Genomic DNA, 52,604 nt, shown 5'->3' with positions numbered 1-52,604 from the left:
CGCGATCTCGAGGGCGCGCTTGCGCCCGTAGGGCATCTCGACCGCCGGCGTGTTGGCGAACTCGCTCAAGCCGACGTCGTTCAGCAGTTCATGGGCGCGGTTGTTGAAGTGGTCGAGCACGCTCTTGGAGCGCCAGAAATCGAACGAGCTTCCATGCTGGCGCTGTAACGCAACACGAACGTTCTCCAGCGCCGTCAGGTGCGGAAACACCGCCGAGATCTGGAACGAGCGCACCAGGCCAAGACGGGCCACATCGGCCGGCGCCATCGCCGTGATGTCGTGTCCCTTGTACAGGATCTGGCCTGCCGAAGGCCTCAAGAACTTGGTCAACAGGTTGAAGCATGTCGTCTTGCCGGCACCGTTAGGCCCGATCAGCGCATGAATGCTGCCGCGCCGCACCTTGAGGGTGACATCGCGAACGGCGAAGAAACCCGCGAATTCCTTGGTCAATCCGTGGGTTTCGAGAATGAACTCATCAGCCAAACGAATTCCCCCGTCAGCCGTCTGCGCGAAGTCGCTCGCGCGCGGCCATTTTTTCCCTTTTCGGGCGGGCTCTGCCGGACGTCCTGGAAATCGTCCCGAGCCCACCGCCTCCGGGTCGGAATATGCCGTCAACGCGATGGATTAGGCAAGGCGGAAAGCTGCCGAAGGTAAAGCACGCGCGGCGGTTCCAGATGCGCCATAAGTCGAATGTCGCCGCCTGCCAGGCTCGGCCGGCTCATGTTTGCGCTCCGCCGCGACCTTCGCGCCGGCAAGCCATCGTTAACGGTGTTTCGCGGCAATTTAGCTTTTTCACAAAATATTTCCGCCGAGAGCGCATCGTCACGCAATTTAGATCGCCAGGAATGCCGCCCCTTGGAATTTAATAGCGCCCAACCGTCGATCGTCAAATCGATCAAGCAGCGCGACCTGCTCAATACTTGGCTGCGACTATACGCCCGCGACCAATCGATCCCGCGGATATCGGAGTACCAGCCGGCGCGGATCGAAGATGAACTGCCGGACCTGGTATTCTACAACGTCGATGCCCATGCGCAGCCGCCACGCCTGACGATCGACAGCGACGGCACGCGGATGTCGCGCGCCTATGGGCATACCGGCAAGGGCCGCTATCTTGACGAGTATCTTGGCGCGAGGCTCGCTCCGATCGTCATGCCGGTCTACTATGAATGCATCGCACGCCGCCTTCCCGCCTACACCATCGCCAATATCGACGACGTCTACGGACGAATCGTCGCTTACGAGCGGCTGTTATTGCCGTTCTCGGACGGCGGCAGCGTTACCCACATCATCGCTTCGCTGAAGACCATCAGTGAGGATGGCGGCTTCGAGATCAAGAACCTGATACGTGGAAACGACAAGCTGCCGGCGCCGAAGCTGCGCACCATCATCGACCGCGATCTCTTCCACCGCGCGCCCGGCCGCATTCCCTCTGGCGACGTCCTGGAATTCGGTTAGGCCTTACGCCCGCGCGATTTGGATGGCACTTCCTTGCCGTAGACGTCCGGCTTGAAGCCGACCAGCAATTTGCCGCCGAGATCGAGCACCGGGCGCTTGATCATCGAGGGCTGCGCCAACATCAGCGCCAGCGCCTTGCGCTCGTTCAGGCCTTCCTTGTCGCTGTCGGGCAGCTTCTTGAATGTCGTGCCCGCGCGGTTGAGCAGCGTTTCCCAGCCGAGTTCGTCGGACCATTGCTTGAGCTTGTCCTTGGCGACCCCGGCAAGCTTGTAGTCGTGAAAGTCGTAAGTTACGCCGTGATCGTCGAGCCAGGCGCGGGCCTTCTTCATGGTGTCGCAGTTCTTGATGCCGTAGATGGTGATGGGCATTTTCGATGCATTCCGGAAATGACGTTATTGGTCCTGCAAGGCCGTCTTTTATACAAAGCGGAACGGCGAATCTATCATAGACTGGCCCATCGTTCGCGAAGTCAGGACCAGCGATGGAATTCACCCTGTTGTTTCTGGCCACAGCCATCGTGATGGTGATCGCCTGGCGCGGTCAACGTCCGCTGGCGCTCGGGCTGTTTGGGGCCGTCCTGATCGCGTGCGTCGCGACCTGCCTGCACCACGCGACCGATACGCTGAAACTGTCGTTCTGAGATACGCATGACCCAGGCGCGCGCCATTACGCTGAATGCACTCAGCCTGTATGCGGTGGCGCTGGTGCTGGCGGCAGCCTATGCGGCACAATTCATCCTTCATGAACTGCCCTGCCCGCTCTGTCTCCTGCAGCGCATCCTGTTCGCGGCGCTGGCCGTTGGGCCGATCCTCAATATCCGCTTCGGGCCGCGCCCAAGTCACTATGCGATGTCGCTGCTGGCGGCGGTTGCAGGCGCTGTCGCATCGACCCGGCAGGTGTTATTGCACATCCTGCCCGGCGACGCCGGTTATGGTTCGGCCCTGCTCGGTTACCATTATTATACCTGGGCTTTGATCGGCTTCACTGCCGCGATCATTTTAATTGCTGCCGTGATGCTGTTCGACCGCCAGTTCGCGGATGACGGCGCCGTACTGCCGGCCACCGGCGGCATTTTTGCGCAAATCGCCGTGTGGCTTGTGATCACGCTGACGGCCGCGAACGTGGTGACGACGCTGCTGGAGTGCGGCTTCGGCGCCTGCGCCGACAATCCTCTTGTTTACGAACTGCTCGAGCGCGGCACTTAGTTTTTTGCATGATCTCTTCGGAAAACCGGTTTCCACTTTTCCGGATCATGCATTAAGGCCGCTTCGGAATATCGAGCCCGCGCTGCACCGCCGGCCGGGCCAGCCCGCGCTCCAGCCATGCCGGCACCTGCTTCAGCGTATCGAACGCAACGAGATCGCGCGCACCGTAGAAGCCGATCAGGTTGCGCACCCAACCGAGCATGGAAATGTCAGCGATGGTGTATTCATCGCCCATTATCCATTGCCGTCCGGCAAGCCGCGTCTCGACCACATCGAGCAGGCGTTTCGATTCGGCCACATAGCGCTCGAGCGGCCGCTTGTCGGCGAACTCCTTGCCGGCGAATTTGTGGAAAAAGCCGACCTGGCCGAACATCGGTCCGATCCCGCCCATCTGAAAGTGCAGCCACTGGATGGTCTGGTATCGCCGCGCCGGATCGGCAGGCAGAAGCTTGCCGGTCTTGTCCGCAAGATATTGCAGGATCGCCCCTGACTCGAATAGCGGCAGCGGCTCTCCGCCTGGCCCGTCCGGATCGAGGATGGCTGGAATTTTGCCGTTCGGATTCAGCGACAGGAATTCCGGCGTCTTCTGGTCGTCCTTGCTGAAGTCGACCAGATGTACCTCGTAGGGCAATCTGATCTCTTCGAGCATGATCGAGACCTTTACGCCGTTCGGCGTCGGCAGCGAATAGAGCTGAAGGCGGTCGGGGTGTTTGGCGGGCCAGCGTTTGGTGATCGGGAAGACGGAGAGATCGGGCATCGAAACTCGTTTTGCATGGTTATTGTTGCGCGGCTAATGTACGGCCGATGCCGCATATAACAAGGTCCGCGCCGTTCATGACCGATCAACCGTCTCCGGCGAAGCTCGGCCTTACCGATGAGGAGCTTGCGACTCACCCGACCATGTTCGCGGCCGATGCGCTCAAGGATCAGGTCGTCATCGTTTCCGGCGGCGCCGGCGGCATCGGGCGGGCGATCGCCTGGCTGTTCGCGCGGCTGGGAGCGCATGTCGCCGTGGTCGGGCGCGACGGAGGCAAGCTCGATGCGCTTGTGGCCCAATTGGCGGGCCGCGATCTCAAGGCCTCCGCGCATATTGCCGACATCAGGGAGCCCGATGCGGTCAACGCCCTGTTCGATACGATCTGGGCTGCACACGGCAGCGTCGACAGCCTCATCAACAGCGCCGGCGGACAGTTTCCGCAAGCTGCAATCGATTTTTCCGTGAAGGGCTGGAACGCCGTCATCAACACCAACCTGAACGGCACCTGGTACATGATGCAGGCGGCCGCGCAGCGCTGGCGCGACCACAAGCATCCCGGCAGCATCGTCAACATCGTGGTTGTCACGACACACGGCCTCTATGGCATCGCCCACACCATTGCCGCGCGCAGCGGTGTGATCGGGCTCTCGCGCGCCGTCGCGGTCGAATGGGCGCCCTTGAACATCCGGGTCAACTGCATAGCGCCCGGCGCGATCGAAACCGAAGGCTGGAACGTTTATTCGCCTGAGGCGCGTGCGGCCTACCCGCGCTCGAACCCGATGATGCGCGTCGGCTCGCCCTGGGACGTCGCGGAAGCCAGCGTTTTCCTTGCCGGACCGTCCGCGAAATTCGTGACCGGCGAAACGCTGACGGTCGATGGCGGCGGCCAGCTCTGGGGCGAGACCTGGACCACGGGCAAGCCGGCGTATTTCGGCGGCGACGACAAGTGACGCGCTGAAATTGCCCATGACACGCCTGCCCACGACGCGCTATCGCCTCGCCATCTTCGATTTCGACGGCACACTGGCCGATTCGCTTCCCTGGTTTCGCTCGTCCTTTGATGACATGGTCGCGCGGTTCAATCTTACGCCCGTCCCCGCTGAGGAAATGGAGGGGCTACGCGGCCTGACCGCCCGCGAGATCATGGCGCGGCTCAACGTATCCACGTGGCAACTGCCGGCCATCGTCAGCGACATGCGAAAGCGCAAGCTCGCCGCCGCGAGCGAAATATCGCTGTTCCCTGGCATTCCGGCCATGCTGACCGAATTGCAACGCTTAGGGATCAGGACCGCCATCGTCAGTTCCGACGGCGAAGCATCCGTCCGCCAGGTGCTCGGGCCCACCACCGCCCTGATCACCCGCTTCGACTGCGGCGCCGCGGTGTTCGGCAAGCACTGGAAATTTCGACGGGTCGCACGAAAGCTTGGCGCGAAGCCTTCAGAGACGATCTGCATTGGCGACGAGATCCGCGATATCGAAGCCGCGAAAGCCGCCGAAATGGATTCGGGCGCCGTGACCTGGGGCTATGCCCTTCCCACAGCATTGCAGGCGGCGGGGCCAACCTATCTGTTCAACTCTATCAACGAGATGACTGAGCGGCTCGCGGTACCAAAATAGTGTCGCCGATCACTTCCGATCTTCTCGTGCCAATTTCCGGTCATGCCCGCAAAGGCCAACGTGCAAGATAATCGTGGCCCTTCATGCTGTGGATGAGCACGAACTCCGTCACTGCCCAGAAAATCGGCTGAATCGGATGCTCATCGACACTGCGCGCGTCGTACAAGAGCGTGATGTGCGGCGTAAAATTCGTGCTCGCCGCCCGCCTCAACCCTCTTCGCGTCAGTGCAGCGCCGAGCATCTGCCGAAATGCTTCCAGCCGGCGCAACCCATTCTCTCCGATCAGGACAAGCGGCCGACTGCCCGGCCTCCCCCTAAAGCTCACGGTGCGATCGAACGAAACCTCGAACGGCTCGGCTCGCAATTCCGTGGCAGCCTCGCACGCGGAGCAAAGCTGCCGATCCGGCAAACCGTTGAGAGAAAACAATGAAATGTGCAGACGCTCTGGCGCGATGAGTTTGCCATCGAATTTGTGAGCGCGTTTGAGCACGCTGGCCAGCCGGTGAATTCGTTCCGCTGTAGCCGCGTCGGGAATTGTCGCGAGGAATAATCGGGCACGACTTGAGCTTGCAAACTTGTCCATGATAGACTAGAACAAATCATGAACTTAAGGTCGTCGCAAGGCTAGAATGCAACTGCCGTTTTCGTAGATTGCTTCAGCCTCACAACACACACCCATAGTGCGCCGACGACACCAACCGGACGTACTTGTCGTGCACCGATCCCTGCCGCACCGCAGCGACAGAAGCCGGCGCGCGCCAGTCGGCCATGCGGCGGGCGATCTCTTCCGGTGGCACTTCAAGATTTACGGAGCGGGCGCCGGGATCGATGACAATGGTGTCGCCGTCGCGCACCGCAGCGATCGGGCCGCCGCGTGCGGCTTCGGGCGAGACGTGGCCGATCAAGATGCCGTGCGAGACGCCGGAAAAACGGCCGTCGGTGATCAGCGCGACGTCTTCGCCAAGACCCCGCCCCTGCAACTGGATCGTCAGCATCACCATTTCGGGCATGCCGGGACCGCCGACCGGGCCGACGTTGCGCACCACGATGACGTTGCCCGGCACGATCTCGTCGGCGCGGATCGCGGCCATCGTATCGGCTTCGGACTCGAACACGCGCGCGGTGCCACGAAACTGGCCCTTCGCAAGGGTCTTGCCCGACAGCTTGATCAGGCAGCTTTCCGGCGCCAGATTGCCTTTGAGCACGCTGATATGATTGTTTGCCGGCGCGATTGGTTTCGACACCGGGAAAACGATCTCCTGCGGCGGCATCTGCTCCAGCGTCGGAACATCGGAGAGATTTTCCGCCAGCGTCTTGCCGGTTACCGTCATGGCGTCACCATGCAAAAGACCTGCGCGCAGCAATTCCTTCATCACAACCGGCACGCCGCCGATCGCATGCAGGCTGCCCATCGCGAACGGGCCATGCGGCTGCAGGTTGGTCAGCAGCGGGACACGCTCGCCGACCTGTTGGATACGTTCGATCGTGATCGGCACCTGCGCCTCGCGTGCGACCGCGAGCAAATGCAGATACATGTTGGTCGAACCGCCCATGGCGTAAACGGTCGCGATCGCATTCTCGAACGCGCGCTCGGTCATGATGTCGCGCGGCCGGATGCCGGCTTGCATCAGCCGGTACAAGGCATCGACCGAGGCTCGCGCCTGCGCGCGCACGTCGGCATGGATGTCGCTGCCGGCATTATAGTCGGCGGGATGCGAAGCGCCGCGTGGCAGCATCATGCCGATTGATTCCGCAATCGTGCTCATGGTGTTGGCTGTGAACATCGCGCCACAGGTGCCGCTGCCCGGCATCACGTTGCGCTCGACTTCCAGCAACTCCTCACCGGAGATGCGGCCGGATTCATTGGCGGCGCGGGCTTCGGCGTAATCCATGACTGTCAGATTGTTATCCTTGTCGGCCCATACCCCGAACGAAACGCGGCCCGGCGTGCTGGTGCCGGGATAGAGCACGAGCCCGAAGGCGTTGGTGCGCGCCAGCGGCATCAGCGCGGCGGCGCCGGTCTTGTCGCAGCCGGATATTACGATCATGGCATCGCCATGATGGGCGTAGTGGCCGATCTCAAAGCAGTCGGCGACAACATCGCGGGATACGAGACTATAGCCCGCTGTCGGCGTTCCCTGCGTCAGGGCATCCGACACCGCCGGTGCACCGACGATCAGGCCCTGCCCGCCACGTTCGGCCAGGATTTCCACCAGGAGATCGGTGATGGCGCGTACGCGATTGTTGCAGCGATGGGCGTTGGTATAGGCGCTCGCGATCGTCACCACCGCACTTGTCTTCGCCGCGCGGTCCGGCTCGAAGCCGGCAGCACGCAACTCGACGCGAGCGTTCTTCCAATAGCTGCTGCTGTCCTCGACCATAGTTCGGTCATTTCCCTCTTGCGTGCTGATCGAATGCGCTGAGCACGGCGAGCGTCATGGCCGTAATGCCGGTCTGCAGCGTCGGCTTCGGCACCGGCGCGAATTGCGGCGAATGATTGCCCGCCAAGGGCGTTCCGCTCTTGTTGGCCGCCACCCACTTCTCCGCATCGTAGACGCCGATATTGAACATCATCGACGGCACGCCGGCTCCGGCGAATTCGGAGAAATCCTCGCTCGTCGTATTCGCCGGTGTCAGCCTCAGCTTCTCGCCAAACGCAGCCTTCAGCGTCTTCTCGGCGGTCGCGACCACAGCCGGATCGTTGATGACGGCCTTGGTGCCCTCTTCGAGCCTGATGTCCGGCGCGGGTGCATCCGACATCGCGGCCACCGCCTTCGCCGTCCGTTCGATCCCCGCCAGCATTTTGGCGCGCACCTCCGGCTTGAAGCTGCGGATCGTACCCAGCACCGACGCATCGTCGGGAATGATATTGCCGACGGTGCCGGAATGGACCGCACCGATACTCACGATGCCGAATTCGGTCGGGTCCTTTTCGCGGCTGATCACGGTTTGCACGTCAACGATAAAGCGCGCCGCCATCATGACGGGATCGATCGTCCGCTGCGGCATCGCGCCGTGACCGCCGCGGCCGCGGAATTTGATGTAGAGGCCGTCGACATGGGATGAGCCGACGCCGACGCGATAGCTGATATTGCCGTAGGGGATGCCGCCGGCATGCAGGGCAAAGGCGAAATCGGGCTTCTTGAATCGCGTGAACAGGCCGTCGGCCAGCATGGCCCTGGCGCCCTGCACGATTTCTTCGGCCGGTTGCGCTATGAACATTAGCGTGCCGCGCCACTGGTCCTTCAGGCCGATGAGCGTCTTTGCCGTCCCGACCCAGTTCGCCATATGGATGTCGTGGCCGCAGCTATGGGCCACGAACGTCTCCCGGCCGTTCCAGACGGTCTTGGCGCGGCTGGCATAATCGAGGCCGGTCTTCTCCTCCATCGGCAACGCGTCGAGCTCGGTGCGCACCATGATGGTGGGCCCCTCGCCGTTCTTGTAGATGGCGACCAGCCCGGTCTTACCGACCTTCTCGGTCACCTCAAAACCGAGCGCACGCATCTCCGTGGCAAGCCGTGCGGCTGTCTTCACCTCCTCAAAGGCAAGTTCCGGGTGAGCGTGCAGCTCCTTGTAGAGCGCGTCGAGCTTTGGGTAGTCGGCCTCGAACGAAGTCTCGATCACAGCCTTGAGGCGCGCGACGTCCATGTCCGCACAGGCCGGTGAGAGGGCGGCGACGCACAACGCGGCAGAGGCGATAAGGGATTTTGCAAGGCGCTTCATGGTGGCACTCCCCCTTTTTGCCCATTGCGGACTTCATCGCCGCATGCGGGACAGAGCCGGCAGCTTGAACGACGTCAGAAACGGAGTCTAGCCGGGCTTGCCATCGTCAAAGCTCACAATCACGGCAGCATTGGCGATCAGGATGGAATCGCTGCCCTGCTCGGCCGGAATTTCCAGCCCGCCCTTCACCGCGGTGACCGTCTTGGTGCCGTAAGGCAGCTCTTTCGCCACCGCCGCCGTGTCGACCGCCTCGGGATTGGGCACGGCGACCATGACATCGACGAACATGTCGTTGGCGGTCTTCCCCAGTATCCGGAAGAAGCCGAGGCTGGAGTGGCGGATGGCGTCCGATACGGCGCGCTTGGCAGCCTTGGTGGCATCGCGTCCGTGAACGTCGACGCCCATGCCCATTTCGGTGATACAGCGCACACGTGCCATGGTGTTTCCTGCCATCGTTGAGTGGATTTAAATACGTATCAGTCGTCCGCGATTCAGCGAGCGAGTACTCATCTGCCGGCTCTGGTCCGAGACTATCAGCGCCGGGATGAAATGACGGCAGGAACCGAACGGTGGCGACCAGCGTTCTCCGCCGGGGTCGGATTCAATTCGAGGAAGCACATGCAGGGTGAGCCCGAAATCCTGTTCTGGCGACGCACCGACGTGACCGGCTTGGAGCGTCTGAAACTCAGCATTTCCGCTGACGCCGTGGTGGCGGAATCTACCGTGATCTGCGTTGAGGACCGTGGCTTTCGGCTCGACCATAGGTGGAGGCTGACGCCCGACTGGCGGGCTCAATCACTGGACGTCGAGCGATGGGGACCGATCGGGCGAACCCATCTCAACCTCGAGCGAACGGACAGCGGCTGGTGTGTCAATGGCCGACGACGTACTGACCTCGACGGCGCGGAGGAACCGGACCTCTCGGTCACTCCTTTTTGCAATACGTTCCCGATCCGTCGAATGCCTGACAGCGCAGGAGAGAGTTACACGCTCGACACCTGCTTCGTGGACGGGGCGGCTATGACGGTGCAGCGTTCCCGTCAAAGGTACGACCGCATCGGCCCGAACCGGGTACGCTACGTGGACCTCGGAGTCTCGGCGGGCTTTGAGGCGGACCTCGAGGTGGATGATCTGGGTTTGGTGCTTCGCTACCAGCACCTTTTCGAACGAGTATCGCCCGCCTGAAGAAGAGTCCCGAGCATTCCCCAGCATCCGGAAGAAGCCGAGGCTGGAGTGGCGGATGGCGTCCGATACGGCGCGCTTGGCAGCCTTGGTGGCATCGCATCCGTGAACGTCGACGCCCATGCCCATTTCGGTGATACAGCGCACACGTGCCACGGCTTCCTCTTGTCGTTGGCGTGGGAAAGATATCGATCGGCGAAGGCCTCCTCTCTCCATCGTCGCTCGCAGCCGCGACGTCAAGTCAAACGCCCAACGGCGCAGCATACGAGCCTTGCGCTGTCATGAGCCCGAACAAGCTTCTATTTCGCGCGTAGCGGCGGCAGCACGATCCGAACCATCAAGAACCTCCTTCGGATCGCCCGGCTGGACGAGGTGAATGCGCGTCCCGGTCTCGCCTGCTCCCAGACCAGGTTTCAAGACCTGCTGACCGTCATAATGCCCGCCATTCTGGCTCCGGTACGTGATCGGCCGGTCGCTGAAGAGTCCCGTGATGCGGCGCCGATAGGCTTCGGCGACCGCGGGCCATTCGGCCTCGGACAGCCTGTCGCTCTGATAGACGGCGAAAGGCGGCAGGACTCGTATGCCCGGATAAAAGAGCATGCCGTGCTGGATCGGCCACAGCAGGTCGTCGAGCCGGCCATTCACGCCGCGCTCGCCATAGTGCGGCGCGCGTCCGCCGATTGTGACTGACAGCATCGCGCGGCGTCCGCTCAAGGCACCCTCTCCGTACCGATCGCCCCACCTTTCGCCGCCATGGGTACCGACGCCATAGGCAAAACCATAAGCGAAGACGCGGTCGACCCAGCCCTTCAGGATGGCCGGCATGCCGAACCACCACATCGGAAAACTCAGCAGGACAGCGTCGGCCCAGAGGAGCTTCTGCTGCTCGGCCTCAACGTCGGACGATTGAGTGCCGGCGGCGAACGCGTGACGCGACTCCGCGACGTAGCTGAAGCGGTCCGGTTGCGTTTGTTCGAGAAAATCGGCGCGATCGGCGACCGCCTTCCAGTTGGCCGCATAGAGATCAGTGACCTGCACGGTATGGCCCTGCTCGGTGAGAGTTTCGACCGCCAGGTCCTTCAGGGCGCTGGTGAGTGATTTCGGTTCTGGATGCGCATGAACGATAAGGACGTTGCTCAAAGACGTTGCTCCTGTTGAGGCCTGGGAACGCGCAGATGGCGCGATGGCTTCAACATGGTGGGGCAAAATCACAAACGCGAACGATCACCCTCCGGAAACGTCATATGTTCAGCAATGCTGAACTCAGGCGCGCTCGACCTCCTTCATCATCATCCAGGCCATGTCCGTCAACGCCTGCGGCGGCAAGCGCGCCGATGGCCCGCTCAGCCCGATGCTGGCACGAACCTCGCCGCCCTCACGCCAGGGAATGGCAACGCAGTGGAGGCCCGGCTGGTAATTTTCGAGATCGAGCGCGAAGCCGCGCGTGGCCACCGTCTTGATCTCGGATAGGATGTGCGGACTGAGCGCGTCGGCGCGGTTGGCCAGGACGCGCTTGCCGAGCCCGGGCATGAAGGCGAGGAACACGAGGCCGACCGCCGATCCCTCCAGAGGCTCGCGCACGCCAATGGGGCAAGCGCCTGCCGTCAATGCGTGGGCCGATTCGATCGCGTCGAGATAATAGACCTCGTCACCGCTCGGCACGGCGAGATAGACCATCTCTCCGGTGCGCTTCGCGACGGACTCGAGCGCCGGCCGCAAGCGGCTGCGAAGCGAGCCGTCGTCTCCGGCGATCCGCGCCAGATTGAGAATGCGGCCGCCGAGATGATAACGCGTATCTCCGGCGCGGCGATGCACGTAGCCAAGCTCGTCCAGCGTCTTCAGAAGATTGTGCGCGGTCGTCTTGCCGAGCTTCGCCTGCGCGGCAATGTGCTGCAGCCGTGCGGCGCCGCCTTCTTGTGCAATGATTTCGAGGATCGCAGCTGCGCGCTCGATGGACTGAATCAACCTGACTTCCGACATCACACGTTCATTGGTGACAGATACTGTGCACTAATTTGGCGTGACGGATCCGGACGACAAGTCCAGCTATGTTGAATATTTGCGCTCCGATCGTCTCTGTCGAAGCGTGTCCCCTGCACGGAAGTGAGGAGGCAAGAGTTGGCGAGCGGCGGAAGCGCTTCAAAAAAAGCGCACTTGGCCCACCTCTTACCTCGGCGGCATTTTGTCGAATTTTTGCGCCGATGGATCAAGACGGTCCCAGGCGTGGCCGGCGGCGGTCCAGAGGACCTTTTGCGGCTTGTATCGGCTGGGATCGTCGAGGCTTCCTGCATGGACAATGAATATCTCGGGAATGCCGGGGAATGTCAGATAGACCGGTGAGCCGCATGTTGGGCAGAAGGCGCGGGACTTGATCGTTCCGCCACCGACCACGTCCCAATGTTTCGCTTCGCCCTCGGCCTTCACGGCCGGTCGCGGAAACGTCAAATAGGAGCCGTGGCCGGTGCCGCTCTTGCGCTGGCACTGGCGGCACTGGCAGTCGTTCATCTCGATCGGTTCGGCGGTGATTTCATATCGGATCGCGCCGCAGGCGCATCCACCGGTATAGGCCTCGCTCAAGTTTTTTCTCCTTTGATAAAGCAACACGGGTGAACCACGACCCCTTCGAATGCGCCGCGGTCCGTCTCACGCTCGGCTTATGCCGATCCGCGACGTCCGCGAGCGGCTGGAAATCAGCTTCAGCCACGGCGCCAAATGGAACGCACTCATCAACAAGTACATCGGGACCATTCCACCGAGAGGCGACGCACCCGCGGTCGAACACAACGCATCCGCCGATCCGCCGCCGAACGCGCCCGTCAGTATCGCCATTGTCGCGAAGGTCGGCGCGGCCGCGAGATAGAGCCCATTGGCCGCCCTGCGCGCCGCGGCGTTCCGGCGGGGGGCGCCGCCGCCGGATCCGCCGGAATAGCCTTGGCTCATGGCTTCGCACTCGCGCTCTGCTTCCGGAACGCGGCCTCTCCGGCATCCGACACCTCGACCCACCTCTTGTCGGGCGCGGCGCCCTCGACGTAGCTGTCGTGCCAATTCCACCACTTGTAGGTCGGGGTCTGCGGATAGCCCTCAGGAGAATCCTCCCAGACCTCCTGTCGGCCCAGCGGCGTGATGTCGAGGTAGTTCCAGGTGCTTCCCATCTGCTCGTCGCCGCGGTTGTTGATGAAGTAGGTCCGGTAAATCTTGTCGCCGTCGCGGAAGAACACGTTGGTGCCGTGCCATTCGCCGACGTCGAAGTCGGCATCGAAGCTGTCCGTGATGGTGTACCAGGGGATCATCTCCCATCCCATTCGCGCCTTCAGGCGCGCGATGTCCGTCTGCGGCGCGCGCGAAACAAACACGAGCGTGGTGTCGCGGGCGTTCAGATGGGCGAGATGGGCGACCTGGTCGGCCACCATGGAGCAGCCGCGGCAGGCATGGTCGGGCCAGCCGAACACGCCGGGCTCGTAGAAGGCGCGGTAGACGATCAGTTGACGGCGGCCGTCGAACAGATCGCGCAGGCTCGCCTTGCCCTTGGGCCCTTCGAACTCATACTTCTTCTCGACGGCCACCCACGGCATCCGCCGACGCTCGGCGGCCAGTGCGTCACGGGCGTGAGTTAGCTCCTTCTCCTTCAGGAGCAACTTTTGCCGCGCGGCCTCCCATTCCTGCGCTGAGACGGCATGAATCTGCATAGCTAACCTCCTGTTTGTTGAGACGCTTGTTGCGCAGACGCCGACCTATTCAGGCCGGCAGGCGGCGATCGTATTCCTGCTGCAGGCGGGCCCAGCCATCCCAGAACGGTGCCGGTTCCTTGTCGTTGGCGCGGGCGACCAGGACATCGAGATGCATGTGCCAGCCGGCGCTGACCTTGAGCATGGTCGAGCGATCGGGCAGACGACGATGGATCACGGTGAGCAGCACTCCGGTGCCCTTCGGCTCCAGTTCGAACGTCACGTCGCCGCTGTTGTTCCAGGCGATCGAAAGCTTGCGCATCGGATCGAGCTCGGTGATCCGGCTCTGCATACGGTGCTCTTCGGGAAAATCTGCCGGCCGCTTGCTTGGAGGATCGTTGAGCTCGGCGTTGCGCCAGACGAACTCGACGGGCGCGCCGACCTTCATCTCCATCGCGCCCGCCGCCAGCCACTTGCTGCGCAGGTCGCTGTCGGTGAGATAGGCCCAGATCCGCTCGATCGGACCGGGCAGAAGCCGCTGAATCCTGAGCGTGGTCGGCTCGATCAGCTCGCCATAGGCGTCGGGCTTTGTCGTTGCATTCATTGTCTACTCCTTCACCTTTTTTGCTTTCGCTTCGTCTTCTGCACGCAGCAGCGCTTCCAGCGAGTCGAGCTTTGCGTTCCAGAACTGCTCGTAACGGCGGAGCCACGCGTCGGCTTCCGCAAGCCGCGCCGCCTCGAGGCGGCACAGATGGGTGCGGCCGCGGATCGTGCGCGTCACAAGCCCGGCGTTCTCCAGCACCCGCACATGTTTCGACGCGCCGGCGAAGCTCATGTGGAACGGGGTCGCCAGTTCACCGATCGTGAGTTCGCGTTCGGCCAATTGTCCAAGCATCGCCCGGCGCGTGGGATCCGCGAGGGCATGGAAAACAGCGTCGAGATGTGCCGAATGTTCAACCATGTGGTTTAGTATAGGCACGCAACTCGAATAGTCAACCGATCGGTTTAACGTTTTCGTGATGGGCCCCCGACCGCCCTAGCCGTCCGGCAAAGTGTAGACGGCGCAGCGAGTTGCGATACCGCGCAACGCGTGCGTTCCCAGGGGGACCAGCGCTGCGCTTGTTTCAGCAGCGACCGCGCCGGAGATGAGGACCGTTCGCCCGAGCGGCCGGCAAAGGCCTTCCAGCCGGCTGGCGAGATTCACCGCGGGCCCGATCGCGGTGAAATCCAGCCGATCGGCCGCGCCGACATTGCCCCATAGAATTTCGCCGAGATGCAGGGCCACGCCGAACGACAGCGACGGCAACCCCTGCTCTCGCCGCGTCGTATCGAGATGCGCCATTCCGGATTTCGCGGAAGCAACGGCGCGCAGCGCGGCGTCGCAGGCTTCGCGCGGCTTGTCGCTGACCGGGAAGATGGCGAGCACGCCGTCGCCGATGAATTTCAACACCTCGCCGCCGAAGGCATGGACGGCACCGCCGATGCAATCGAACCAGCCACCAAGCGCGGCGATAACGGCGGCGGGAGGCTCGGCCTCGGACAGCGCGGTGAAGCTGCGCAGATCGGCATAGAGCAACACCGCCCGAATGGTCTCGCCGACTTCACGCCGCAGCGGCCCTGCCAGCACGCGCGCCGCACTACGCCGGCCGAGATAGGCCTCGAGTGCGGCCGAGAGTGTTGCGCGCGCCGAGAGTGCGGCGAGCGGCGAGGCGGCAAAGCGGGCTGCATCACGCAGCCGATTTGTTTCCGCTTCCGTGAACCTGTGTGGCCCGATCCAGCCGAGCACCGGCCCACCTTCTCCCGGGCCAACGGTGTCTTCATGCACCGCACCACTCGAAAGCCCGGTCAACCAGCTCCGGCCGCCACCGCCGGACGAATTTCCTGCGCTTGCGAATCCCGCCGGAGCAAATCCCACCGCCTCGATCACCTCGCCATTTTCCGCACGCCACAGCCAGGTGCGGCGAGCGATGAGCGGATGCGGCACGGCGAGCGTGAGCGCGCCGCCGGCCAGCGGCACGTCATCCGCGATCAAGCGCGAGCCGAGTTCGGCAAGGAACCGGTCGGCGCCCGGCGAAGCGCTGGCGGCATCGACCAGCCATGTCAGCGTCGAACTCAGTTGCATCGGCCGGCTGGGACTACTCATTGTCATCATCAGCCCTTGGTTAATCCCCGCGCAGGCATATACATGCTTGCAGCCACCGTCATGCCAACGAGGAGCGAGGTTTTCGATGCCTGAAACATTTGTGGTCCAGCGCGAGACCCAGATCGCCGCGCCGCGCGCCAGCGTGTTCGCCTTCCTGACGGACCCGGAGAAGATCGTGCAATGGATGGGCAGCGAGGCCGTGACGGAGATGCATCCGGGCGGGCTGTATCTCTTGAAGGGCGTCGGCAGCTCCACTGCGCGCGGCGCGTTTCGTGAGGTCGTGCCGGTGCATCGTCTCGCCTACAGTTTTGGCTGGGACGGCAACGAGGAAGTGCCGCCGGGATCAAGCCTGATCGAGATCGACCTGATCGAGCACGATGGCGGCACATTGCTGCGCATGACCCATAGCGGCCTGCCCAATGCGTCGGTGCAAGCCAGCCACGCCAAGGGTTGGGACCATTATATCGACAGGCTGACCAAGGCGGCCGCCGGCCAGGATCCCGGGCCGGATCGGGGGCCGAACGGCACCCGCAATGCGTAAGGATCGTATCGGCCAAGGCGCGCATCGCCGGGCTATCCATCCTGTTTCTTCAGCACCGTCACGTGGAGACGGCGCCGGATTTCCATCCCCTGCCGCCGGTAGAGCGCAATCGCCGAGCGATTGCTGGTGAAGACGTGCAGGAAGGGAATCTCGCCGCGCGACACGATCTGGCGGGAGATGGCGGATAGCAGTATCTGGCCGTAGCCGCGGCCGCGATGGGATGGATGCACGCAGACGGCGGTGATCTCGGTGTATTCAGCGGGCTTCATCCGCTCGCCGGCCATCGCCACGAGCTGCCCGTCGACGCGGATGCCGAGAAAAGTGCCGAGTTCATGGGTCCGTGCGCTGAACGGGCCTGGCTTGGTGAGCGCGGTCAATTCCATCATCGCAGGAACGTCGTCGACACCGAGGGTGACGATATCGACGCCGTTGGCCGGCGTTTCAACCGGCGTTCCGATCATCTGCTCGCCGGTATCCGCGAGCACGATCTTGAATTCGGCAGGCGGCTTCACGGCGTCCGGCGTGAACAGCACGGCAATGTCTTGCGGCGACATCAGCGCGCCAAGTGCGGCGAAATTTTCGGCGGATATATCCGGCATGGCGGCGAACGGCGTCATCTCCGTCGGATAGCGTCGCGCGCGGGCATCGCCTTCGGCCAATACCCGCTGCGTGGTCGTCAGCGCGGTCCAGATCGGATAATCGAGCGGATGGTTTGCGTCGCGGACAGACATCAGACTGCTTTCATTCCCATTCAATGGTACGATCACGCTAGCGGTAGTCAGCCAGGTCCGCCACCTTGCCGCCCTCGCGAACCTCGGCCGTGTAGCGCCAGATGTCGGGCCGCGAGCCGTCAGTATCCGTAAAGCCATAGTGACGCGCGAGCTCGCCGGAGCTGACCGACTTCTGATTCCATTTGCCGCGATCGGGATCGGCGGCGAGCGCGGCGACAGCGCGGCCGACATAGCGCGGCGATTCCGACAGGGCGAAGTCCGGCGGCGCCTGATGCCGGCCGCCTCCCCTCTCCGTCAGCGCCTCGCGCCAATTCGTTTCGGTGACGCCGAAATTCTCCAGCATCATCTCGGAGCGCAGCCAGCCGGGCGTGATCGCCACCGCTGTGGCCCCGTGCGGCGTGAGTTCGTGGCCCTGCGAGAAGGCCAGACGGTTTACGCTCTGCTTGACGAGGTCGTAGAACACCGAGATCCGGTAATGTTGCGCGTTGTAGTCGGCAGTGCCGTCGGTGACTTCGACGAGCAGGCCGCCGGGCTGCGCGACCAACAGCGGCAACAGATAATGCGACGTCACCAGATGCGTCTCGATGCCGAGCCGCAGAAGCCGCAAGCCTTTCTTCAGGTCGAGCTTCCAGATTGGCATATTCCATTCGGCCGGCCCGCCCTTCAGCCGTTCGGCGCCCCAGATATCGTTCACCAGCACATCGATACGGCTATAGTCGGCGCGCAGACGTTCGGCGAGCGCCGCCACCTGCGCCGGTTCGAGGTGGTCGACAGCGATCGGAACGCCGACGCCGCCGAGACTGCAAACAAGCTCCGCCGTCTCTTCGATCGTCTCGGGCCGATCATAGTCCGACCGCGTCGATGCATCGGCGCGGGCGCTGCTGCGTCCCGTGCAGATCACCGTCGCTCCCGCCTCTCCGAGCGCGGTAGCAATGCCGCGGCCGGCGCCGCGCGTCGCGCCCGTCACCACCGCGATACGTCCGGCAAGCGCGCCTTGGTGTGACACCCCACTCATCGTAACCTCACCTTCACGCACCGCCGGTGTCCGATCGCATCGAAGCGCCGATTGCGCGCATCGTCACGCTTCCTCCGCCGTCGCCTTGATCAGATTGTCACGGAGCGTGACGACGTTTTCCTGCAGCCGTACGAATTCGTCGGGCTTCAGCCCGGTCGACGCCACCAGATTCATGTGCATGCCCTTTTCGCGCAACCGACGGCCGGCCTCGGTGAGGCTGATGCGCACCTGCCGCTCGTCCGCGGGATCGCGCTGACGGCGCAGATAGCCCATCTGTTCCAGCTTCTTCAGGATCGGCGTCAGCGTGTTGGATTCCAGGAACATCTTGTCGCCGAGCTCGCTCACCGTTTGCCCATCCTGCTCCCACAGCGCCACGATCGCGATCCATTGCGGGTAAGTCAGGCCGAGTTCATCGAGGCCCTTTTTGTAGGCTCGCCCGAAGGCGAGGTTAGCCGAGTAGATCGCGAAGCACAGGAAGTCGCCAAGCCGCCGCTCGCCTGCCGGCGACCTTGCCTTCTGGCTGCCCTTTGAATTGTCTCTGGAGTTATCTCGGGAATTGTCCCTGGAACCGGTACTTGAACCGGACTTGGGACCGTCATTCGGTCTCATGGGTCGTCCTTTCCGACACGAACATGTGAAGTCTCGCATCCATATATATCGCATCCGATTAAATCGGAAGGGTTGACAGTCGGATTGCCGAGGTATTTATAGCGCACACGAATATATCGTATCCGATCTAATTAAGGAGAGCGCCATGACTACCACCACTGCAAACCAGACCTCGAAAGCGACGGCCGTTGACCTGAAACTCGAAATCGTCGTCATCCCCGTTTCCGACGTCGAACGCGCCAAGCAATTCTACGCGAAGCTCGGCTGGCGGCTCGACGCCGATTTCGCCGGCCCTGACGACTATCGCGTGATCCAGTTCACCCCGCCCGGCTCCGACGCCTCGGTGATCTTCGGCAAGAACGTCACCTCCGCCGCGCCCGGCTCCGCGCAGGGCCTGTACCTGATCGTCTCCGACATCGAGGCCGCCCGTAACGAATTGCTCGGCCGTGGCGTTGCGATCAGTGAAGCGTTTCACGCCGGCGGCGACGTGCATGTTGGCTCCGACGAGCCCTATCTGTTCGGGCGGGTCCGGCTGAGCGGCCCGGATCCGGAACGCGGCAGCTACCGTTCGTATGCCTCGTTCAGCGATCCCGACGGCAATGGCTGGCTGCTGCAGGAAGTCACCGCGCGATTGCCTGGCCGCATCGATGCTGACGGCACCTCGTTCAACTCGTCGGCCGACCTCGCGAGCGCGCTGCGCCGTGCGGCCGCCGCCCATGGCGAGTACGAGAAGCGCAACGGCGGCCAGCACGATGTGAACTGGCCGGACTGGTACGCCGAATACATCGTCCGCGAACAGAGCGGCCAGCAGCAGGCCGCATGACCAGGCGAAGCGATCACCGGCGTCAGCGGCTCGCCCGCCGCCGGTGACCGGCGCAGCCCACCACAGGAGATTCACCATGCGTACGCTATCCAAAAGCCTCTCGTTCATTTCGCTTCCCACGCTCGCGCTGGCCATGACGCTTTCGGCCGGCACGGCATTGGCGCACGACGCCGCGGCGGGCGCCGCCGGCGACAAGAGCGTGACGGCATCCGAACGGCCGCGCGACGATCTTGCCGGCAAGCTCACCCGGCGCGTGATCCAGCGTGCCCCCTCGTCGATACCCGGCCGCGAGATCGTGCAGGTGGAGACGGAGATTCCCCCAGGCGTCGAGTCCGGATGGCACGTCCATCCCGGCGAAGAGGTCGGCTACATCATCGCCGGCGAAGTCGAGATGAAGGTCGAGGGACGTCCCACCGTCATCCTGCGCGCCGGCGACGGTTTCCTCATCCCGCCACGGACACCGCATAATGCGCGCGACATCGGTCCGGAGACGGGGCGGATGCTGTCGACTTATATCGTCGAGACCGGCCAGCCGCTCGCGTCGTTCGTAGGGCAGCATGTCGACAAGGCTTCCCAGTGAAACAGGGATGAACGGGGGCTGCCGGACGTGCAGCCCCGCCCTGCTCCACTCCGATCGTGTCCTCGCCGTCTTGCTGTTCACGCCGTAAAGCCATGCAATTGACATCGCTAGCGGCCCTCAGCCGTTTGGCTTGCGCAGGAATGTGGACAGCGCCTCGGCCGTCTCCTTCGGTCTTTCTTCCGGAAAGAAATGACCGCCTTCGACCGGCCGTCCTCTCACATCCGCAGACCAGCGCCGCCAGATTGCCAGCGGCCCTCCCTCGCTTTCGTACCATTTCGAGAGCGGGCCGGCCGCGCTCCACAGCGCAAGCGTGGGACAGGCGATTTTCCGTCCGGCTTCCTGGTCCAGCCGGTCGTGATCACGATCGATCGAGGCGGCGGCGCGGTACTCTTCGCAAATGGCGTGCGCGTGCGCGGCGTCGTGCAACATGTCAGCATATTCTCGCTGCACATCCGCCGCGAAGGCGTTCCCGGAGCCCCAGTTCGCCGCCGCGTCCACGACAAGCGCCTCGCCACAACGGATCAGGATGGTTTCCGGAAGCGGCGACGGCTGCGCCAACAGCGACCACGGCCAGAACGCAAGCGCAAGCCGATCATCGGCGTGGTCCCACACCTCGGAAACGGGGATGACATCAAGGACGGCCAGCGCATCGACCTTGCCGGTCGCATCCAGCGCCATGCGCTGCGCGACCCGGCCTCCCCTGTCATGGCCCACAACCGCGAAGCTCGCAAAACCGAGCCGGTCCATGAGCGCCAGCATGTCCGCCGCGAACGCCCGTTTTGAATAGGGCGCATGGTCGGCTGTGCTCGCGGGACAGCCGCTTCGCCCATAGCCACGCAAGTCGGCGCAGACCACCGTGTTGGTCGCGGCGAGACGCGGGGCGATCTCCCGCCACATCGCATGCGTCTCGGGAAAGCCGTGCAGCAGAAGAACCGGAGGTCCGGATCCCGCGCGACGCGCGAAGATCTGCGTCGCACCGGTTTCGATCTCGAGGGATGTAAAGCCTTCGAACATCGCAGCTCAGTCCGGCAGTGCGGCGATGGCGACAATCTCGACGACGAGATCGGGATGTGCAAGGGCCGCGACCCCGATCACCTCCGACGGCGGCGGGTTGTTATAGCTGCAATGCTTCGGGCAATGCTCGGCGAAGAAATCGTCCATGACGTCGAGACGAAAATTCGGGGAGCTGAGGACGCCGCCGTCCGGAAACGGTCCCTTGATGTACTGGGTGATCTTGACGAGATGTTCGAGTGAGCTGCCGAGCTCTTCCAGATCCGATTTGATATTGGTCAGAATGGAACGCCATTGCGCGCTGGCATCGCCGGCGGCGCCGCCTCTGGCATTCACAGGATCGTAATTTTCCGACGTGGCTGTGTTGCCGGCCAGAAAGACATAGCCCTTCGTGTCCGTTACCACCGTGCCCTTACCCCAGGGCATCAACCGGCCGCCTTTCATCTTCTTGTGTGTGACGAGTTGCATCGCTGTCTCCTGCAGACGAGCCCCGCCCCGATCGGTCCAGTCTAGAACCCGACACTACGAAAATGGTTCGCCGCTGGTACGGGCCGGAACGTCAGCATGGTCAGGAAGCGCACACCTTCGGCAAACCACAACTTGACCTGCCATGCCATCATGCAATATCAATAGTTACATGAATCAGGACAGTAGACTTTCAGGCGTGCTCCACGTGCTGCTGCACATGGCCGAGCGAAAGGAGCCGGTGACTTCCGACGCGCTCGCACGGGCCATGAATACCAATCCCGTGGTGATCCGGCGGATCATGTCCGGACTGCGCGATCAGGGCTATGTGCGATCGGAGAAAGGCCATGGCGGCGGGTGGACCCTCGCCCGCGACCTCGCGACGATATCACTGCGGGATGTCTATCAGGCGCTCGGCCAACCTTCGCTGTTCGCCATGGGAAACAGAACAGAAGCCCCCGGCTGTCTTGTCGAGCAGGCCGTGAATGCCGCGCTCGACCGCGCGTTCGACGAGGCGGAGGCGCTGTTGCTCTCGCGTCTTGAGGACGTGACGCTTGCGATGTTGAGCGCCGATTTTCAGAAGCGCCTGGGCGACCGGCGCAACCGCCACCGCCTGGAGATCGCTCATGCATCATGACGCAGCCGCCAAGGCCATGCTGGCCCACTTCTCCGATCCTGAGGCGGTCTCGCGATATGCGGATGGACCGCCGCGCTTCGTGCCCGGCTTTGCGGACCTCCACCGCATGACCCGTATCCTGCTGGCGGAGCAGGCCGCGCAAGACGCGCGGGTGCTCGTGCTCGGCGCAGGTGGCGGCCTGGAGTTGAAGGCGTTGGCGGAGGCAGAGCCGCACTGGAGGTTCGTTGGCGTCGATCCGGCCTCCGAGATGCTGAAGCTGGCCGAGCAGATGCTAGGGCCATTCAATGCGCGCGTGCAGTTGCAACAGGGTTATATCGACGATGCGCCCGATGGGCCGTTCGATGCCGCTACCTGTCTGCTTACGCTGCATTTCCTGGACGTCGACGAACGGCGGCGGACGACCAAGGAAATTCATCGCCGTCTCAGACCCGGAGCGCCGTTCGTAGCTGCCCATTCCAGTTTTCCGCAGCAGGATGGCCAGCGTGCGCGATGGCTATCGCGCTATGCCGCCTATGCGATCGCCTCCGGCGCCGATCCGAACCAGGCCAACACTGCGCGTGCGGCGATCGAGGCGCGCTTGCCCCTGGTCAGTCCGGAGCAGGACGCACAAATTCTGCGTGAGGCCGGATTCCGGGATGTGGAATTGTTCTACGCCGCCTTTACCTGGCGCGGCTGGATTGCGTATGCGTGAAGCGTGATAGTCTGAATCTTGGTTCCGTTGCCGAACAACCAATCATGACCATCCGTCCGATTGTCCGATATCCCGACCCTCGGCTTGCGCTCGCAGCGCTGCCAGTGACGGTGTTTGACGACGCGCTGCGCGAGCTGGCCAGCGATCTGCTCGAGACGATGCACGCCGCGCCCGGCATCGGGATCACCGCACCGCATATAGGCGTTTCCTTACGAGTCGTCGTGCTCGACATCGACCCGATCGATGGCGCGCGCACCTACGTCAATCCCGAGATCATTTGGGCCTCGCCGGAAATGATCGTGCATCAGGAAGGCAGCGTCTCGATGCCGGGGGTTAATGACGAAGTTCGGCGTCATGCGCGCGTTCGGATCAGCTATCACGACATCGACGGCCTCTCCCACACCGAAGAATCCGACGGGCTGCGTGCCATTTGCCACCAGCACGAGATCGATCAGCTCAATGGCCTGTTCTGGATTCAGCGACTCTCCCGCCTGAAGCGTGAGCGGTTGATAAAGCGTTTCGAGAAGCTCTCGCGGGGCTGAGACAGATTGGGCGGAATATGCTCTGCTATTCCGCCCTGCTCTGCCTTTATGCCGGCACCGGCGCAGCTGCCCGAACCACCGGCATCGGCCGGAACGTCAGGATGATCAGGAACGCGCCGATCCCCATGATCCACGAACCGATATAGAGCCAGGCGTAGCTGGCGAACGTGTCGTAGATCAAACCGCCGGCCAGCGGTCCCGTCGCCATGCCGAGGCTGCCGGCCATGGCGGTGCCACCGATCACGGTGCCCATCATCCGCAGCGGAAAATTCTCGCGCACCAGGACAGCATAGAGCGGCATGGTGCCGGCATAGATGAAGCCGAACAGCGCTGCGATTGCATAGAACGCGGCGAGATCGCGCACGAAGACATAACCGAGTGCGCCGAACGCCTGCGCCAGCAAGCCGAACACGAGCACACGCTTGGCGCCGAAGCGATCGCCGAGCAGGCCGAAGGCGATGCGGCCGCCCATCCCGGCGAGGCCTTCCACGCTGTAGATGGTGACGGCGGCGATCATCGGGATGCCGCAACTGATGGCGTAGCTCACGGTGTGGATGATCGGGCCCGAATGCGTGGCGCAGCAGAAGAAGTTTGTCAGCAGCAGGATGATGAATTGCGGCGACCGCAACGCCTGCGCGAGCGTCATGTCCGGTTCCGCCGACGCATTCAACGGCGCGGCAGCCGCGCTCTCAAGCGCCGGCGCGCGGCGCACCAGGAGCGAGACCGGAATCATGATCGCGGCCACGACGAGCGCCACGATCTGCATCGAGGTCCGCCAGTCATGGTTCGAGACCAGCCAGGCGGCGAGCGGCGACATCGTCATCGGCGCCATACCCATGCCCGCCGAGACCAGTGACACGGCGAGGCTGCGATGGGTATCGAACCAGCCGGTGACGCAAGCCATCATCGGCGCGAAGATCGCGGCCGTAGCGCCGCCGACCAGCAGCCCGAAGATGAACTGGAAGATGACCAGGGATGTCGCCAGGCTCGCCAGCCCCAGGCTCGCCGCCAGCACGACCGAGCCCGTCAACACCACCGGAAACGGCCCCAGCCGGTCCGACAAGGTGCCCCAGATCATGCTGGTGAACGCCATGGCGAGAAAGCCGATGGTCATGGCGCTGGATATGCCCGTGACCGACCAGCCGGTATCCCGCGCGATCGGCTGCAAAAATACCGGCAGCGAAAACATGCCCCCGATCGCGACGCAGCCGAGCAAGCCCCCGGCCGCGACGATGACCCAGCGATAGTGAGAATTGGACATTCCTGGTCTCCACTTTGTCTGTCTCTGGGTGCAAGACGAACGGGATGGGCCAAAAGCTACAGACCGACGACCATGCCGCCTCACTTTTTTGCGATGGATGTGTGAAGCAGCACGGCGTCCCGCTCTTGCTTGCGAACGAGGGTTCCGCCGACCTTGACCGAGCCTCATATGAGGCATATATTTGCCTCACTTGACCGGAGGCTAAATGAGCTACCAGGCTGCAACCGCCGCCGAACTTCTCGGCGTCAAACAAAAGAAAACCGAGACGACGCTCACGCTGGCCTACTCCGTCGAGAAGGGCCTGCCGGTCTCGGCGCTCGACAAATTCGCGGGCCGTGTCAGCCCGAACGATGTCCGCCGCTTCACCTATCGGGTCGTGCCCAAGCCGACGCTCGAACGCCGGCGCAAGCAGAAGCAGCTTTTGACCATCGAGGAAAGCGACCGCCTCGCCCGCGTCGCCAAGGTGTTCGCCTTCGGGATTGATGTCTTCCGTGACGAAGCCAAGGTCCGCGCTTTTCTCGAGCGGCCGCACCCGATGCTGGACGACAAGGCTCCGCTCGAAGTGGCCCTGGCGACCGGCCCCGGCGCCGATGCTGTGATCAACCTGATGGGCCGCGCGGCGTATAGCGGCGGCGTCTGAGCGTGCAGAAGAGCGATCGCGTTCTGAGATGCTATCGCATCGGGGACCCGGACGGCGCTTACCCGGTGTATGATGCTGAGGGCGCGCGGCTCTATCCGGGCCGGTGGAATACGCACACGAGCCCGATGATCTACGCATCCGAGCACTATTCCACCGCCATGCTGGAGAAGCTGGTCCATGCCAATCTGGTGATGCCCGCCAATCAGCACTTCATCGAGATCACGATTCCAAACGGCGTCTCGTATGAGACCTTCCAGACCGCGGCGCATCCCGGCTGGGATTCGCGGAACGAGACGATCTGCAAGACATTCGGCCAGCAATGGTACGAGGAGAAGCGTTCGGCGCTCTTGATCGTCCCCTCACTCCCGGCGCGGCTGGAGCGCAATTTCCTGATCAACCCGGCCCACCCCGATGCCAAGGGCATCGAGCACACGCTGCCCGAGCCGGTGTGGTGGGATGAACGGCTTTACGGGCGGTGACCCGCTGCCGGCGGCGTCGGGCGGGTTAGCGAAAGCGGCTCTCGATCTACAATCTGCAGGTGTCATCATCCCCACCTCGCCTGCGGCAGATTGACCACGCTCACAACATGTCAGTTTTGCTTTGACACCTCATTAATTCTTCTCGGGCAAAAAATACCGGACAACACCAGAGGTTGTATACCCAGAAGGGAGTAAACAGTCATGCAGATCGGAAGCCCGGGCTCCTGGGATTTGACGCTGAGGATCCTTCAACCGCCGTCGCCGCCTCGATTCCCCTGGTCCAGTCCAACCAGTCCAGCCGTAGAGCAGAATACGGTCGCCACGAACGCGCCCGCCATCGATCCCGCAGCGGAGAAGACGACAAGCAGCATCGGTCTCTCCCCGGTCGTACAGGCCTTCCTGCTTCGTCTTCAGGAGCTCGGCATGACCCACGTCAGCGGAACCGACGGCCATGACAGGCTTTCGGGGTGGAGCAAGAGCCTTGTTGATGGCGGTGACGGCAACGACACGGTCGATGTGTGGTCGGGCAGCGTGGTGGACGGCGGCGCCGGCGACGACGCCGTCCGGGCCTGGTCTGAATCCGCCGTCTACGGCGGGGCCGGAAACGACCAGATTGATATCTGGTCGGACAGCGCTGCGCACGGCGGCGATGGCGACGACACGATACGAGCTTGGTCCAATACCGTCGTCCTTGGCGGCAACGGCAACGATTCCATCGATGCGTGGTCCGAAAGCCAGGTCGATGGCGGCGCCGGCAACGATGTGATCAGCGTATGGTCCAATAGCCGTGCGAGCGGTGGCGAAGGCGATGACCGGATCTCCGCGTCGAGCGAGGGCTTCGTCGACGGTGGTTCCGGCAACGACACGCTAAGGGTCGATAACGGCTCTGTTGCGTCTGGCGGCACGGGAGATGACACGATCTTCGCCAACCGCGGCTCCACAGTTCTGTTCTCGGCCGGAGACGGCAAGGACACGGTTTACGCCGGTGGCGACACCACCCTCAGACTGGGAGAGGGATTGACGGCCGACAAGATGCAGGTCGAGGTTTCCGGCAGCACGGCCACGATTTCCTTCAGCGATGGATCGGATCAGATCACGCTCCATCTCGGCCCGTACCCTCCCGTGACATTGGCATTTGCCGACGGAACGACGGCCGAGATCAAAGGCGAAAGCCGCATGATCGGTCTGGCCCGGGCTCCCGAGGTGCGCCGACTGGCATAGGCTGCGCAACGCCTTTCTCAATATCGAATGGCAGGATGGCCATTGCCGCGGTTGAACGCGGCACACAGCTCGACTTGATGAGAGCATGTGGTGGAATACGCCCGTCGGGCCGCGCTTCGCGCGGACCCGTTGGGCCAATCCACCCTTCGAGCTGACATCAAAAGATGAGGGATCGATGGGCGGCCACGCCGGCCATGGTTCCGTCTGATACTGCGAGCGCTATCGATCCGGCGACACGCGCAACGTCGCCACAGGCAAATACTTTGGGAATTGACGTTTGCTGCTGCTCATCAACCCCGATGAATTTTCCAAGCGGTCCCTCCTTCAAATCGCAGCCAAGCTGTTCGGCAATCGGCCCTCCCACGGTCCGGCTAAGCGTGAAGATGCCGGCGAATTCAATGGTGCGGCCATTTGCGAGTTCAACGGTCGGGCGCTGACCGAATATCTGCCGGACGCGCCCCTCCTCCACCGAGACACCCCGCCCGGCCAAAGCTGACAATTGCGCTTCGTCGGGAATAAAGCTGTCGTTGATCAGAAGCGTGGTTGGACCCCAGTCGGGCAGCATCATGGCATGATGCATGGACAACGCACTGGTGGCCAGGACGCCGATCGGGCCGCGTTCGAGTTCGTAACCGTGGCAATAAGGGCAGTGGAAGATCGACCTGCCCCATCGAGCAGCGAGGCCCGGGATATCAGGCAGGATATCGACGACGCCGGCGGCAAGTATCAGGCGCTTGCCATGGAAGGTGTCGCTGTGCGTCTCGACGTAAAACCCCTCCTCCGCTCGTCCCGCGTTTGACGCGGAGCCCTTCAGGGTTGCGACGGTTACATAGCGCGCCAACTGGCTTGTCGCTTCGGCGATGATCTCGCCCGGCGCAACGCCATCGCGCCCCAGAAAACCGTGAGAGGCCGATGCAAAGCGGTTGCGTCGCTCCCCCGCGTCGATGACGAGCACGGTCCGGCGCGCCCGGCCCAGTTGAAGCGCCGCCGACAGCCCTGCGAAACTGCCGCCAATAATGATGACATCAAAGTGCATGCTGATCTCCCGCTAATCGCAACTGTTACTAGTACGATATAGGGAAGACGTCAACGAATTTGTTACTGTGTCTGTTGCGATAACAGGCGAAGCGGTCTAGCCTGCGATGACATCAGGCGAGGTACCGACGTGAGCAAGGACACAAGGCTCGCCCGCGTTGCTCATGTGCTGGTCCACATGAGTTTCAACGAGGGCACAGCGACATCCGAGACGATCGCTGCGATGCTCGACACCAACCCGGTCGTCGTCCGACGTATCATGGGCGCGCTCCGTGAAGGCGGTTATGTCTCTTCCGAGCGGGGGCCGAAAGGCGGATGGCAGCTCGAGCGGCCGCTTCACGAGATCACGTTCCTGAATATCTACAAGGCGTTCGAGCCGGGATCACCCTTCACGATAGCCACCAGCGACGATCATCCCAAATGCGTTGTCGAACGTTCCGCCAACCGCGCTTTGTCGTGCGCATTGTCCGAAGCCGCAGCCCGCTTTGAGCAAGCGCTTTCGAAAATTACGCTCGACCAATTGCTGCCGGGAAAGGGCTAGGCTGCGGCGGCGCGTTCCGGGCAACCGGCATTACTAGCGCTTTGCATGGCCTCAACTGTCCTGGCATCCGCAGGGAACAGCATTTTCAGCGCGGGGCTCCGCCACCGTCATGCGATCCCGCGTCCAACTTTCGTCGCTGGAACGATATGGCTTGCAACCCGGTTAAATCAGCTCCACGCCGCAGAACGATGAAACTTTCTGTTTCGGGAGATCGCCATGGCCATCCACTTCAATCATACGATCCTTTCGACCCACGATAGCAAGGCATCGGCAACATTCCTGGCCGAGATGCTCGGTCTCCCGGCCCCACGGCGATGGGGGCCATTTTACATGGTGACCACCGAAAACGGCGCCAACCTCGACTACATGAATGTCGATGGCGACATTACTCCGCAGCACTATGCGTTTCTGACCAGCGAAAGCGAGTTCGACGAGATCTTCGGCAGGATCCGGGAACGGGAGCTTCCCCACTGGGCCGACCCTGGACAAACTCAACCGGGCAAGATCAACCATCACGACGGCGGGCGTGGCATATACTTCAAGGAGCGGAACGGACATCTCCTCGAAATTATTACCCGCGAGTACGGCAGCGGTGGCTGGAATCCTAATCCCTGACAGCCAGAACTTCCGAGCGTTCCCGCCCGACCAGGCGTGACGAAGAAACGCTAGATGCCGCACAAGTGACCCAAAGCGGTGTGTCGTGGCCGGCGAACGGCGGTATGATCCGGAGTGCGTCGCTCCATTAAGATTACGCCTTAACTAAAAATTAAGTATGCCTTTGCGGGCACGAAAGGCACGGCTTAGCGTCTTGGGAAATGCTGCCCAGTAACCTACGAGTGGGTGAGTGCCATGACCTATAGAACGACGTTTATCGCCTCTCTCAGTGCGGTCGCGCTTGTCCTTGGCGCGAACGAGGCATTTGCCGATCCGGGAGTAGCGCACGGTCCGGGAGTTGCTCCGCCGCGCCCGGCTTTCCCAACGTTCAACCGATCGATGCACCATCCCCATCACCATCATCGGGGAGTAACTGGCTTCTGGCCGGCAGGCGGCGGCGTCTTCTATGGTCTGCCGAATGAGGTCGACCGACCGGTCGTGGAGGCTCCGCCACCAAAAACGTCAGACGATCTCCGCTTCACGTGCGTATATGACATTCCCTGGGACTACGTCCATCGGTGTCCGCAGTACCGATGAGACCGGCCTTTGAAAATCAGAATTAATTTGCTGTCACGCCAAGCTTGTCGCGCTCGATAAGCCAACTTTCTTGTCGCTAGCGAAGCGATGCAGTCCATAGCAGCGCTGGATTGCGTATGCATGAAGCGGGACCGAGTGAACGTGGTCTTAAGTCGCTGTTGCAATCTCCAGCACTGTCACTGCAATTCCAACTGCGACATTCGCCGCGCAAAATCCCGCTTGCCATTTCGTCCCAGTGAGCCAACACGGTCTATTACGCCTTCGGCTAAGCTATTCCGCTCTACGCGCTTGGCGTCCTGTGCGGTGGGCGCGCTTTGCGTGCCCACCCCGAGTGAATAGTGCTCCGGCCCATACGGGCATCGGCATAATGTCGATGCCCGGACGACATCTAGGCGAACAGCAAGTTATCGGCCGAAAGACCACGGACCGACTCTCCTGGCAGGAAAATGCTGCCGTCGTCGCCGAAGTCGATGACGACGCCGGAATTGCGTTGTGTCGCGTGCGCAAGCACGTCCTCGAAGCTGTCGACGCCCTCGACATTGAGTGCGATCTGGTCGTCCTTGCCGAACCCCACAATCGCGTCGTTGCCGTCGCCGCCCTGGAACATGAACGTGTCGGCCCCCCCACCGCCCGCTATCCAGTCGTTGCCCTCCCCGCCGGCAATCAGGTCGTCGCCCGGGCCGCCGAAGATCTTGTCATCGCCGGCGCCGCCATTGAGCTGGTCGTCGCCCCGGCCGCCAAAAATCCAGTCATCGCCGGTGCCGCCATCGACAACATCCCAGCCAGCGCCACCAAACACCGTGTCGTCACCCCCGCCCGCCGTGACAAGGTCATCGTCTCCGCGGCCGATGATCAGATCGCGGTCGTCCGTTCCTTCCCGAAAGCGAACCGTGTTGATGTGGACTTCAGCGAGCTGGGCGCCGGGACGGGTGAAGTCGGCCGCGATCGGATCAATGAACTCGCCGGCCTCATTGAAGCCACCGAGGATGATCTGGTCGCCTTCGCCGACCGGGTTGCCCAGAGAGCCGTTGAATCCGGGATGGAGGTGAACGACACCGCCCTCATCCACGCCAGTGTTGGGCGCGGTCTGGTTGATGAAGGCCGCGTCAAGTTCGGTGTTTACTTCGGTGCCGGCGTCGTAAGCATCTTTGCCCGCGAATGTGATTGTCGTCTCGCCGAGGAAGCGCCCCTGGGCATCGAACAGCCGCAACGCCTCATCCGTGCCGATGAACGCATCGTTCGACGGGATAATCATCGATCCGAAACTGGCGAAGGGATTGGAGACACCGTCGACGTCGAGGATGGCCGAGGTGGTCTCCTGCGTCGCGATCGGGCCGGCGGCGCCGGGGACAATCAAACCCTGTCCGTCGGCATCTGCGGCGACGAGCTCATTGCCAAGTATCGCGGCGGCGCCGTCCTCGGCCAATTGCTCGAGCCCCGGCGAAGCCGCTTCGCCGACGTTGAACAGATCGAAGCTTCCATCGTGGAAGCCGAGCCAGGCCGGCGTCAAAAACGTGCCGCCGCTGTCGGAGGTATTTTTGATCGTGACCCTGAGATCAGTCATGGACGCCTCCCCTTGACTGCAAGGCCCCCAGAGGATCACTCCACTAGTCAGTGCCTTCGATCGGATCAAATGACAATAGCTCACGTCCATTCACAATGGCATTGCGGCATACAACCTGACTGACCTATCGCAATGCGTGCCATGATCAGCGGGATGCTACAGCAGCCGGCGTGGCGACGATCTTTGCGCTTACACCTCAGGACGGTCTGAGTTCGGCCGCGGCCTCATTTCTGGCGGTAGAACAGCGCCCGCCCCGCCGGGACGAGTTGGAGCAGGATATCGTAGTCGCCGACATTCGCGGTCAACACCACCAGGCCGAGTTTCTGCGCCTGAAGAAACATCACGCAGTCCCGAAGCGCGCGCACCTGAAAGCATCCTTCTGATTCAAGATGTCAAACAGCGGGAGGGTATGGGCCGCATTCTCGCGGCATAGGATGCCCGAGGCTTGCGCAATACGAAGCATTAGCGGCCTTCTGCGCGCCGGCTTCTAGCATATGCGCAGGAAATGGAATGACAGCGCGTGGCCCGTAGGACGGCATCCAAACTACGCTCGCTACGACCCTCATAGATCACGCCGCGCTTTCGACAAGAGCGACCGCCTGATCTCGCTTTGAGGCATATTTTGTGCCCCACTCGGCCAAGGCGTGCACTGCATCGTTGAGCAACGCGCCAGCCGGCGTCAGCGAGTACTCGACGCGCAGAGGGACTTCGTCGAATGCGTCACGCCGGACGACGCCGGCAGCCTCCAACTGGCGAAGCTGCTCGAACAGAACCTTTTCGCTGATCCCGGGCACGCGTCGGCGAAGCGCGCCGAAGCGAACCGGCCGAAGGTGCAGATCCCAAAGAATCGTCGATTTCCACTTGCCGCCGATGACGCCAAGCGCGTCGTTGAGGCCGCAAGCGCCTGCTCGCTTAGTCGTTTCGGTTTTCACACGAACCTCCTGGTAAGTGGCTACATTTATGTAAGTAATTGATTTGAAGGAGACTGTACCCGATCTGTGCCTTGCGGCGAAGACTGCCGTGGCATCAAAGGGAATAAGATCATGAGCGACGCAACAATCATTGGCCTCGGCGAGATGGGATCGGCTCTGGCGCGCGCCTTGATGCGCGCTGACCGTCGCGTGACGGTCTGGAACCGTAGCGTTGCCAAGGCCGCGGCGCTGACCGCCGAGGGGGCAGCGCTCGCAGAAAGCGCGTCTGCTGCCGTGGCTGCAAGCCCGATCACAATTATATGCGTATCCGATTATCAAGCCGCACGCGATATTCTCGAAGCGCCGGAAACCGCAGCGGCGCTTGGAGGGCGTACATTGGTCCAATTGGGCAATGGCACGCCCAATGAGGCGCGCGACGGTGCCGCCTGGGCCCGCTCCAACGGCATCAGTTATCTCGATGGCACGATCCTGGCTTGGCCAAGCCAGATCGGCGGCGCCGAAACGGCGATCCTCGTCTCGGGGCCAACGCAGACATTCGGCCGCGTGGAAGCGGATCTCCGGGTGCTCGCCGGTGGTCTAAGCCATACAGGCGAGGCGATCGGTGAGGCGTCTGCGATGGCGGCCGCCGTGCTCTCTTATCTGATGGGTCAATGGATCGGCCTCTGCCACGGCGCTCTCATCCTGGAGGCAGAAGGAATGCGCGTCGACGCTTACGGCGCGTTGCTGGCGAACATTTCTCCGATCCTTGGCGCCGAAGCCAGGCATTTGGGCGAAGTCATCCAGACGAATGACTACGGCTCACCGGAAAGCTCGCTGAAGACCTCAGGCAGCGACATCATTCGCCTCGTCCGCCAAGCACACGAAGCGGGTATAAATCACGAGGTGCCGGCCTTCGCCGCCGCCCTTTTCAAGCGCGCGATCGACGCTGGCTACGGCCCCGAAGAGCATGCCGCCCTCATCAAGATCCTTCGTCTCTAGGGCGCCATTCGGCCTGCGCTGAGAACTGAGACCATGAAAGCTGCCGATACGAGACAGCCTTGTGAGAACGGCGGCCATTCCGTGCGAGCCCACCCGCTGGAGCTGGGCGACTGGAATGGCCGCGAACCCTAGGCGCTCAGGGCGGGGTAATCGATGTAGCCGCGCGCGGTGCCACCGAAGAAGGTGTTGTGGTCTGCCTCGTTCATCGCTGCATTGGCCTTCAGCCGCACGATGAAGTCCGGATTGGCAAGGACCATCTGGCCATAGGCTTCGAGATCGGCCAACCCCGAAGCTACGTCGGCGCCGATATGGTCGCGCGGACGACCCGGCCGGTTGAGGATCAGCGATTGGTGCCAGAGCTTGCGAATGTCGGCCAGCAATGGCTCGTTGCCCTGGTGCATGATGTGCACATAGGCGAGCCCGAGCTTGTCGAGTTCGGCGACCAGATGGCGGTAGAGATCCGGCCCTTCGGCGCCTTCGTCGATCCCCCACATGGTCGTGCCCGGGGACAGGCGGATCGAGGTTCGGTCCGCGCCGATCTCCTCTGCGATCGCGGTGGCGACCTCGACGGCGAAGCGGGCGCGGTTCTCGATGGAGCCGCCATATTCGTCCGTGCGCGTGTTGGCACTCGGCGCGAAGAACTGTTGGACGAGGTAGGCGTTCGCGCCGTGAATCTCGACGCCGTCGGCGCCGGCCTCGATCGCTGAGCGGGCCGCGTGGCGGAAATCGGCGACGGTCTGGCGCACTTCTTCGGTCGTCAGCGCGCGCGGCGTGGGAATGTCCTGCATCCCGGTCGCCGTGAACATGCCCGTCCCCGGCGCGATCGCGGACGGCGCGACGCCCTGACGGTGATGCGGCGTGTTGTCGGGATGCGACATGCGTCCGGCATGCATGAGCTGGATGAAGATGTGGCCGCCTTTGTCGTGCACGGCGGAAATGATCTTTCGCCAGCCGGCGACATGGGCGGGAGTGTAGATACCCGGGGTGGTGAGATAGCCCTGGCCGTCATCCGAGGGCTGGGTACCTTCGGTGACGATCAGGCCGACGTTGGCGCGCTGGGCATAATATTCGGTGGCCAGCTCTCCCGGCGTACCGTCGAAGGCGGCGCGGCTGCGGGTCATGGGCGCCATGACCAGCCGGTTGGGAAGCATGTAGCGGCCAAGGCGGACCGGGGTGAACAGTGGATTCATTAGGGCTCTCCATTCGTTGGAAGTCCTTGTCCACCATTCCGATTTCGGGATAAATCCGGCAGAATTGAAATCATCTTTCCATATATGGAGCAATCAGTTGAGCCATTTGAACGACATGGCGCTGTTCGTGGAGGTGGCCAGAGCCAGGAGCTTTCGGAAGGCCGCGGAGGCTGTCGGCATGCCAAACTCCACTCTGTCGCGACGGATCAGCGAACTGGAGAAGGCGATCGGCCTGAGGCTCCTGCACCGCACGACGCGCAAGATCGAGCTCACCGAGGCCGGTCAGCTCTATTATGAGCGAAGCAAGCGAATCGTCGACGAGGCACGGCTCGCGCACGAGCAGCTCGGCGCGATGTTGGAGCAGCCGAGCGGGGTCCTGCGGGTTTCGCTCCCGGTCGACTTCGCCACGCTTTACCTCACGCCGATCATCGCCGACTTCACGCGGCACTATCCCGGCATCACGTTCGAATTCGACCTGACCCCACGCCGTGTCGATTTGGTGGCCGAGCCGTTCGATGTGGCGATCCGCATAGGCAAACTGGAGGATTCCAGCCTGATCGCACGCCTGATCGGGCGGCATTCGCGCCACCTCTATGCGTCTCCCGGCTATATCAAAGCGTCAGGCGAGCCCGCGACACCGGCGGACCTCGCGGAGCATCAATGCATCTGCATGCCGCGGATCCCGACCTGGACTTTGCACCAGGGGATGAACAAGGTCGATGTCGGCGTTCGCGGCCGCTTCACGCTCAACAGCGTGGGGATGACCCGCGCCCTGGCGGTCAACCACCAGGGCATCGCCCTGCTTGCCGAGAAGATCGTCGCCGAAGATCTCGCCTCTGGCCGCCTCCGGCGCATCCTGCCCGAATGGCAGGGGTCGTCGGTCAGCATTCACGCCGTCACCGAAACTCGCCTTATTCCAGCCAAGACCCAGCGCTTCGTCGAATTCCTGTCCTCCAGGCTGATGGAAGCTTGAGCATGCTGGAGGTTCTCCATCCGGCGAGTCGCGAGATTAAGCGGGAACGTACGTCAACCTGATCACATCCTCGCCGATCCGATCGCTAGTCATAAGGCGGAGCGGCGGCCGCGGTCCGGCGAAGTATGGCTTGCCGTGGCCAAGCACGACAGGGTGCAGGTAGATTTGATACTCATCTATCAGGCCAAGTTCGGTGAGGCTTCGCGCCAAGTCTGGTCCGGCAACTTCGATCTCCCCGACGCGCTCGGCTTTCAGCTTACGAACCACCGCCTCGAGATCACCGTCAACAAGCGTGGCATTGGGGCCGACCGACTTCAACGAGCGCGAGACGACCCATTTCGGCTGGCTCCGCCACGCCGCCGCGAAGGCGTGTTTCTCTGCATCCCACTCAGGATGATCGTCGTCCCAATAACGCATGACCTCATACATTTGGCGACCGTACACACTGCCTGCCTGCCCCTGCGCCTGCTCGATGAAGTGACGGAAGAGCGTGGGACTTGGCCCAAACGCCATATGATCGACGTAGCCGTCCAAGGACTGGTTCATTGCGAACACGAGCTTGGCCATGCCCACTTCCCTTCCTCACGCGGCGCGGCCGCGCGCCTCTGATTGCATTATGCAATCGGTTATAGGCTAGCTCGACTGGTTTCATATCGCAATTGGTTTTTGGCGCGCGCATGAACGCCCAACGCTCGGGCTGCCGAGCTTTTCTTTCGTGATATCGCCGGGGCAGCGGATCGCGAGGCCGGGGCCCGGGAACGGGTGGCGGCCGACGAAGATTTCCGGGAGACCGAGCTCGCGGCCGAGACCCATAGCTGATCTACTTTTCAAAGAGCATGAGGGTGTGGGTCCGCATTCTCGCGGCGCGTTACGCCCGAGCTTTGCATTTTCTTTTGCCCTCCTCTTGTTCAGAGGGCGCAGGGAAGACCGGGTGCTTGCTGCACCCGCGGTCTCGCGTGCGATTTGCGCAAACAAAACTGCACACGAGCATACAGGGCAGCGGGAGCATTCCGGCCTTCCCTGCGCAATGGCTTTACGGCTTACTTCGTGCTCTTCCCGGAGAACGGCTCTTTTGCCTCCGTCGCCCCCGAGAAGCTTCGCTTCTCTAGGACTTAGCGCCAGCACCGCGACGCCCGAACCACACGACTTCACCGTACGCTTCCTGCGCGTACGTCTAGCGCGCATTCAGCGTCCACCGCATCTCACCGCACGTTCGTGACGATGGCCAACGCCCCTCATCTGCCGTGAGACGGGCGGACTTATGCGACTGATTTGGGTGAGAACGAAAGCGGAATATTTTTGATTCCCGGGCTTGACACGATTTCGGAAAATCAGAAGTGATTTGCCGTCATCTCGCTTCGTGACGCGGCCTTAAGTCACCGTCGCAATTTAGTGCACTGTCACCGTAATTCGAAGATGGCTGAGAGCGCGGCCACCAGCATGACACCCCGGCAGTACGCCGCGAGATTGATAACGCTCGCAGCAACGACATCCACGACGCGATCACCGTCGGACCTTGGATACTATTGTTTCGATAACCTCGCCCGCGATCTGAAGAATGCTTCCGATTGGGAGAAGGCGCTGCTGCAGGAAATCCGCGGCGCGGTAACCGATCTCGCGGCGCGATAGCGGTCGTCGAGCGCAGCGATCGCCACGCTGGGCGGCAGCCCGAACACGCTGCTGAACACGCGCGAAAGATGCGCCGTATCGGCGAAACCGGCATCGATCGCGGCCGTCCGCACCAGTTCGTGCCCGGCCATGCTCACCGCGGCATGCTGCAGTGCCGACCACAGCTTGAACCGGCGAAATGTCAGCCCCGTCACCGCCTTGAAGCAGCGCAGCGCCCGCGTACGCTCCATGCCGAGATACCGGACCAGTTCGTCCTGCGTCACGCGCCGCATGGGATCGGCCTGCATGGCCCGCACGATCTCAACAATTTTCGGCGCAAGCGGAGGGGTCGCGAACGCGAGCCTTGCCCGCAATTCCTCCGTCGCGCCGGGCTCTGTCGCGCCGGGATCGCCGCCAAGCGAACGGTGCGCCAGCTGTTCGAGGCTGCCTTTCAGCACGACCGCCAGCGGGGCCTCGAAGGGAAATGCCAGTCCGTTGAGGAAGATGACGTCGGCACCCCGTTCCGAGACCCGAACGCTGTGCACGATCCCTGGCCGGACCAGCAGGACGTCACCCGTAACGCTCACGCCCTCATGCTCGAGCGTGATCGGATCCGTCCGTCCCACCAGCACCGCCGTAACGATGTTCGGATGCGCCGCGAGGCGTGGGACCCCGATGGGCAAGATCGTGCTGGTGAACGGCGATTCCGCTAACGGCATGGTTACATCATCTGCAACTTTCTCATTCAGTGCAAATCCTAGAAGCCGCTAAACGATCCTCGAGCCTTCCTTGCCCCAGTAGGAATCGCGAACCAGGCGCTTGTACAGCTTGCCGTTCGGATGGCGCGGCAGCTCCTGTACGAAGTCGAACAGGCGCGGCGACTTCACATGGCTAAGGTTTTCGCGGCAGAAGGCGGCGAGTTCCGCTTTCAGGTCGTCGTTGGCATCCGCCCAGTCGGCGGGCTGGATCACCGCCACCACCTTTTCTCCCATCTCCTCATCCGGCGCGCCCACCACCGCGGCGTCGATAACCTTGGGGTGGGTGATCAGGAGGTTCTCGACCTCCTGCGGATAGATGTTCACGCCGCCGGAGATGATCATGAAACTCTTGCGGTCGGTCAGGTACAGAAAGCCCTCCTCGTCGACCCAGCCGACGTCACCGAGCGTCGACCAGCCGTACTTGTTGGTGTTCTCGACGATCTTCTCCGGCGCGTTATGATAGGTGAGCGGCGCGCCGCCGCCAAAATAGACCGAGCCCTCGGTCCGAGGCGGAACCTCCTCGCCGTCCTCGCCGACGATGTGCAGTACGCCAAACACCGCCTTGCCGACCGTGCCCTTGTGGGTGAGCCAGTCCTGCGGACCTACATAACTCGCGCCGTTGCCTTCGCTGCCGGCGTAGTACTCGTGGATCACAGGACCCCACCAGGACAGCATCTGCTCCTTGACCGGGATCGGACAAGGTGCTGCGACATGAACCGCCGACTTCATGGACGAAACGTCATACCTCGCCCGCACTTCAGGCGGCAGCTTCAGCATTCGCACGAAGTGGGTCGGCACGAACTGGCCGGCGTCGATCTTGTGCTTTTCGATCAGCGCCAGGGTCTCCTCGGGATTGAATTTTTCCATCTGAACGACGGTGCCGCCCATGCGATGGATGCTCATGCACAGGCGAAGCGGCGCGGCGTGGTAGAGCGGCGCCGGCGAGAGATAGGTGCAATCCCCGTGAAAGCCGAACAGGCTTTGCGCCATCATGGTCAGCACGTCGGGCCCGTCGATCGGCGCGCCCGTCAGCGGAGGTTTGATCCCCTTGGGCCGGCCGGTGGTGCCGGAGGAGTAAAGCATGTCCGAACCCGCGCTCTCGTCGGCGATCGGCGTGGTGGGCATCGAGGCGCGGGCGTCCTCAAAGCACTCGAACGGCGCGCGCCTTTCGCCCGCCATGAACAGCTTCACCCCCGGCAGTCGGGCCGGCATCTGCTCAGCCACCGGGCCGACACCGGGCGAGGCGATCAGCAGTTTTGCTTCGCAATCCCTTGCGATGTATTCGATCTCCCCCGCGGTCAGCGCGGAGGAGATGCAGGCGTAATAGAGGCCGGCACGCTGGGCAGCCCAGGCGATCTCGAAGAACCGCGGGTGGTTGTCCATGAAAATGGCGATGACGTCGCCGGTCTTCAGCCCAAGCGACCGGAACAGATGCGCGCCCTGGTTAGAGCGCTCATCCAGCTGCTGGTAGGTCACCGTCTCGCAGCTGCCCGCCATGATGTAGGCGGCGCGCGCGGGATGGTTTTTGGCGTGCACGGTCGGATGCATCTGGCGCTTTCCTAGCGCTGGATGCCGGCGCGGGCGAACGCCGCCTGCGCTTCGCCGTTCATGTAGACGTCCTTGCGCGTTACCTCGCCGCGCGGATTGACCGTCACCACATCGAGCATCTCGACCCTGGCCGTGAACGGTGCGCCGCCCGGCTCCTTGAGCGGAAGTATCATCGTCCATTCGAACACCCAGTGCTCATCGCCGGAAAACCAGCGGCCCATCTCGAACGAAAAGTCGAATTTTGCGAACGTATCGATGCAGTGCTGCCGCAAGGCCCCCCGCCCGCGGACGGCGGCGGACCCGTCATGAACATGGAAGACAGTGTCTTCCGAATGGAGCGAAGCGATCAGATCCGGGTTTTTGGTTTCCCAGCCGACATGATAGCGTTCGAACACGTCCCGGAGCGAAGTTGCGTGTTTTGCAAGTGCGGCGGTGGCTGTCATGGTTTTCTCCCTTGGGTTGGGAAGAAAACTAGCGCGTGCGGGATTTTTCGCGTTGAATAAACGTGCGGGAGTTGCGGCGGATTGGTGGATCAATGGATACGGTGAATTGTGCCTCCGGATGATCCACCCTGCGTGGTCGAGATCGGAGGCCGGATTTGCGAAGCGTAGTCCGCCATCACAAGGACAGCTGGATGAGAGGATATGGCGGATCACGCCTCCGGCTACTAATCCACCCTACGAGTTGGAGACCTTTAAGTCAGCGACTGCCCCACACCGATCATGTTTCCCTCGCTGTCGAGAAACCAGCAACCCAGTTCGGCAATCCCCTTGCTGGGGTAGTTACCCTCCACACGCGCAATGCCATCGACGGTCACGAGCGGTGGGCTATCATAGTCGAGGAGTTCGAGACCCCGGCTGCGCAAAAGCGCGGCCGTGGCGTGGATGTCGTCGACGGTGAAGGCGAGTTGCGTGAATGTTCCGGGCGAACTGCCGGCCGAAGTAAAGATCGAAAATTCACCTTCCCCGATGCGGTAGCGAAGACCGCCGGGACGCTCCTCGACGGGCTCCAGGCCGAGCTTTTCGGCATACCAACGTCGCGCCCGCATCAAATCCTGCGCTGGCAAACGTGTCGCCACGCTGCGGAAGCTTTTCTGGTTCTCCGGCATTCTGGACTCTCCTCAATCGATCGGTCTGGCGCCTCTGGCCGTTTGAAGAATGTTCGGCCGTCGATCGGGTTCCATCAACACGGTAAGACGGGTGGAGCGAAGCGATACCCATCAATCGCCATTTGTGAAGGGTGATGGGTTTCGCAAGCGGCTCAACCCATCCTGCGGGCCGCGCGTCAGTCGCGCGATATGGACAGCCCCGCGAGAAGCGGAGCGTACGCGGCGAGCCTGCGGGATACGAACTCAGTGAAGAGCCGCACGCGCTTCGTCTTGCGTGTCTCCCCCTGTGTGAGGAACCAAACCGTTCCGTACATGTGCAGGTCGGTGCCCGGCACCCTCACCAGTAGGGGGTCGGCATCGCCAACGAAGCACGGCAGTGTCGTCATCCCGAGCCCTTGCCGTACAGCAACGATCTGCGCCTCGGCGTCCGTGATCCTGAACGGACTCCCCGTGGTGCGAACCTCACCCTCGCTGGCCCAATCCGGAATTCCATGAATGCTTATGACGATCCACCGGATGGGATCAGGCGCGCCCGCACGCCACGCGGCTAGTCGATCGCAGGACATGTAGACGCCGCCGAACAGCTCCGGTCCCTTCATGCCGTGAAGATTGAGCGGCAGGGTTTTGCGGTCGTAGACGACGCGGATCGCGACGTCGGCCTCTCGGTTGGTCAGATTTGCCAGCTCGCCGGACGACAAGATTTCCATCTCGATGTCCGGATGCAGACGCGCGAAATCGGCGAAGTCCGGCATGAGCAGGTGTGTCGCGAGGGGCGGCGCCAGCGTCACCCGCAGAAGCCCGCGCACGCCCTGGTCGCGCCCGAAGACGCGCGTCTCCAGCAGGTGCGACGACGCTTCCATCTGGTCCGCGAACTCGAGGACCTCCTCGCCCGCAGCCGTCAGGCGGTAGCCCGAAGGCAGCTTTTCGAACATGTGGACCCCGAGGCGTTCCTCGAGCTGGGCGATGCGTCGCAGCACGGTCGCGTGGTTCACACCGAGGCGTTCGGCGGCAGCCCGCACCGAGCCTCCGCGCGCGACGGCAAGAAAGTAGCGAACGTCATCCCAGTCGATCATGGTGCAATCCCGCACCGCGCGGTGCGCCTTCCAAAGCCCGTATCTAACACATCGAACAGCAGTAAGGGCGGTCATCATAGCCTATACCGACAAGCACGGCCCAATTCCGAACGGCGGACACCGATCATCTCGGCTGGCGTCGGTCGTCCAGCCGGATCGTTTTCGCACCACCGATGTGCGCGCTTCCGCACTCAACGCCTGACGCCGGCAGACCCATGTCGAGGTTCTCGGGGGCAGATGCTGTCCCGACACCACGAAAGGAGAAGTTATGGGAAAGCTTGAGGGTAAGGTTGCAGTCATCACGGGTGGATCGAGCGGTATGGCACTGGCGAGCGCCAAGCGGTTCGCTGAAGAAGGCGCCTATGTTTTCATCACGGGCCGGAGGCAGGAGGCGCTCGACGAGGCCGTCAAGCTGATTGGCCGGAACGTGACCGGCGTGCGCGGCGACGCGGCCAATCTCGACGACCTCGACCGCCTGTTCGACACGGTCAAGCGGGAAAAGGGCAAGATCGACGTCCTGTACGCGAGCGCCGGTATGGGCGAAGGCGTCCCACTGGGCGAGATTACCGAGCAGCACTTCGATGCGACCTTCGACCTGAATGCGCGCGGCACGCTGTTTACGGTTCAGAAGGCGTTGCCGCTGTTCAACGATGGCGGATCGATCTTCATGACCGGGTCAGTTGCTTCGATCAAAGGTTTTCCTGGTTACAGCGTGTATGCGGCGAGCAAGGCGACGTTGCACGCATTCGCACGCGGTTGGCTCAACGAACTGAAGGGCAGGAATATCCGGGTGAACGTGCTGCACCCGGGGCCGATCGCCACACCGATGCAGGACCAAGTTCTCACCGAGGAGGCGAAGCGGATGTTCGAATCCCTGATCCCGCGGGGAAAGATGGGTCGTTCTGAGGAAATTGCGGCGGTCGCGCTGTTTCTTGCTTCAGACGATTCGAGCTTCGTGAATGGGGTGGAGTTGTCGGTCGACGGCGGCTTCTCGGCCATCTGAAAGGCCGGGGAATCATTATCAACACGGATCGGAGAAGTATTATGAGCTATGCGATTGTAGGATTCGGTAAGATAGGCCAGGCTCTCGCCCGGGCCTTCGCCCGTAAGAACATCAAGGTGGCCGTCGCGAGCCGCCGGCCGCCCGAGGCATTGGCGCCGCAGGCTCGGGCGATTGGACCCACGGTCGTCGCCAAGTCGCTGCGGGATGCACTCGAGGCCGACACAATCATCTTGGCGGTCCCGTTCGGGGAGCATCGCGAGGTTGCGAAGGCCCTGCCGAGCTGGGAAGGCAAGACAGTCATCGACGCGATGAACGCGTTAGTTCCCCTTGAGGAGCTGGACGGTCTCCCGTCCTCCGCCTTCGTCGCGAAGGCGTTCACCGGCGCCAAGCTCGTGAAAGGTTTCAATCACCTGATTGCGGCCACCTTGGCTGCCGATCCGATCGTCGAGGGCGGCCACCGGGTCGTCTTCCTGTCTGGTGACGACGAGGACGCGACCGCTCCCGTGGCGGCCTTGGCCAAACAACTTGGGTTCGCACCCGTCAAGCTGGGAAAGCTCAACGAGGGAGGCGCGCTGGTGCACGCACGCGGCCGCACTTGGGGCCAGCTCATCTTCCAGGATTTGTTCAAGAAGGAGCAGTAATCGATCTACGACCGTGTGATCGACGCCGAGAACTGGTCGCGCGCGCTAACTTCTTCGAGCAGCGCGCGACCGAATATTTGAAGGCCACAAAGTCGCGAAGGTTGGGGTGGGCCTGACGGCGTATGGGCGCCGTTCGAAGAGCGGGGAGACGCCCGACAGAGCGGCAGATCTGCGGGTCACCTGGAATCTATCGACTGCTATCGATGGCCCAGGATTCGCTCGAGTGTCCTCTGCTATCCGATACTACTCCACGGTACTCCCCTTCACTCCCACTCAATCGTCCCCGGCGGCTTGCTCGTCACGTCGTACACCACCCGGTTCACGCCCTTCACCTCGTTGATGATCCGCGTCGCGGTCTGGCCGAGGAAGCTCATGTCGAAGGGATAGAAGTCGGCGGTCATGCCGTCGGTTGAAGTCACGGCACGCAGGCCAACGACGTATTCGTAAGTCCGGCCGTCGCCCATCACGCCGACGGTCTTCACCGGCAGCAGCACGGCGAAGGCTTGCCAGATGGTGTCGTAGAGGCCGGCTTTGCGGATCTGGTCGATATAGACGGCGTCGGCCTGGCGCAGGATGTCGAGCTTTTCTTTTGTGATGTCGCCGGGGCAGCGGATGGCGAGGCCGGGGCCTGGGAACGGGTGGCGGCCGACAAAGATTTCAGGCAGGCCAAGCTCGCGGCCGAGCACGCGGACCTCGTCCTTGAACAGTTCGCGCAAGGGCTCGACCAGCTTCATGTTCATGCGCTCGGGGAGACCGCCGACATTGTGGTGCGACTTGATGGTCACCGACGGGCCGCCGGTGAAGGAGACGCTCTCGATCACATCAGGATAGAGCGTGCCTTGGGCGAGGAAATCCGCGCCGCCGAGCTTTTTCGCTTCCGCGTCGAACACGTCGATGAAGAGGCGGCCGATGGTCTTGCGCTTCGCTTCCGGATCGCTGACGCCTGCGAGCTCGCCGAGGAATTGCTTCGATGCGTCAACATGCACCAGCGGGATGTTGTAGTGATGCCGGAACAAGTCGACGACCGTCTCGGCCTCCTTCAGCCGCAGCATTCCATGGTCGACGAACACGCAGGTGAGCTGGTCGCCGATCGCCTCATGGATCAACACCGCAGCGACGGCGGAATCGACGCCGCCGGAAAGGCCGCAGATCACCCTGCCCTTGCCGACTTGCGCGCGGATTTTTTCGATCGCCTCTTCACGAAACGCGCGCATGGTCCAGTCGCCGGTGAGGCCGGCGACCTTGCGGACGAAATTGCGGAGCAGCTTGGCGCCGTCGGGCGTGTGCACCACCTCGGGGTGAAACATCAGCCCGTAATATTTGCGCTTCTCGTCCTGGATCACGGCGAACGGCGCGTTGGCGGAGATGCCGGCCACCGTGAAGCCCGGCGGCATTTTGGTGATGCGGTCACCATGGCTCATCCACACCGGATGACGCTCGCCCATCGACCAGGTGTCGTCGAACAATTTGCTCGCCGTCTTCACCTCTACATCGGCGCGGCCGAACTCGCGGTGATGGCCGCCCTCGACCTTGCCGCCGAGCTGGGCGGCCATGGTCATCTGGCCGTAGCAGATGCCGAGCACGGGAACGCCGGAATCGAAGATTTTCTGCGGCGCGCGGGGCGAGCCTTTTTCATGCACCGATTCCGGACCGCCGGAGAGGATCACCGCTCTGGGCTTCATCTCGTCGAAGGCGGCTTCCGCCTTCTGGAACGGCACGATCTCGGAATAGACGCCCTCCTCGCGCACCCTTCGCGCAATCAGTTGCGTCACCTGACTGCCGAAGTCGACGATCAGAATCTTGTCATGCGCCGAGGCCACTGAAGGCGTCGACGACTCGCGGGCTTGCTGTGCTGCTGTCATGGTAAGCAAATACGCGACGGGGAGCGGCCTCGCAACCGCGAGAAGGCTGTGGCCCACATTCTTCTGCGAGGATGGACAAAATACATATAGGTCAGTATTATTGACCCAATTTGCGCGAACATCTGCGGCTCCGCGCACAGGGCAAGATCAGGCAGGGTCGGCGAAATCTCGTGCATCTGTCATTCCGGGGCGATGCGAAGTATCGAACTATGGTGCGCAATTGCGCACCTGAGAATCTCGAGATTCCGGGGTGCTAACGCACCATCCCGGAATGACGGTTGTCTCTCGCTCAACGCAGGATCATCCCACATGAAAATTCCCACTCTGCCCTTCACCGTCACCGACTGGAGCGGCGTCGCCGCGACGACCCATCCCGGCGTCACCGGCGAAGCGCTTTGGCGCACGCTCAATATCGGCGATCTGCGCGTGCGGATGGTCGAGTATTCGCCTGGCTACCTCGCCGATCACTGGTGCGACCGCGGCCATGTGCTTTACGTGCTGGAAGGCGAACTGGACAGCGAGTTGCGCGACGGGCGCACGTTCAAGCTCAAGCCGGGCATGAGCTATCAAGTGTCGGATTTCGGTGACGCCGCGCATCGCTCATCGACGAAGACCGGCGCGAAGTTGTTCATAGTGGATTGAGCCCCGGCGTCATTCCGGGGCGCGAAGCGAACCCGGAATCTCGAGATTCTCAGGTGCGCAATTGCGCACCATAGTTCGATGCTTCGCATCGCCCCGGAATGACGGGCCCGTCACGCCTTCTTCAGCACCGAGACGAAGAAGCCATCCGTACCCGTGCGGCGTGGGGTCATCAGCCAGCCTTCGGCGGACTGCAGCGCAGCCTTCTCAAAATCTCCCGCCTTGTCCCAGAGCACGCTCGCGGTCTCGTTCGGTGGCTGAATCGAAAATTCCGGATGACGCGTGACGAACGCGCGGACCTGATCGCCGTTTTCCGCAGGGAGCACCGAGCACGTCACGTAGGCGATCCGGCCACCCGGCTTGACCAGGGCGGCCGCGCGATCAAGCGCTTCAGCCTGGTCCTTCAAACGGACTTCGAGCGCGCCGGGGCGCATCCGCCATTTGGCGTCGGGGTTGCGGCGCCAGGTACCGGTGCCGGTGCAGGGCGCGTCGATCAGGACGAGATCGGCTGACGCCCTGATGTCGGCCAATGGATCAGTGTCGCCCTTCGGCGCGCGAATTTCGGCGTTGTGGACGCCGGCACGGGACAGCCGTTCGTAGATCGGCGCGAGCTGGCGCTTGTCGCGGTCGGTCGCGATCAGCCGGCCCTTGCCTTGCATCATCGCCGCGAGCGCCAGCGTCTTGCCGCCGGCGCCGGCGCAGAGATCGATCACCTGCTCGCCCGGCTTCGCGGCCGTGAACATCGCCGCGAGCTGCGAGCCCTCGTCCTGCACTTCGATCGCGCCCTTGATGAAATCCTCCTCGGCATGGATGCCGGGGCTGCGCGCGTCGGCGCCGAGCTCGATGCGCAGGCCGATCGGCGACCACGGCGTCGGCGTAGCGCCGAGATGGGCGAGCGAGGCGAGGATTTTTTCGCGCTTGGCCTTCAGCGTGTTGACGCGCAGATCGAGCGGCGCACGGCTTGCCATCGCGGTCGCCTCCGCGACGCGATCATCGCCGAACACCGCTGCCAGCGGCGCATCCAGCCATTCCGGATAGTCGCCGGCAATGTGCGGTGGCGCGCCGTCAAGGGTATGCGAGGTGAGCGCATTGCGCTCGGCCTCGCTCAGCGGTTCCGGCGCAAAACGGCCGCCGTCGCAGAGCGCCGATATCGCGTCCGTGCTCATGCCGCGCTCGAGCCGCATCATGCCGAGCACGCGCGCCCGCGGAGTATCCGCATCCATCAGCCAGGCGCTCGACGCGCGCCGCCGGAGCACGTCCCAGATCAGGCCGGAAATCGCCGCGCGGTCGCCCGAGCCGGCGTAGCGATGCGCCGTGCCCCACTCCTTCAGCGCTTTTGCGGCCGGCACGCGTTGCGCGTCGATGGTTTCGATCAGTTCGATGGCTGCGGACAGCCGGGCAGCGGGAGTCATTCAGGGCTTTCCGTTAGCGTTTTCGAGCGAAGTGGGCACCGGTTCGCGTGAAGAAAACGCGTCAAACAAGAGACTAGATCAGAAGCAGCAGCTTCAGCGCGAAGTAGATCCACATCACGAGCAGCACCAGCGCGCCGGCGAACCAGGCCAGGCTGCGCTGCTGGATGTTGTTCGACGTGACGAAAATGCCGGCATGGGCAAATCGCGTCACCACGAATACCCAGGACATCAGCACGATGACGAGATCAGCCCGGCGCAGCGGCAGAGCCAGCGCGATCAGGATGTAGAACAGGAGGGGTACTTCGAACTGATTTGAGAAGCAATTGCCGATCTGGGCGACGCGGGCCGGATATTTCGGCTGCCCCAGCGCAATGTCTTTCAGGCTGGTTTCCCGGGCCTTCACTGCGCGAGTGCGGGCCGACACCATCCAGAACATCAGGAAGAAAGTGAGCCCGATCAGCACGAAGACCGGCAGCAAAACCATTTGAACCGACATGAGAATCTCCCCCGGAACCTGCGCCCGCCTTAAAGCAATAACGGGACGTCCCTCACCTGACAAATCCACTTAGCGAAGCCCGCTTGAACCACAAACCGAGCCCAGGCGACGAACTATTTATAATTTCGATGGTTCTGGTTCCGAACCGGCCATCAAGCAACCCGCGAGCAGGCGATGAACATCTCCTCCCCGATCCTGACCGGCGCCGGCCGCGCCGCAGAGCTGCCCGGCGATTCCGTGACCTCCCTGCTCCGGACCATGGGCTTCAGCGACGGTCCCGATGGCGGCCTCGGCATCGTGATGTCGGCACTCGCCGGCGTCGCCGCGGCACTGGCGGTCGCGATCATGCTTTCCGTCTATTTCCGCATCGGCCACCGCAGCCGGCAGGATCTGGTCAAGCACGGGCTTGCCGCGTCCGCGGTACTGGTCCTGCTCGCCTTCGTGATCTCGGATATGCGGCAGGCCGCGCTGGCCTATCTCGGCCTCAATCCGGCAAAGCCCGCGGTGGAATTTGAAATCCGCCTGCCGCAGGCGACGTTGACGACCGCCGCCGACACCCAGGTCGAGCTGCTGACCGACCGGAACCAGAAACTGGCAAAGGTCCAGGAGGCGCTGGCCTCCACCGCCGACGGCCATAGCATATTATTACGGGGGACGGTGACGCTCGATTACCGCACCACCGAGCGCATGATCGTGCTGAACCTGCCCGGCCGGGCCCAAAGCATGTTCCGCCTTCGGCTGCCGGCAAGCCCCTCGCATTCGGATCAGTTCGGGCCGTGGCATCTGGCCGACGACATCGTCTCCGTCAACGGCGGACCGGTGACGACAGAGATTCACGATGCCTTCGCGATCCGCTACCGCGTGCTCTGACGCGCGGCGCTGGGCAGGTACGGCGCTGGAGTGCCTGTGTTGCCCATTTGCCCTGAAGGACAAGGATGGCAAGACCGCAGGGCACATTTGCTTTGACGGGGACAACTAGCGCCTTACTCTATCCCTGACAGCCGCCAAAAAAGAGCGGCCGCGGGAGGAGTGCAACTTTGCGATTTCGCGATCAGGACATTGTTTTCGCTGGCGGCGCCACCGGACAAAGCAAGGGACAGAATATCGACATTCTCACCGCCAATCCGGTCAACTACTTCCACGTCATCAGCAATGCCGCCGATCTGCCGAGACTTGTAGTCGACGGCAAGCTGTTCCTGCCGGCTTCGAACGATCGCAGGCGCAACGGAAAGCTGCCGCTGGTGATGGTGGTGCCGGGCAGCCTCGGCGTTGCGCCTTCGCATCTGGCGCATGCCGAGACGATGGTCAGCGACGGCTTTGCGGCGTTTGTGCTGGATAGTTTCGGCGCGCGCAATGTGACTTCCACCGTCGCCAACCAGACGCAGTTCTCATTTGCCGCCAGCGCCTATGATGTGCTCGCGGCCTGGCAGGTGCTGGCGGCCCATCCCGAAATCGACGCTTCGCGGATCGGCGCTCAAGGCCACAGCCGCGGCGGCTCGGCGGTGCTGACGGCGGCGACGCGCCGCTTTGCCGATGCGGTGGTCGGCGCCGGCGCCGGCTTTCGCAGCGTGCTCGCCGCCTATCCGTGGAGCGGTCACCAGTTCCTCGATCCCTCCGTCGACGAGACCGAAATCCGCGTGCTGATGGGCGATGCGGATGAATGGTGCTCGCCGATGCAGGTGCAGGGCCATTGCCAGGCCATCCGCCTCTCCGGCGGCAAGGCGACGATGCGGCTGATCGGCGGCGCGCAGCACAGCCTTGACCGCGGCACCGGCATCGAGAACGTCGCAGAGGCCTCGGTTTCCCCAGCCGCGCCGACCGCCTATATCGCCAATGACGGCGCCTTCATCCATCCGCTTACAGGCGTCGCGGAAAGCAAACTCATTGATCGCGACCTGATGATCTATGCGCTGAAGGCCGGCTATGGCCGCAAGGGCGCGAGAATTGGAAGCCGCGACGGCGATGCCGAATTGTTCAAGGCTGATATGTTGGCGTTCTGGCGAAGGACGTTGGGGTGAGTGAACAATTTGCGACACTGAAGACTGTCATCACCCGCGAAGGCGGGTGATCCAGTATCCCAGAGCAGTTGTGGTTGAACCGCGAGGCCTCGGCGTGCTGGATACCCCGCTTTCGCGGGGTATGACGGTCGAGGACGGGGCGACATTTGGGCCTATCCATTTCCGCCGTCATCGTTCCGACTTCAGGTCCGGCTATGATCGGACCTAAAGGACTATCGCATGCACGAATTTCGCCTGACGCAAATTTCCGACACTCACCTCGCCCGCCGCCTGCAACAACTCACCGACAATTTTCATCGCGTCAGTGAGTATATCGATGAGACGCGTCCAGATCTCGTCATCAACAGCGGCGATCTCGCATTTGATGCCCCGACCAGCCCGGACGATCTCAAATTTGCGAAAGAATTACATGACACACTGCCGGTGCCGTGTCGCCATTTGCCCGGCAATCACGACATCGGCGACAACCCGACGGAAGTCGGCCCCGCACCGAAGCAACCGGCGACCGAGCGCGAGCGGCAGAACTATCTGTCCGTGATCGGCGAAGACCGCTGGCGCTTCGATGCGGCCGGCTGGAGCTTTATCGGACTGAACTCGCTGATCATGAACACCGGGATCGAGAGCGAGGCAGAGCAGTTCGGCTGGCTGGCTTCAGAGCTTGGGCGCATCAACGGCAGGCCGGTTGCGCTGTTCCTGCACAAGCCGCTTTATCTGAACACGCCGGATGATCCCGAGACGGAGGCAACGGCAATTCGCTATGTGCCGCAGCCGCGGCGCAGAAGTTTGATCGAGATGTTTGCGGCGGTCGATCTGCGGCTGGTGGCCTCAGGCCACGTGCATCAGCGGCGCGACTTCACCTTTGGCCGCATCCGCCACGTCTGGGCCCCATCGGCCGGTTTCATCATCTCCGATGCAAGACAGGAACGGATCGCCGTCAAAGAGGTCGGGCTGGTGGAGTATCGCTTCCAGCCCGACGCCTTTGAGGTCCGTTACGTCAAGGCGCCGGGACAAACCGATGTTGATCTGGATTCACTGATTTGACAGGAGTTCCCAGACTTCAGAGCGTCTCGAAATCCCGCCGGCCGAGTCAGTACCGCTCAACGTAGCCATAGTAGGAACCGTCGGTCCAAGGCTCGCTGGCAAATGCGCCCACCCGGGGGGCCGGGTGAAACCGGTTACCGATATAGTAGCCCGGGGGCGTGGTCCTGACACCGTAGCCTCCTGTAACGTAACCGGAGTTCGGATAGTAGCCCATCACGCCGGGTTCCTGGTAGACCACTTGAGCCATTGCAGGAGTGGCCAGCATCGTTGCGGCAACCAGGCCGAGCGATAGTTTCTTGAAGTTCGTCATTTGGCTTCTCCATTGGATGTCAAAGCCAAACGACAGTTGCGAAAGGACGTTCCCCGATCCGCCTCAAGTGAGCGTGAGGTGTGTTCCCTGCAACCCGGGGGCGAGAGCCCGGTTCTGATTGAATCAGAACCGGGCTCTCGCTTCTTGTTTTGACGCGTTTTCTTGACGCGAACCGGTGTCCACTTCGCTCGAAAACGCTATAGCCTCAAACCTTATCGGGTCCGACGCGCACGAGCTGCTTGCCGAAATTGGCGCCCTTGAGAAGCCCCATGAACGCGGCCGGCGCGCTATCGAGGCCTTCGGTGATAAACTCCTTGTGCTTGACCTTGCCCTCACGCACCCACTGCGACATGTCGCGGAGGAAGTCGGCGTGGCGCGCGGCGAAATCGCTGACGATGAAACCGCGGATGGTCAGGCGCTTGGTCAGCACGGCGCGCATCAACGACGGCGCCCATTTCGGCGCCACCGCCTGCGTATCGTTGTAATGCGCGATCAGGCCGCATACGGGAACACGTGCGAACGCATTGAGCAGCGGGAACACCGCCTCGAACACCGCGCCGCCGACGTTCTCGAAATAGACGTCGATGCCCTTCGGGCAGGCGTCCTTCAGCTTCGCCGCCAGATCCGGATCGCGATGATCGAGGCAATCGTCGAAGCCGAGCTCGTTCTTGACATAGGCGCACTTGTCCTTGCCGCCGGCGATGCCAACCGCGCGTGCGCCCTTGATCTTTGCGATCTGGCCGACGGCCGAGCCGACCGCGCCCGAAGCGGCGGCAACAACCACGGTCTCGCCGGGTTGCGGCTTGCCGATGTCGAGCAGGCCCGTATACGCCGTCATGCCGGGCATGCCGAGTACGCCGACCGCGGTCGAGATCGGCGCGATCTTGGGATCGATCTTTGCGAGGCCCTTGCCGTCGGAAATCGCATGCGTCTGCCAGCCGGCGCGTGACAGCACGATGTCGCCCTTGGCGAACGCGGGATTGTTCGACGCGATCACTTCGCTGACCGTCCCGCCCTCCATCACGCCGTTGATCGGCACCGGCTGCGCATAGGACGGCCCGTCGCTCATGCGGCCGCGCATATAGGGATCGAGCGACAGCCAGATGGTACGCAGGAGCACCTCGCCGGCGCCGGGTGTCGGGATCTGGCAATCTTCGAGGCGGAAATCAGAGGGTTTGGGTTCGCCGACCGGGCGTGCGGCGAGAACGATGCGCTTTGCTGATGCGGACATGGGTTTCCTCCGGTTCTTGTTAGTTCGTCATTGCGAGCGAAGCGAAGCAATCCATTCTCGTCAACGAAAAAGAATGGATTGCTTCGTCGCTAACGCTCCTCGCAATGACGGTGGCGAGCGCCGCGTCCCAGCCCAAAACGCCGTCATTCCGGGGCGCGAAGCGAACCCGGAATCTCGAGATTCCGGGTTCGATGCTACGCATCGCCCCGGAATGACGACGGATCGTGGATTACGCCCCGCCCGGATAGTTCGGGCTCTCGCGCGTGATCGTCACATCGTGCACGTGGCTTTCGCGCAGGCCCGCGCCGGTGATGCGGACGAACTGCGCCTTCTCGTGGAATTCGGCGAGATTGCGTGCACCGACATAGCCCATCGCGGCGCGGAGGCCGCCGGCGAGCTGATGCATGACGTTGCCGACCGGGCCCTTGTACGGCACCTGGCCCTCGATGCCCTCGG

General features: G+C 62.7%; 63 protein-coding genes and 1 pseudogene (2 of these 64 running past the window's edge). 25 read left to right on the top strand and 39 right to left on the bottom strand.

The window, feature by feature from the left end; translation table 11 throughout:
• A protein-coding gene (locus GWE18_RS04215; protein WP_275184513.1) for an ABC transporter ATP-binding protein crosses the window boundary here: on the bottom strand, positions 1 to 483 show its 5' portion. 273 nt of this gene lie to the left of the window's left edge; the window shows 483 of its 756 coding nt (coding positions 1-483); it begins with the start codon at positions 481 to 483; its stop codon lies off the left edge, out of view.
• Between the two features lie 372 nt (positions 484 to 855).
• Between GWE18_RS04215 and GWE18_RS04210 the strand changes: the two genes are divergently transcribed.
• On the top strand, positions 856 to 1,458 hold the full coding sequence (locus GWE18_RS04210) for a PAS domain-containing protein (RefSeq protein ID WP_275184512.1): 603 nt from the start codon (positions 856 to 858) through the stop codon (positions 1,456 to 1,458).
• Here GWE18_RS04210 and GWE18_RS04205 read toward each other — a convergent pair.
• Complete coding sequence (locus GWE18_RS04205) at positions 1,455 to 1,826, bottom strand: ArsC family reductase (RefSeq protein ID WP_275184511.1); 372 nt, start codon at positions 1,824 to 1,826, stop codon at positions 1,455 to 1,457. The genes GWE18_RS04210 and GWE18_RS04205 overlap by 4 nt on opposite strands.
• A gap of 113 nt (positions 1,827 to 1,939) precedes the next feature.
• Here GWE18_RS04205 and GWE18_RS04200 point away from each other — a divergent pair, with 113 nt between their 5' ends.
• Together GWE18_RS04200 and GWE18_RS04195 are read left to right on the top strand one after the other, a co-directional pair.
• Positions 1,940 to 2,098, top strand: a complete 159-nt coding sequence (locus GWE18_RS04200; protein ID WP_275184510.1) for a DUF5993 family protein — start codon at positions 1,940 to 1,942, stop codon at positions 2,096 to 2,098.
• Positions 2,099 to 2,105: 7 nt separating this feature from the next.
• A complete protein-coding gene (locus GWE18_RS04195; protein WP_275184509.1) occupies positions 2,106 to 2,663 on the top strand; it encodes a disulfide bond formation protein B in 558 nt (185 codons plus the stop codon).
• Between the two features lie 52 nt (positions 2,664 to 2,715).
• Here the strand turns inward: GWE18_RS04195 and GWE18_RS04190 are convergent, their stop codons facing one another.
• Positions 2,716 to 3,420, bottom strand: coding sequence for a glutathione S-transferase N-terminal domain-containing protein (locus tag GWE18_RS04190; RefSeq protein ID WP_275184508.1), 705 nt, complete (start codon positions 3,418 to 3,420; stop codon positions 2,716 to 2,718).
• A gap of 77 nt (positions 3,421 to 3,497) precedes the next feature.
• On the opposite strand from GWE18_RS04190, the gene GWE18_RS04185 reads away from it, so the two are divergent.
• Together GWE18_RS04185 and GWE18_RS04180 are read left to right on the top strand one after the other, a co-directional pair.
• Positions 3,498 to 4,370 (top strand): SDR family oxidoreductase, encoded by an 873-nt coding sequence (locus GWE18_RS04185; protein ID WP_275184507.1) that lies wholly within the window; start codon positions 3,498 to 3,500, stop codon positions 4,368 to 4,370.
• A 16-nt stretch (positions 4,371 to 4,386) separates the two neighbouring features.
• The gene (locus GWE18_RS04180) at positions 4,387 to 5,037 is read left to right on the top strand and encodes an HAD hydrolase-like protein (protein WP_275184506.1); all 651 of its coding nucleotides are present in this window, start codon (positions 4,387 to 4,389) and stop codon (positions 5,035 to 5,037) included.
• Between the two features lie 40 nt (positions 5,038 to 5,077).
• Here GWE18_RS04180 and GWE18_RS04175 read toward each other — a convergent pair whose 3' ends face one another.
• The 4 genes from GWE18_RS04175 to GWE18_RS04160 all read right to left on the bottom strand — a co-directional run bounded on the left by GWE18_RS04175 (position 5,078) and on the right by GWE18_RS04160 (position 9,198).
• Entirely contained in the window at positions 5,078 to 5,620 is a 543-nt protein-coding gene (locus tag GWE18_RS04175; RefSeq protein WP_275184505.1) for a 2'-5' RNA ligase family protein, read from the bottom strand.
• 79 nt (positions 5,621 to 5,699) lie between these two features.
• Positions 5,700 to 7,418, bottom strand: coding sequence for a dihydroxy-acid dehydratase (locus GWE18_RS04170; RefSeq protein WP_275184504.1), 1,719 nt, complete (start codon positions 7,416 to 7,418; stop codon positions 5,700 to 5,702).
• A gap of 7 nt (positions 7,419 to 7,425) precedes the next feature.
• Positions 7,426 to 8,760 (bottom strand): amidohydrolase, encoded by a 1,335-nt coding sequence (locus GWE18_RS04165; RefSeq protein ID WP_275184503.1) that lies wholly within the window; start codon positions 8,758 to 8,760, stop codon positions 7,426 to 7,428.
• An 87-nt stretch (positions 8,761 to 8,847) separates the two neighbouring features.
• A complete protein-coding gene (locus GWE18_RS04160) occupies positions 8,848 to 9,198 on the bottom strand; it encodes a Lin0512 family protein (RefSeq protein ID WP_275184502.1) in 351 nt (116 codons plus the stop codon).
• A 180-nt stretch (positions 9,199 to 9,378) separates the two neighbouring features.
• On the opposite strand from GWE18_RS04160, the gene GWE18_RS04155 reads away from it, so the two are divergent.
• On the top strand, positions 9,379 to 9,945 hold the full coding sequence (locus tag GWE18_RS04155; protein ID WP_275184501.1) for a putative glycolipid-binding domain-containing protein: 567 nt from the start codon (positions 9,379 to 9,381) through the stop codon (positions 9,943 to 9,945).
• An 18-nt stretch (positions 9,946 to 9,963) separates the two neighbouring features.
• Here GWE18_RS04155 and GWE18_RS04150 read toward each other — a convergent pair.
• The 9 genes and pseudogenes from GWE18_RS04150 to GWE18_RS04110 form a co-directional block, all read right to left on the bottom strand.
• Positions 9,964 to 10,098, bottom strand: a pseudogene (locus GWE18_RS04150) (Lin0512 family protein); the annotation flags it as partial.
• Positions 10,099 to 10,221: 123 nt separating this feature from the next.
• Positions 10,222 to 11,082: an NAD(P)H-dependent oxidoreductase gene (locus GWE18_RS04145; protein WP_275184500.1), complete on the bottom strand. Its 861-nt coding sequence runs from the start codon at positions 11,080 to 11,082 to the stop codon at positions 10,222 to 10,224.
• 123 nt (positions 11,083 to 11,205) lie between these two features.
• Positions 11,206 to 11,922, bottom strand: coding sequence for an IclR family transcriptional regulator (locus tag GWE18_RS04140; RefSeq protein ID WP_275184499.1), 717 nt, complete (start codon positions 11,920 to 11,922; stop codon positions 11,206 to 11,208).
• Between the two features lie 186 nt (positions 11,923 to 12,108).
• Entirely contained in the window at positions 12,109 to 12,519 is a 411-nt protein-coding gene (locus tag GWE18_RS04135; protein WP_275184498.1) for a GFA family protein, read from the bottom strand.
• Positions 12,520 to 12,585: 66 nt separating this feature from the next.
• Positions 12,586 to 12,882, bottom strand: a complete 297-nt coding sequence (locus tag GWE18_RS04130) for a hypothetical protein (protein ID WP_275184497.1) — start codon at positions 12,880 to 12,882, stop codon at positions 12,586 to 12,588.
• Positions 12,879 to 13,628, bottom strand: a complete 750-nt coding sequence (locus GWE18_RS04125) for a DUF899 domain-containing protein (RefSeq protein ID WP_275184496.1) — start codon at positions 13,626 to 13,628, stop codon at positions 12,879 to 12,881. Before GWE18_RS04125 ends, GWE18_RS04130 begins: the two co-directional genes overlap by 4 nt.
• Before the next feature lie 49 nt (positions 13,629 to 13,677).
• On the bottom strand, positions 13,678 to 14,211 hold the full coding sequence (locus GWE18_RS04120) for an SRPBCC family protein (protein WP_275184495.1): 534 nt from the start codon (positions 14,209 to 14,211) through the stop codon (positions 13,678 to 13,680).
• A gap of 3 nt (positions 14,212 to 14,214) precedes the next feature.
• Positions 14,215 to 14,568, bottom strand: a complete 354-nt coding sequence (locus tag GWE18_RS04115; protein ID WP_275184494.1) for a metalloregulator ArsR/SmtB family transcription factor — start codon at positions 14,566 to 14,568, stop codon at positions 14,215 to 14,217.
• A gap of 75 nt (positions 14,569 to 14,643) precedes the next feature.
• The gene (locus GWE18_RS04110; RefSeq protein WP_275184672.1) at positions 14,644 to 15,729 is read right to left on the bottom strand and encodes an adenylate/guanylate cyclase domain-containing protein; all 1,086 of its coding nucleotides are present in this window, start codon (positions 15,727 to 15,729) and stop codon (positions 14,644 to 14,646) included.
• A gap of 106 nt (positions 15,730 to 15,835) precedes the next feature.
• Between GWE18_RS04110 and GWE18_RS04105 the strand changes: the two genes are divergently transcribed.
• Entirely contained in the window at positions 15,836 to 16,291 is a 456-nt protein-coding gene (locus GWE18_RS04105) for an SRPBCC family protein (protein ID WP_275184493.1), read from the top strand.
• A gap of 32 nt (positions 16,292 to 16,323) precedes the next feature.
• On the opposite strand, the gene GWE18_RS04100 is transcribed toward GWE18_RS04105, so the two are convergent.
• The 3 genes from GWE18_RS04100 to GWE18_RS04090 all read right to left on the bottom strand — a co-directional run bounded on the left by GWE18_RS04100 (position 16,324) and on the right by GWE18_RS04090 (position 18,646).
• A complete protein-coding gene (locus tag GWE18_RS04100; RefSeq protein ID WP_275184492.1) occupies positions 16,324 to 17,022 on the bottom strand; it encodes a GNAT family N-acetyltransferase in 699 nt (232 codons plus the stop codon).
• Positions 17,023 to 17,059: 37 nt separating this feature from the next.
• Entirely contained in the window at positions 17,060 to 18,037 is a 978-nt protein-coding gene (locus GWE18_RS04095) for an SDR family oxidoreductase (protein WP_275184491.1), read from the bottom strand.
• A 63-nt stretch (positions 18,038 to 18,100) separates the two neighbouring features.
• Positions 18,101 to 18,646 (bottom strand): MarR family transcriptional regulator, encoded by a 546-nt coding sequence (locus GWE18_RS04090; RefSeq protein ID WP_275184490.1) that lies wholly within the window; start codon positions 18,644 to 18,646, stop codon positions 18,101 to 18,103.
• Positions 18,647 to 18,791: 145 nt separating this feature from the next.
• Between GWE18_RS04090 and GWE18_RS04085 the strand changes: the two genes are divergently transcribed.
• Together GWE18_RS04085 and GWE18_RS04080 are read left to right on the top strand one after the other, a co-directional pair.
• Positions 18,792 to 19,469 (top strand): VOC family protein, encoded by a 678-nt coding sequence (locus GWE18_RS04085; RefSeq protein WP_275184489.1) that lies wholly within the window; start codon positions 18,792 to 18,794, stop codon positions 19,467 to 19,469.
• Positions 19,470 to 19,545: 76 nt separating this feature from the next.
• Complete coding sequence (locus tag GWE18_RS04080) at positions 19,546 to 20,049, top strand: cupin domain-containing protein (protein WP_275184488.1); 504 nt, start codon at positions 19,546 to 19,548, stop codon at positions 20,047 to 20,049.
• Between the two features lie 117 nt (positions 20,050 to 20,166).
• Here the strand turns inward: GWE18_RS04080 and GWE18_RS04075 are convergent, their stop codons facing one another.
• A complete protein-coding gene (locus GWE18_RS04075; RefSeq protein WP_275184487.1) occupies positions 20,167 to 21,063 on the bottom strand; it encodes an alpha/beta hydrolase in 897 nt (298 codons plus the stop codon).
• Between the two features lie 6 nt (positions 21,064 to 21,069).
• Entirely contained in the window at positions 21,070 to 21,528 is a 459-nt protein-coding gene (locus GWE18_RS04070; RefSeq protein WP_275184486.1) for a RidA family protein, read from the bottom strand.
• A 169-nt stretch (positions 21,529 to 21,697) separates the two neighbouring features.
• Here GWE18_RS04070 and GWE18_RS04065 point away from each other — a divergent pair, with 169 nt between their 5' ends.
• Genes GWE18_RS04065 through GWE18_RS04055 form a run of 3 tightly spaced genes read left to right on the top strand, consistent with a single transcriptional unit; the run spans position 21,698 to position 23,395 of the window.
• The gene (locus tag GWE18_RS04065) at positions 21,698 to 22,162 is read left to right on the top strand and encodes an Rrf2 family transcriptional regulator (RefSeq protein ID WP_275184485.1); all 465 of its coding nucleotides are present in this window, start codon (positions 21,698 to 21,700) and stop codon (positions 22,160 to 22,162) included.
• A complete protein-coding gene (locus tag GWE18_RS04060) occupies positions 22,152 to 22,853 on the top strand; it encodes a class I SAM-dependent methyltransferase (protein ID WP_275184484.1) in 702 nt (233 codons plus the stop codon). The genes GWE18_RS04065 and GWE18_RS04060 overlap by 11 nt, the downstream gene beginning before the upstream one ends.
• A gap of 44 nt (positions 22,854 to 22,897) precedes the next feature.
• Positions 22,898 to 23,395: a peptide deformylase gene (locus tag GWE18_RS04055; protein WP_275184483.1), complete on the top strand. Its 498-nt coding sequence runs from the start codon at positions 22,898 to 22,900 to the stop codon at positions 23,393 to 23,395.
• 46 nt (positions 23,396 to 23,441) lie between these two features.
• Here the strand turns inward: GWE18_RS04055 and GWE18_RS04050 are convergent, their stop codons facing one another.
• Positions 23,442 to 24,656, bottom strand: a complete 1,215-nt coding sequence (locus GWE18_RS04050; protein WP_275184482.1) for an MFS transporter — start codon at positions 24,654 to 24,656, stop codon at positions 23,442 to 23,444.
• 205 nt (positions 24,657 to 24,861) lie between these two features.
• Here GWE18_RS04050 and GWE18_RS04045 point away from each other — a divergent pair, with 205 nt between their 5' ends.
• The 3 genes from GWE18_RS04045 to GWE18_RS04035 all read left to right on the top strand — a co-directional run bounded on the left by GWE18_RS04045 (position 24,862) and on the right by GWE18_RS04035 (position 26,996).
• Complete coding sequence (locus GWE18_RS04045; RefSeq protein ID WP_275184481.1) at positions 24,862 to 25,296, top strand: antitoxin Xre/MbcA/ParS toxin-binding domain-containing protein; 435 nt, start codon at positions 24,862 to 24,864, stop codon at positions 25,294 to 25,296.
• Positions 25,293 to 25,775: an RES domain-containing protein gene (locus GWE18_RS04040; protein WP_275184671.1), complete on the top strand. Its 483-nt coding sequence runs from the start codon at positions 25,293 to 25,295 to the stop codon at positions 25,773 to 25,775. The genes GWE18_RS04045 and GWE18_RS04040 overlap by 4 nt, the downstream gene beginning before the upstream one ends.
• A gap of 201 nt (positions 25,776 to 25,976) precedes the next feature.
• Positions 25,977 to 26,996, top strand: coding sequence for a calcium-binding protein (locus GWE18_RS04035; RefSeq protein WP_275184480.1), 1,020 nt, complete (start codon positions 25,977 to 25,979; stop codon positions 26,994 to 26,996).
• Between the two features lie 157 nt (positions 26,997 to 27,153).
• Here GWE18_RS04035 and GWE18_RS04030 read toward each other — a convergent pair whose 3' ends face one another.
• Positions 27,154 to 28,032: an NAD(P)/FAD-dependent oxidoreductase gene (locus tag GWE18_RS04030; RefSeq protein WP_275184479.1), complete on the bottom strand. Its 879-nt coding sequence runs from the start codon at positions 28,030 to 28,032 to the stop codon at positions 27,154 to 27,156.
• Between the two features lie 129 nt (positions 28,033 to 28,161).
• Here GWE18_RS04030 and GWE18_RS04025 point away from each other — a divergent pair, with 129 nt between their 5' ends.
• Together GWE18_RS04025 and GWE18_RS04020 are read left to right on the top strand one after the other, a co-directional pair.
• On the top strand, positions 28,162 to 28,572 hold the full coding sequence (locus GWE18_RS04025; protein WP_275184478.1) for an Rrf2 family transcriptional regulator: 411 nt from the start codon (positions 28,162 to 28,164) through the stop codon (positions 28,570 to 28,572).
• Between the two features lie 216 nt (positions 28,573 to 28,788).
• Complete coding sequence (locus GWE18_RS04020; protein WP_275184477.1) at positions 28,789 to 29,187, top strand: VOC family protein; 399 nt, start codon at positions 28,789 to 28,791, stop codon at positions 29,185 to 29,187.
• A 964-nt stretch (positions 29,188 to 30,151) separates the two neighbouring features.
• Here the strand turns inward: GWE18_RS04020 and GWE18_RS04015 are convergent.
• The 3 genes from GWE18_RS04015 to GWE18_RS04005 form a co-directional block, all read right to left on the bottom strand.
• Entirely contained in the window at positions 30,152 to 31,417 is a 1,266-nt protein-coding gene (locus GWE18_RS04015; RefSeq protein ID WP_275184476.1) for a spondin domain-containing protein, read from the bottom strand.
• Positions 31,418 to 31,551: 134 nt separating this feature from the next.
• Positions 31,552 to 31,692 (bottom strand): hypothetical protein, encoded by a 141-nt coding sequence (locus GWE18_RS04010; RefSeq protein WP_275184475.1) that lies wholly within the window; start codon positions 31,690 to 31,692, stop codon positions 31,552 to 31,554.
• Positions 31,693 to 31,896: 204 nt separating this feature from the next.
• Positions 31,897 to 32,259, bottom strand: a complete 363-nt coding sequence (locus tag GWE18_RS04005; RefSeq protein ID WP_275184474.1) for a helix-turn-helix domain-containing protein — start codon at positions 32,257 to 32,259, stop codon at positions 31,897 to 31,899.
• A 111-nt stretch (positions 32,260 to 32,370) separates the two neighbouring features.
• Here GWE18_RS04005 and GWE18_RS04000 point away from each other — a divergent pair, with 111 nt between their 5' ends.
• Complete coding sequence (locus GWE18_RS04000; RefSeq protein WP_275184473.1) at positions 32,371 to 33,237, top strand: NAD(P)-binding domain-containing protein; 867 nt, start codon at positions 32,371 to 32,373, stop codon at positions 33,235 to 33,237.
• Between the two features lie 128 nt (positions 33,238 to 33,365).
• Here the strand turns inward: GWE18_RS04000 and GWE18_RS03995 are convergent, their stop codons facing one another.
• Complete coding sequence (locus tag GWE18_RS03995; protein WP_275184472.1) at positions 33,366 to 34,427, bottom strand: alkene reductase; 1,062 nt, start codon at positions 34,425 to 34,427, stop codon at positions 33,366 to 33,368.
• 97 nt (positions 34,428 to 34,524) lie between these two features.
• On the opposite strand from GWE18_RS03995, the gene GWE18_RS03990 reads away from it, so the two are divergent.
• Positions 34,525 to 35,400 carry a LysR family transcriptional regulator gene (locus GWE18_RS03990; protein ID WP_275184471.1) on the top strand — a complete coding sequence of 292 codons (876 nt, stop codon included), beginning with the start codon at positions 34,525 to 34,527 and terminating at the stop codon, positions 35,398 to 35,400.
• A 36-nt stretch (positions 35,401 to 35,436) separates the two neighbouring features.
• On the opposite strand, the gene GWE18_RS03985 is transcribed toward GWE18_RS03990, so the two are convergent.
• From GWE18_RS03985 to GWE18_RS03960, 6 genes are all read right to left on the bottom strand, one after another.
• A complete protein-coding gene (locus GWE18_RS03985) occupies positions 35,437 to 35,967 on the bottom strand; it encodes a dihydrofolate reductase family protein (RefSeq protein ID WP_275184470.1) in 531 nt (176 codons plus the stop codon).
• A gap of 956 nt (positions 35,968 to 36,923) precedes the next feature.
• On the bottom strand, positions 36,924 to 37,727 hold the full coding sequence (locus GWE18_RS03980; protein ID WP_275184469.1) for an AraC family transcriptional regulator: 804 nt from the start codon (positions 37,725 to 37,727) through the stop codon (positions 36,924 to 36,926).
• Between the two features lie 48 nt (positions 37,728 to 37,775).
• The gene (locus GWE18_RS03975) at positions 37,776 to 39,314 is read right to left on the bottom strand and encodes an acyl-CoA synthetase (protein WP_275184468.1); all 1,539 of its coding nucleotides are present in this window, start codon (positions 39,312 to 39,314) and stop codon (positions 37,776 to 37,778) included.
• Between the two features lie 11 nt (positions 39,315 to 39,325).
• Complete coding sequence (locus GWE18_RS03970) at positions 39,326 to 39,757, bottom strand: nuclear transport factor 2 family protein (RefSeq protein ID WP_275184467.1); 432 nt, start codon at positions 39,755 to 39,757, stop codon at positions 39,326 to 39,328.
• Positions 39,758 to 40,008: 251 nt separating this feature from the next.
• Entirely contained in the window at positions 40,009 to 40,422 is a 414-nt protein-coding gene (locus GWE18_RS03965) for a VOC family protein (RefSeq protein ID WP_275184466.1), read from the bottom strand.
• A gap of 176 nt (positions 40,423 to 40,598) precedes the next feature.
• Complete coding sequence (locus GWE18_RS03960; RefSeq protein ID WP_275184465.1) at positions 40,599 to 41,495, bottom strand: LysR family transcriptional regulator; 897 nt, start codon at positions 41,493 to 41,495, stop codon at positions 40,599 to 40,601.
• A gap of 268 nt (positions 41,496 to 41,763) precedes the next feature.
• On the opposite strand from GWE18_RS03960, the gene GWE18_RS03955 reads away from it, so the two are divergent.
• Positions 41,764 to 42,498: an SDR family oxidoreductase gene (locus GWE18_RS03955; RefSeq protein WP_275184463.1), complete on the top strand. Its 735-nt coding sequence runs from the start codon at positions 41,764 to 41,766 to the stop codon at positions 42,496 to 42,498.
• 41 nt (positions 42,499 to 42,539) lie between these two features.
• On the top strand, positions 42,540 to 43,139 hold the full coding sequence (locus GWE18_RS03950; protein WP_275184462.1) for an NADPH-dependent F420 reductase: 600 nt from the start codon (positions 42,540 to 42,542) through the stop codon (positions 43,137 to 43,139).
• Positions 43,140 to 43,402: 263 nt separating this feature from the next.
• Here GWE18_RS03950 and guaA read toward each other — a convergent pair whose 3' ends face one another.
• Complete coding sequence (gene guaA / locus GWE18_RS03945; RefSeq protein WP_275184461.1) at positions 43,403 to 45,001, bottom strand: glutamine-hydrolyzing GMP synthase; 1,599 nt, start codon at positions 44,999 to 45,001, stop codon at positions 43,403 to 43,405.
• 309 nt (positions 45,002 to 45,310) lie between these two features.
• Here guaA and GWE18_RS03940 point away from each other — a divergent pair, with 309 nt between their 5' ends.
• On the top strand, positions 45,311 to 45,643 hold the full coding sequence (locus tag GWE18_RS03940; RefSeq protein WP_275184460.1) for a DHCW motif cupin fold protein: 333 nt from the start codon (positions 45,311 to 45,313) through the stop codon (positions 45,641 to 45,643).
• 110 nt (positions 45,644 to 45,753) lie between these two features.
• Here GWE18_RS03940 and GWE18_RS03935 read toward each other — a convergent pair whose 3' ends face one another.
• Together GWE18_RS03935 and GWE18_RS03930 are read right to left on the bottom strand one after the other, a co-directional pair.
• Positions 45,754 to 47,052 carry an RsmB/NOP family class I SAM-dependent RNA methyltransferase gene (locus GWE18_RS03935; protein ID WP_275184459.1) on the bottom strand — a complete coding sequence of 433 codons (1,299 nt, stop codon included), beginning with the start codon at positions 47,050 to 47,052 and terminating at the stop codon, positions 45,754 to 45,756.
• A 73-nt stretch (positions 47,053 to 47,125) separates the two neighbouring features.
• A complete protein-coding gene (locus GWE18_RS03930) occupies positions 47,126 to 47,548 on the bottom strand; it encodes an MAPEG family protein (protein ID WP_275184458.1) in 423 nt (140 codons plus the stop codon).
• Positions 47,549 to 47,722: 174 nt separating this feature from the next.
• On the opposite strand from GWE18_RS03930, the gene GWE18_RS03925 reads away from it, so the two are divergent.
• The 3 genes from GWE18_RS03925 (at position 47,723) to GWE18_RS03915 (ending at position 50,607) form a co-directional block, all read left to right on the top strand.
• Entirely contained in the window at positions 47,723 to 48,418 is a 696-nt protein-coding gene (locus GWE18_RS03925; protein WP_342804219.1) for an acriflavin resistance protein, read from the top strand.
• A gap of 167 nt (positions 48,419 to 48,585) precedes the next feature.
• Complete coding sequence (locus tag GWE18_RS03920; protein ID WP_275184457.1) at positions 48,586 to 49,566, top strand: dienelactone hydrolase family protein; 981 nt, start codon at positions 48,586 to 48,588, stop codon at positions 49,564 to 49,566.
• Positions 49,567 to 49,785: 219 nt separating this feature from the next.
• Positions 49,786 to 50,607 carry a metallophosphoesterase gene (locus GWE18_RS03915; protein ID WP_275184456.1) on the top strand — a complete coding sequence of 274 codons (822 nt, stop codon included), beginning with the start codon at positions 49,786 to 49,788 and terminating at the stop codon, positions 50,605 to 50,607.
• 46 nt (positions 50,608 to 50,653) lie between these two features.
• On the opposite strand, the gene GWE18_RS03910 is transcribed toward GWE18_RS03915, so the two are convergent.
• From GWE18_RS03910 to guaB, 3 genes are all read right to left on the bottom strand, one after another.
• Positions 50,654 to 50,917, bottom strand: coding sequence for a hypothetical protein (locus GWE18_RS03910; RefSeq protein ID WP_275184455.1), 264 nt, complete (start codon positions 50,915 to 50,917; stop codon positions 50,654 to 50,656).
• A gap of 205 nt (positions 50,918 to 51,122) precedes the next feature.
• Entirely contained in the window at positions 51,123 to 52,148 is a 1,026-nt protein-coding gene (locus tag GWE18_RS03905) for an NADP-dependent oxidoreductase (protein ID WP_275184454.1), read from the bottom strand.
• Between the two features lie 229 nt (positions 52,149 to 52,377).
• Positions 52,378 to 52,604, bottom strand: partial view of an IMP dehydrogenase gene (gene guaB, locus GWE18_RS03900; protein WP_275184453.1) — the end only. Its footprint extends 1,264 nt past the window's final position; 227 of the gene's 1,491 nt are visible here — the last part of the coding sequence; its start codon lies beyond the right edge, outside the window — the gene reads right to left on this strand; it ends in the stop codon at positions 52,378 to 52,380.

Origin of the sequence: Bradyrhizobium sp. CSA112, from assembly GCF_029051645.1 — a bacterium.
GTDB lineage: Bacteria > Pseudomonadota > Alphaproteobacteria > Rhizobiales > Xanthobacteraceae > Bradyrhizobium.
This window is presented reverse-complemented; position numbering and strand designations above follow the sequence as displayed.

What these genes read in the sequence shown, in the direction of transcription:
- GWE18_RS04195 (WP_275184509.1), top strand. Translation starts at nt 2,106, where the DNA reads ATGACCCAGGCGCGCGCCATTACGCTGAATGCACTCAGCCTGTATGCG.
- GWE18_RS04205 (WP_275184511.1), bottom strand. Translation starts at nt 1,826, where the DNA reads ATGCCCATCACCATCTACGGCATCAAGAACTGCGACACCATGAAGAAG.
- GWE18_RS04180 (WP_275184506.1), top strand. Translation starts at nt 4,387, where the DNA reads ATGACACGCCTGCCCACGACGCGCTATCGCCTCGCCATCTTCGATTTC.
- GWE18_RS04155 (WP_275184501.1), top strand. Translation starts at nt 9,379, where the DNA reads ATGCAGGGTGAGCCCGAAATCCTGTTCTGGCGACGCACCGACGTGACC.
- GWE18_RS04065 (WP_275184485.1), top strand. Translation starts at nt 21,698, where the DNA reads ATGAATCAGGACAGTAGACTTTCAGGCGTGCTCCACGTGCTGCTGCAC.
- GWE18_RS03905 (WP_275184454.1), bottom strand. Translation starts at nt 52,148, where the DNA reads ATGTCCGCATCAGCAAAGCGCATCGTTCTCGCCGCACGCCCGGTCGGC.
- GWE18_RS03960 (WP_275184465.1), bottom strand. Translation starts at nt 41,495, where the DNA reads ATGATCGACTGGGATGACGTTCGCTACTTTCTTGCCGTCGCGCGCGGA.
- GWE18_RS03955 (WP_275184463.1), top strand. Translation starts at nt 41,764, where the DNA reads ATGGGAAAGCTTGAGGGTAAGGTTGCAGTCATCACGGGTGGATCGAGC.
- GWE18_RS04140 (WP_275184499.1), bottom strand. Translation starts at nt 11,922, where the DNA reads ATGTCGGAAGTCAGGTTGATTCAGTCCATCGAGCGCGCAGCTGCGATC.
- GWE18_RS04090 (WP_275184490.1), bottom strand. Translation starts at nt 18,646, where the DNA reads ATGAGACCGAATGACGGTCCCAAGTCCGGTTCAAGTACCGGTTCCAGG.
- GWE18_RS04125 (WP_275184496.1), bottom strand. Translation starts at nt 13,628, where the DNA reads ATGCAGATTCATGCCGTCTCAGCGCAGGAATGGGAGGCCGCGCGGCAA.
- GWE18_RS04055 (WP_275184483.1), top strand. Translation starts at nt 22,898, where the DNA reads ATGACCATCCGTCCGATTGTCCGATATCCCGACCCTCGGCTTGCGCTC.
- GWE18_RS03975 (WP_275184468.1), bottom strand. Translation starts at nt 39,314, where the DNA reads ATGCATCCGACCGTGCACGCCAAAAACCATCCCGCGCGCGCCGCCTAC.
- GWE18_RS04175 (WP_275184505.1), bottom strand. Translation starts at nt 5,620, where the DNA reads ATGGACAAGTTTGCAAGCTCAAGTCGTGCCCGATTATTCCTCGCGACA.
- GWE18_RS03970 (WP_275184467.1), bottom strand. Translation starts at nt 39,757, where the DNA reads ATGACAGCCACCGCCGCACTTGCAAAACACGCAACTTCGCTCCGGGAC.
- GWE18_RS04115 (WP_275184494.1), bottom strand. Translation starts at nt 14,568, where the DNA reads ATGGTTGAACATTCGGCACATCTCGACGCTGTTTTCCATGCCCTCGCG.
- GWE18_RS03910 (WP_275184455.1), bottom strand. Translation starts at nt 50,917, where the DNA reads ATGACGAACTTCAAGAAACTATCGCTCGGCCTGGTTGCCGCAACGATG.
- GWE18_RS04165 (WP_275184503.1), bottom strand. Translation starts at nt 8,760, where the DNA reads ATGAAGCGCCTTGCAAAATCCCTTATCGCCTCTGCCGCGTTGTGCGTC.
- guaA (WP_275184461.1), bottom strand. Translation starts at nt 45,001, where the DNA reads ATGACAGCAGCACAGCAAGCCCGCGAGTCGTCGACGCCTTCAGTGGCC.
- GWE18_RS04110 (WP_275184672.1), bottom strand. Translation starts at nt 15,729, where the DNA reads ATGCAACTGAGTTCGACGCTGACATGGCTGGTCGATGCCGCCAGCGCT.
- GWE18_RS04120 (WP_275184495.1), bottom strand. Translation starts at nt 14,211, where the DNA reads ATGAATGCAACGACAAAGCCCGACGCCTATGGCGAGCTGATCGAGCCG.
- GWE18_RS04035 (WP_275184480.1), top strand. Translation starts at nt 25,977, where the DNA reads ATGCAGATCGGAAGCCCGGGCTCCTGGGATTTGACGCTGAGGATCCTT.
- GWE18_RS04185 (WP_275184507.1), top strand. Translation starts at nt 3,498, where the DNA reads ATGACCGATCAACCGTCTCCGGCGAAGCTCGGCCTTACCGATGAGGAG.
- GWE18_RS04085 (WP_275184489.1), top strand. Translation starts at nt 18,792, where the DNA reads ATGACTACCACCACTGCAAACCAGACCTCGAAAGCGACGGCCGTTGAC.
- GWE18_RS04050 (WP_275184482.1), bottom strand. Translation starts at nt 24,656, where the DNA reads ATGTCCAATTCTCACTATCGCTGGGTCATCGTCGCGGCCGGGGGCTTG.
- GWE18_RS03985 (WP_275184470.1), bottom strand. Translation starts at nt 35,967, where the DNA reads ATGGCCAAGCTCGTGTTCGCAATGAACCAGTCCTTGGACGGCTACGTC.
- GWE18_RS03965 (WP_275184466.1), bottom strand. Translation starts at nt 40,422, where the DNA reads ATGCCGGAGAACCAGAAAAGCTTCCGCAGCGTGGCGACACGTTTGCCA.
- GWE18_RS04100 (WP_275184492.1), bottom strand. Translation starts at nt 17,022, where the DNA reads ATGTCTGTCCGCGACGCAAACCATCCGCTCGATTATCCGATCTGGACC.
- GWE18_RS03950 (WP_275184462.1), top strand. Translation starts at nt 42,540, where the DNA reads ATGAGCTATGCGATTGTAGGATTCGGTAAGATAGGCCAGGCTCTCGCC.
- GWE18_RS03915 (WP_275184456.1), top strand. Translation starts at nt 49,786, where the DNA reads ATGCACGAATTTCGCCTGACGCAAATTTCCGACACTCACCTCGCCCGC.
- GWE18_RS03995 (WP_275184472.1), bottom strand. Translation starts at nt 34,427, where the DNA reads ATGAATCCACTGTTCACCCCGGTCCGCCTTGGCCGCTACATGCTTCCC.
- GWE18_RS04060 (WP_275184484.1), top strand. Translation starts at nt 22,152, where the DNA reads ATGCATCATGACGCAGCCGCCAAGGCCATGCTGGCCCACTTCTCCGAT.
- GWE18_RS04190 (WP_275184508.1), bottom strand. Translation starts at nt 3,420, where the DNA reads ATGCCCGATCTCTCCGTCTTCCCGATCACCAAACGCTGGCCCGCCAAA.
- GWE18_RS04045 (WP_275184481.1), top strand. Translation starts at nt 24,862, where the DNA reads ATGAGCTACCAGGCTGCAACCGCCGCCGAACTTCTCGGCGTCAAACAA.
- GWE18_RS03980 (WP_275184469.1), bottom strand. Translation starts at nt 37,727, where the DNA reads ATGCCGTTAGCGGAATCGCCGTTCACCAGCACGATCTTGCCCATCGGG.
- GWE18_RS04015 (WP_275184476.1), bottom strand. Translation starts at nt 31,417, where the DNA reads ATGGACGTGAGCTATTGTCATTTGATCCGATCGAAGGCACTGACTAGT.
- GWE18_RS04160 (WP_275184502.1), bottom strand. Translation starts at nt 9,198, where the DNA reads ATGGCACGTGTGCGCTGTATCACCGAAATGGGCATGGGCGTCGACGTT.
- GWE18_RS04200 (WP_275184510.1), top strand. Translation starts at nt 1,940, where the DNA reads ATGGAATTCACCCTGTTGTTTCTGGCCACAGCCATCGTGATGGTGATC.
- GWE18_RS04030 (WP_275184479.1), bottom strand. Translation starts at nt 28,032, where the DNA reads ATGCACTTTGATGTCATCATTATTGGCGGCAGTTTCGCAGGGCTGTCG.
- GWE18_RS04070 (WP_275184486.1), bottom strand. Translation starts at nt 21,528, where the DNA reads ATGCAACTCGTCACACACAAGAAGATGAAAGGCGGCCGGTTGATGCCC.
- GWE18_RS04080 (WP_275184488.1), top strand. Translation starts at nt 19,546, where the DNA reads ATGCGTACGCTATCCAAAAGCCTCTCGTTCATTTCGCTTCCCACGCTC.
- GWE18_RS04095 (WP_275184491.1), bottom strand. Translation starts at nt 18,037, where the DNA reads ATGAGTGGGGTGTCACACCAAGGCGCGCTTGCCGGACGTATCGCGGTG.
- GWE18_RS04075 (WP_275184487.1), bottom strand. Translation starts at nt 21,063, where the DNA reads ATGTTCGAAGGCTTTACATCCCTCGAGATCGAAACCGGTGCGACGCAG.
- GWE18_RS04170 (WP_275184504.1), bottom strand. Translation starts at nt 7,418, where the DNA reads ATGGTCGAGGACAGCAGCAGCTATTGGAAGAACGCTCGCGTCGAGTTG.
- GWE18_RS03930 (WP_275184458.1), bottom strand. Translation starts at nt 47,548, where the DNA reads ATGTCGGTTCAAATGGTTTTGCTGCCGGTCTTCGTGCTGATCGGGCTC.
- GWE18_RS04000 (WP_275184473.1), top strand. Translation starts at nt 32,371, where the DNA reads ATGAGCGACGCAACAATCATTGGCCTCGGCGAGATGGGATCGGCTCTG.
- GWE18_RS03925 (WP_342804219.1), top strand. Translation starts at nt 47,723, where the DNA reads ATGAACATCTCCTCCCCGATCCTGACCGGCGCCGGCCGCGCCGCAGAG.
- GWE18_RS04105 (WP_275184493.1), top strand. Translation starts at nt 15,836, where the DNA reads ATGCCTGAAACATTTGTGGTCCAGCGCGAGACCCAGATCGCCGCGCCG.
- GWE18_RS03940 (WP_275184460.1), top strand. Translation starts at nt 45,311, where the DNA reads ATGAAAATTCCCACTCTGCCCTTCACCGTCACCGACTGGAGCGGCGTC.
- GWE18_RS03935 (WP_275184459.1), bottom strand. Translation starts at nt 47,052, where the DNA reads ATGACTCCCGCTGCCCGGCTGTCCGCAGCCATCGAACTGATCGAAACC.
- GWE18_RS04130 (WP_275184497.1), bottom strand. Translation starts at nt 12,882, where the DNA reads ATGAGCCAAGGCTATTCCGGCGGATCCGGCGGCGGCGCCCCCCGCCGG.
- GWE18_RS04020 (WP_275184477.1), top strand. Translation starts at nt 28,789, where the DNA reads ATGGCCATCCACTTCAATCATACGATCCTTTCGACCCACGATAGCAAG.